Below are 57,671 nucleotides of genomic sequence, written 5' to 3' on the forward strand. Positions count from 1 at the left end.
TTTTTTCGTATTCTGCTGATGCTCTATTATATCCTTCTTTTTTCCCATTATAGCTACCTTTACTATATCCACTAGACTTTCCGGATTCGTAAATAGCTTTGGACACTATAACTCCTCCAGTTGCTACGGCTACTTTTCCAATAGCAATTAATCCTGGTATAAAAAACATAATTCCTTCCTCTCCCTTTTTCAATTTAATTTAACTAGAAACTATCCATTCTATTTATCAAACTCTAGAAGTCGTAATCAGTTCCTTTTATCAAATTATCGAACTCGCCGAATACGAACTCTTCCTTAACTTTCCTTATAAACTCTCTGTCGTTAATAAGTCTATAAATAGTGACCATAAGCCCCCCTATATCTAAATAGCTCCAAGCTTTTTTGCCTAATTTTGCATTTCCTGTTTGAGCTGCTACAGTTCCCATGATGGCTACTAAAATTACGTTGCTTACTGATGCTATAGCGTTTGAATAGCTTAATATCTTTCTGGTTTTTACTTCGTATACATCCCTATTCAGATAAACTCGCTCATCATAATACAGACCATGAACAGCAGCGATTATTGTATTTATCAATACGGAAACTGCTGCTCCACGAGTCACACTATACATATCGATATTATTTTTAATCAAAGTTGAGCTAAAGCCTGATGATATATTGTTTAGAATAGGTAAAGGAAGTCCTTTTGCTGTAAAGGCATCACTTGCATAATGAATGCCTTGCTTAACAACTGAAGCCACTAATAGTTTGTAATCTTCTTTGGCGATATCTATACTACTTAAGGCTATTGAAGGAAAGCTGGTTATACTTTCTATATCATTCCCTTTTACTGAGTATGAACTCAGTAGTAAATCTTTTTTAGTTAATGAGCCAGTCATAATATTCATTGTTCCAAATACCCAACCAAGCACAGGGTCATGTCCCAAGGTCATCTCCCTATGGTTTAATCCACTTAAGCCCGTCCCCCAATGCTTAGATGGTATTATGTCATAAGGAACCCCGCCTAGTATTATATCTTTATAATCTTTTTTTACACCCGTCTTATTCAAAGCATCTCTTATAGGCTTGCTTATTAATTTATCTGCATCACTCGCCTTTTCAAAGCGAAATTTATCGTTTGATAAGAGATACTGACGTGTACATTGTAAAGCTGTTGCAAAAAATAGAAATTTTACATCTAGCCCTGTTAGTCCAGTCTTTTTTTCAAATTCTAAATCTAAGTTGTCTAAAATCTGCCTGGAGTCTCTTGCTACTTCTGCAACTCTTCTAGACTCATCTATAATTTTTTGCATGTTATAAAGTGTTTTATTCGAACGACTCTGTAATTCAAGTCTTCTTCTTCTAAGTTCATCTAAATCCATATAAAGTTTCACCTCTGTTTATCAAAATATATTTCTTTATATATACACAATAACTAATATTTAGTTATAACCTATCTCTAAATACCCTGTTTAGATATGTGATGTCACTAAAGTTTAAAAGCTGACTTTAGGAACGGTTACTTTAAACAGTCCAAAATGTCGGTTTTATGTTATGATCATATTTCCTTAACGTGAGTTTTGTCGAGAATATTTGCGATACCCTTAGATATGAACTTATAATTCGAGCAACAATTTTCTAGCACCCAAGTCTCCTTGCTCAGCGGCTTTTTTAAGCCATTTGAGTCCTTCAGTATAGTCTCGTTTTACGCCTTCACCATGTAAATGCATGTCGCCAATTATAATTTAAGCATCTGAATTACCTTGTTCAGCTGCTTGTTCACTCCAATTAAGTGCTTCAAGATAATCTTACGCTATACCTTCTCCATATTAATACATTTATCCAAGCATATACTGAGCATCAATATAACCTTGAGCAGCCGCCATTTCAAAGCATTTCATATCTTCAGAATAATTCACTTCCGTACCTTTATATCTGAAGTAATATTTATATCCAAACTCATATAAGTTAAGAATCTTTTTATTTGCTAAAAAATCTAGTGTACATAAAACCTCTAATGCCAAATCGAAATTTGCGACAGGACTTTTTAGATTCATCAAGAGTTCTTCTTTTATATAGTGCTCTAAAATCAACTTTCGAGCCTCGTTTCTTGTGAAATCCTTATTGAAGTTTCTCATTTGAGTTACTAAGGAATCAACGATATAGTTTTCTTTGCTTTGAATTAAATCAGCTTTGCTTATTCCTAAAATCAAGGGTACCCGATACTTTGCGGATAAGTCGACTTCATGATAGTCGACTAATTTCTGTAGTCTTTCCAGAAGAGAATATTCATTTAATAATCCTTCGAAGAAGGGTTCGTATGTAGTAGTATCACTTACCGGAAGACCTATGCTTGAAAAAATAAATTTTAAAATTATAAGATCCTTTGTATTCCAATTCCCCTTGGTTTTTTCATAAAAGTCACATGACAAGCAAATAGTTTTGGCGACATTACTCAAGTCCCTGTATTCTAATCCATTAAACATGCTGTGCTCTATAGTAGCATTCCAATGCAAAAGCTCAACATTTTGTTCAATCTTATCTAACCTGTTTTGATTTGAACCACGTCAGATCGCCTTGAAGCTTTTGATTTTTTCCAGTTATACTTTTAAAAATTCTTTTTAAAAACCCTGCTCTAAAGCTTCGTTTAATCTGGATGTGCTAGCAGTCAGCGCTGATACACTGTCAAACGCAAGCTTACTTATTTCAGACCTATTTCTCTTATGAGTTTCTACTAATTCCATTATAAACCCATCTATTTCAAGTCTTTCTGAGCTTGATATATCTGCAAAACTATTTATTGACAAATTTAACTCCAAAATTTCCCACTCCCATATATAACCATTTTATCATTAGAGAACGAGAATCCATTTATACCAATTACTTTTCTAATAAGTTCTCCCTAATGCTATTTTTAAGCTCAGCATATCCAGTCTCTAAACTTTTATTTTCATTAGGTTCTATTCCTATAAAATCAAAGCCATAGGGACCTTTATAAGATATTTCTTTTCCTTGCTTAGGATAAACAATAATAACTCTATCAATAGCATCTTTTTTTAATTCCACTTCTCCTTCATTGCTATAAAAATATCCAAACAAATTATATGATTTCATAGTATTGATTACTTTAGTATTACCTGTGTCACTAACTAGATACTTCTTTTTACAGCACTTAGCATCTATTATAATAGCTGATAGTAATCTTTTTGTAGTTTCATCAAATAGACCAAGTCTTATATCTGGTCTACGGTGTTTAACTCCATTATTCATAAATTCACTCAAATCACTGTTATAATCTTCATCTAGAATTTCAGTATCGTAAGCTAGTTCACAATACTTGTCTCCTCTTTTAAAAATCATAATAGTTTCTTTAGGAAGTCCTTCTACAAAGCTAGTATAATCACCTTCAGCCAACCATCCACGTTCCCATACAAATCCTTCTTCTCTAAGTATTTGTATTACCAATACTACAACATATATTTCGAATAGCAATGATGTTCTCTTGTAAGGGAAGCTTATGCTATTTTCTTTTAAATTACTGTCTTGATTTTCATAAAAAGACTTCAGTTTTTCATAGAAAAAATATACCTGAGAGTAGTATCTATTTTTCAAAATTTTGTTAGAAAAATTAGTTGTACCATTATGCATTTCAATGACATTAATCCAAGTTTCAAATTCATAGTGGTTTATCATAGACTTAAAACGCTTTATTTCTTGAAGTCGTTTCTTCATAACATAAAAAGACTTCTTTCGAGCGATACGTTCTTCGTCTTGAACATAAATTCTACACTTAAGCTCTTTTTTATTAGCATCAGCAATCGTATAATCTTTTTTTACAATATTATACTTGGAGTTCAATTTTGCTATATTTAGTTCGATTTGTTCTATTTTATTCTCTAAAAAACCATTTATATGCTCAAAGTCATTCTCCACTTTTGTTAGTATATCATTTATATCAAAAAGGGTCTTTTTGAGCCATTTGTTTTCGGCTGTTTCATATGTTAAAAAAGAGTGCTTTTCAAGAAATATCTCTGGTTTTAACAAGTTATCATTCTTCTTTAATCCTTTTGTAATAAGCCACTTCTGAGATTTTATATCATTCCTTTTTGCATATCGCTGCTCTTTATACGTTTTTTTTATATCTTCAATTGGCTGTTTTACTATGCTACTAATACTACTTGTTAATATATCCTCATTACTCATTATATACTGAAATATATTCATAGATAAAATATTTGAATTTTCAAACGAAGAGTCTCCCCCCAGTTTCTCCATGAACAAGTTATGTGCAAGACCTCTAGAAACATCTTCTAGAATATTTCTGATATTATCTATCCCATTCAAAGAAAGTGATGACGGAGAGATTTTGAAAAGTCCACTACAAGTATCTCTTTCTTTTTTTATATTTAAAGAATAGTATCCAGGGACATATACGATACTACTTTCTTCGCCTTGAGTAATTGTAGCAATCTGAGAGTTTTTAACTTTTAAAAACTCGTCTGAATCTGCCTCCTCTATTTCAATGTAAACTTCATCATAATAACTTTTTACTTCAACTGAAACTTTATTTTGTTCTTTAAACTCTATTATCGTATTATCCAGACTACCCTTCGAAAAATCTTCTTGACTTATATTTACTATTTTTTTTTCAACTCTATTACCTGGAGTATACTGAACCTTAAATATCAGACTAACTAGTGTATCCATAAGTATATAAATCCTTAGCCTTTCTACATATCTCTTTTTTAGTTTCATTAAAATGACTAATTTTATTCGATTCTGCACTACTGAAAAGTGTATATAGTATACTATTCTTAGGTTCTTCGCCTTCACACTCAACTATTCCTATCAACTTCTCATACTGCTTTCTTGTACCTTTTAACTTAGTAATTATTCTTTGTCTTATAACTAGATCCAAAGCATCTTCTCTAGGTATATAAGCTTTACCTTCTTCATCAACAGGAATATTAATTAAATATTCACCTATCTTTCTCACAACTCGAAAAGATACACCTTTTTGACTGTCAAATTTCTGAATCATGTCATGAAGTTCATCAAAAAAAACAAGTTCTTCTTCCCCAAACATTTCAATAGGACTTTCTGAAGAAACCCAACTTGAAAAAATATCGTAAGAATCACATATAGATTCTCCAAAAGACAGTTTTACATCTTTAGCGTACTCTTGCTCAATACGATAATCCATAAAGGATTTTTTATTTAAGAAGATCAAATTTGCTCTATCAAGTAATCTATCTGAAAAATCTTTTGTAGTTTCATCTAGATTTATAGTTCCTACAAACAGAATATTTTCTCCTAAAATAACACTACTTTTGTATATATGACTATTGATACAGTGTGTATTTGAGCTATATAAATTCAATTTTCTCTCTCTTGGCTTTTTCTCCAGTAGTGATATAAATGGTGCGAACCAGTATTCTACCTGCGATAAATTCATTTCATCAAATATAACCATATGCATCTTCTCTGGATTGTTACTAGCGTGAATAAGTATATCTGCCAAGCCCGTTTCTGAAGGCACAAATAGACCATTCATGTTATTAAAGTATCCGAGCAAATCACTTGGCTCAGTATAAGATGGACTAATCGGTAGAAACAATAGAGTTTTATTTTCTTCTGACAAATCAAGCATTTTAGCATAAGCAAGTGCTAATTGTGTCTTTCCTGTTCCAGACATTCCTGCAAGAATAGTTAGTGGATTCGTTTTTATACAAGTATGAAAGTTAGCCAGGTCCACATCACTGTAGCATAGCTTTTCTTTAACTTTCGCATAATTTTTAAATTCTTCTAAAAAAGAAGCTTCTGTATTTTCTTCTTCTGAATTTATATAATTTTCAGTCTTTACTACCTCTAATGCTAAATCATCTTGTAATAAGTACGTATATCCCTCTAGATTATTTATATTAAAATTTTTATCAATAAATACCAAATTATCTGTGCAATCTATAATTGCATCTTTAAAGTCACCTAATTTTATTCTCTTTATTCGTTTAGGATCCTCACATCTCCAAACATAATCAGTAGTCTCATGTTTTCTCCAGTCAATCTCATTTTGATATAAGTAATCTCCACTAACAACAAATTCAGGAGATTCCTGAGCATGGCTATAATCTTCAAAAGTAATAAAGTCTTTCTTGAATATCTTTTTTTCAAAATTATCTGTATTATTAACTTTTGGCACAGGTATATACTCTATATCCTGTGAAATGTTATCTAAAGATTTAACAGATATAATCTCGAGATTCTTGCGAGGCTTATTATCATTTCCGAAGTTTATCTTAGGCTTAAAAATAATCAGTTTATCTTTAAGTTTCTCTTCTATAATAGCACGTCTCTCTTGAAAAGTAGTGGCGTGCCTATAGTCCATATCCTGCGAGAATTCAGTATCATTATACAAACCAATATAGAGTGGATTTAAAGGATTCGAACCCGATAAGAACTCAATTATAGGATCAGGTTCAATACTAAGAGACTTTACGTAAAAAATCATATCAAGAGAGTAAGAATTCGCAAAAGTAGTGATATAATCTTGATCCTCACCAACACGAGGAAAAATACGCTCAGAAGTAGCCAAGACTCCTAAGAGATAACAATTATTACTTGTCTTCAATTTTGTCTGATTTTCAGCAGATTCAATAAACATAAAACCTCTCCTTTTCATATCTAGTATACAATGCACCAATCCCCTTGCTATAGCTTTGTTTATACCTAGACTATAGTTAGTGTAATCTACATTTTTTCATATAATTTACCCCTCAATGTTTCCAGTTGTTCTTTCAGTTTCTTGTTTTCATCTTCTTGTCCTTTTCCATTATGATAATGTCTTTTGACTTTAAACGATTTTACCATAAGCATATCTCCACTTTAAAATCTTAATCGGTAGATATTTTTTTAAAACCCTCAAGAAAAAACACTATTGCTTTCCTTAAGGGTTTATTATCTCATATCTTTCTAACAGTAAATACAGTATCTAACCTCTCCACCAGCCTGTTCTGGCGTTCTAGCCTACAGAAATCCCCGGTTGGATATACCTCTCTATATACTTAATAGGCTGATCTATTAAAATCTAATCCAACTTACTGTATTCCAAAATCCCGTTCACTATGCCATCTACCAGCTTGTCCTGATATTCTGAAGTGCTCATAAGCATATCTTCGTCAGGATTAGACATAAATCCCATCTCTACGAGTATTACAGGTACTTTAGACCAGTTGAATCCTGTCATATCGCTTCTCTCAATCACACCATTTGAAGGAGCCCCTGTGGATTTGATCATGTGGTTTAAGACCGTCTCTCCAGCCGATCTGCTCTTGTCCACAATTATCCCATCTCTTAAATTGCTTCTCGATGGAACCAGCATCATAATCCCCCTGGCTGTTTGGTCGTCTGCTCCGTTGGCATGTACTCTCACAAATAGATCTGAATTTTCTCTGTTTGCAAGCTCTGCTCTGTCTATATTGCTGAGGTCGCAGTAGTCTGCATCCCTTGTCATTACCACCTTAAATCCATGATTTTGAAGACACTCTCTTAATTTCAATGAAACTGCCAAATTCAGCTCTTTTTCAGCTATACCGGTTGCTACTCCCTTAGTTCCACTCACAAATCCTGGCTTTTCTTCCCCTCCAAAGGGTGAAACAGGCTCTTTTATGCTTCTAGAAGTGGTTCCGTGTCCTGGGTCTATGCATACGACAAAGTTTTGAGTCCCCGAGCTGGAAAGTTTCTCTTCCGGAAGGGAAGCTACTTCTTCCTTTTCCGCCTCTTCACTATTCGAGTCCATGCCTTCCTGTGTCTTGGTCTCTTTAACTTCTTCTGTTTTTTTCTGTTCTTCAGGCTGATCTTTTTCTTCCACGATCTCTGTTTCCTGAGCTATGTTTTTAGCCTTAATTTCATATGCCTTTTCCAGCTTCAGATAGTATGCAAACACTGAGCCCATCCCTGCAAACACTGCAATCATAGTCATTATTATAATCTTGTACTTCAGGCTCTTATTCATTTATTTTCTATCTCCATCCCATGTACTCTTCATATTCTACTATCAAGTCTATATTCGCCTTTTCCACTGAGTTAAACATACTTTCGCTGAAGTTGTAGTTGGGATAGTACCAGCTCATGCTTGAGAAGTAGTTCCCAAATTTAGCTTCTTTAAATACATATCCATTTCTCGCGTATATTTCATTCCTTAAAAGCTCTATATCCGTCTTAGAAAGTCCATTCAAATCGCTCCAACTGACATAGTATGAGTTTCCAAAATAATCTCCACCTGACTGTACTACTGAGCCAGAGTTTTGACTGTATATGTTTTGGCTAAGCTCGTCTAACCTAGCTTTGAGTCTGGCATTTTCATCTACAAGTACTTTCTCTTGAACTTCTTGACTCTTTTTCTCCAGCTCTTGCTCTAGCTTTGCATTCTCATCCTCTAGCGCCGACTTCTGACTTTGCTCCACTGAATCACTGGACTGTACCTGCTGTTCCGTATTATTCTGCTGAATCTGATTCTGGGCTTGGTTTCTTTTGTCCATTTCATTTGAAAATATATATACCCCTAATCCCAATCCTGTAAATGCTACTACTACAGCCATGGCTATGGCAGCTATCTGCCAGCCTTTTTTATTGTCCTCTTTGGGCTGGTACTGGATGGCTGGTCCCCTGGATGATGGCATCTTACCATCTGGCTTCGCCCCGCAGTTTGGACAAAACTCGCTTGTTGAGTCTAATTTTTGACCACAATTTTTACAAAACATAGTAATCCCCCTTTAAAAGTTCACGTGTTTTAATTAACACTACTGATCACTTCATATATCCATTCACTAGCTCATAGCACCTTTCTTCTGTCTCTCCTCCCTGTATAAACACATACGTCATATAATGTCCTGATCCGCCTTCGAATGAACTAGCTCCACTTTTAGCGCTTTCATCTCTGTAGACTATCCAGTCACGCTGTATCTCTCTGAGGTTTTCCATTTCGTCAGCAGGTAGTTGATTTTTCAAAACTCCCCATATTTCGTTTAGCATATCGTCCCAAGCTTTATAGTAGTAGTCCGCTTCAGCATTCATTTCCGCTGTGGTCATATCGTTGTAGCCATACTTTGATTTTTCATCTAATCGCGCCTCTAGCTTGCTCATTTTATCCAGATACTCCTGCTTTTTGCTCACATATTTCTTCTGGTTGCTATTTGTCGTTTGATTTGAGTTGCTGCTTTTCTCTATCTCAGCTTTTTTAACAAGGCTAGCTTCAATTAAATCAAGTTGTTCATTTAATATCTTGATTTGACTTTCAGATCCTACGGTATCCCTTCCAAGAATCTCTTCAATTTTGGCTTTCGCTTCTTCATATTTAGAGCTTTTTATAAGTCCATATATCTCTTCTATATCTGAATCTATGCCCTCTGTTTCTTTCTTTTTCTGGGAAATAGACTCCTTCAAGCTATCAACATCGCTTTTTATGCTATATTTCTGGTATTTGCTGCCTATGCTCTCTAGCGCCTTTTCTGAATCCTGAAGCTTGCCCTCTGTAAATAGCTTTTCAGCCTCTTTGTATCCCTTTATCACTTCAACTAGTTCCGCTATTTCTCCGTCTGCACCTTCATCTAGCGCAAGCTCGAATGATGTAAGTGCCTTGTCGTACTCCTTGTTAGATAGCGCCAGTTTCCCCTGCTCTATCGCTTTATCAGCTAAAGAGTTGGTGCAGCCTGTGCCCAATACAGTTACCAAACTTATGCATATAGTTAAAATTTTCTTTCTCATGCTTTCCTCCATATTTCTATATATGTTATTCCATTATTTCTATAATGATACATATACCCAAGATATTCCTTCTTTAGACTTGAATTCTTGTTCTTTATAGTGTGCATTAATCCATTCTCCAAGAAAGCTAAGTCAAGAAAGCTAAGTTTTGCTTTGCCAGATAAAATCCCCTCTAAAAGTATCGTTCGCTTTTTAAGGGGATTTTTGTAGAATAATGCATTCTATCAATCTTTGGTTATTAAGCTTGTACTTGGACTTTCAACCGGTGATTAAATTCATTTTAGCATCGGTTTTGACAGCTAATATTTTGCTCAAATTTTATACTAGCTTGCTTAAAAGCCAACAAAGTCTTCATCAATTATTAGCGATAAAATTTCATAGCTAGGATTATCAATACTCACTACTCTTCTTGCATGATTCATCACTAAATCATCATAAATATTTCTAACCATTCGTCCATTTGCAAAATTTTCATTTTTATCAGATACTTTTTCTTCTAGTAATTTTTTTAATTTCAACTTGGCTGCTTCACTTAGCTCATAGTCATTTTTTCTGCACATCATAATCAAAATCTTCTCTAATTCCTCTGATGTATAGTCCTCAAACTCTATAAAAGTATTGAATCTGGACTTAAGCCCAGGATTGGAGCTAAAAAAATTATTCATTGGTTCAGTATATCCTGCTACTATTACAACTAAATCATCCCTGTAATCTTCAAGTGCTTTTGTCAATTCCGTAAGACATTCTTTGCCATATGAATCACTGTGATCATTTTCGGTTATGCTGTATGCTTCGTCGATGAACAAAACTCCACCTTTAGCTTTTTCAATTACTTTTTTTACTTTTAGCGCTGTTTGTCCTTGATATCCAGCTATTAAATCCGTTCTGGAAACTTCAATAAAATGTCCCTTGGACAGTAATCCAATCTGTCTATATATTCGCCCTACAATCCTTGCCACAGTTGTTTTTCCGGTACCCGGATTTCCAGTAAAAGCTAGGTGTAGAGTGCTTTTTGTAGTATTCAAATTTTGACCTCTGCGCATTTTTTGTACCTTTTGATACACTAATAGGTCGTTAACTTTTTCCTTTACACTTTTAAGACCTATTAATTCATCTAATTCATCCAGTAATTCAGGTAACGTTCTTTTATCTTCTTCTGACTTGTCTCGATTACATATTTCCAAAACTTTCAAGTAGCCATGATACTCTACCAAACTCTTCTTTAGAGTGCTTGCCATTTCCTTTACTTCTATCAGATAATCTGAGGATTTCGCTAAATCAGAAATCTTTCTAAGTATCGCAATTGTAGACTCTTGACTGTTTTCTTCTACAATAGCCGTTGCATATTTTGTAACCTCACCACAACCATCTATTAGTGCATCTAGCTTTGAAGCATGGCTCAATAAGTTATTTTTATATTTATTCACTAGAGCCCCCCTTGCATAAGAAAGGCAAACTCTACAGCTGCAATAGCTATGGAGCTCCCCGCCAGTACATATGCAAGCTTCAACTTTTTAGAGAATGTTTGATTTCTTTCATCACTTTGCTTTCTTATGTCTTCTAAGCTGTTTATTAAGTCATTTATTTGGTTTTCATGTTGAATTATTATTTCTTTTGAAGAAGAGACATCCACTTCAAGCTCATTACACTTATTCCACGTTTCATCAACATCTTTGAGATGCTTATAGCCCTTAAGTATACTATTAAACTGAGTTAAAGCTTCTACTTCTTGTATTTGAATTTCAGCAACCGAATTTATATCCAGTATCTCTTTATTTATAGATTCAATGTCCTTTCGAACTTTCATAGAATCGGTCCATAACTGGTCTATGTCCCTAATGTGCTCATAACCCTCAATTTCATTTTTAAAGATAGTTAAATTATCTAATATTTTCAGTTGGCTTTCTAACTGCTTGGAAGTGCCATCAATTCTCTCTCCCAGCGCTGGAAATTCTTTTTTCAAGTATAGATAATTATTCCAAAGCTCATCCAAATTTTTAAGTTGTTTTATTTTTTCAATTTGATCTCTGAATTTATTTAGCTCATTAATTTCTTGAGCATTATTTTCTATAGTTTTTATAGCACTGGAAATATTATTAGAAATAGTGTCTACATGTTTTTGAGATTTTTGTAAACCATGCCATAGCTTATCAATATCACCAAGATGTTCATAGCTTTCGATTTTTGTCTTGAACTGATTTAAAACATTTATCATCTTTTTTTGAACTTCTATGGTTTGAGCAATATCATTTTGAGCAACCTTTACTTCATCGCTTGTTTTTTCTACACCTTTTATAGCAATAAGTATACCTTTAATGTAGTCCTCGTCCAGTGCTTCTAGCGCATTATAGACCTCTCCGAATTCCTGTACAAGCTTTATGTGCAGTGAGTTGAAATCTTTAAAGTAGTCTTGGATTTGAGTTGTTAAACTATTTAGCTCGTATCCTGTAACTTTATGATCACCCCAACCAAATGGTCCACCACTAATATTTACTTTTTTTAACTCAGGGGTCGTAGGAGTTTGTCTTGAAAAAGCCTTTATTTTATTTTTTGATGATTCAAAGTTGTGTGTTTTAATAATAGTTTTTTCCATTTTCCTTACCTCTCTTCAGCTAAAATCTCTAATTCATCAAGCATGCTATTAAAGTCTTCATCGTTCTTATTAGATACTTGAGTATTTTCATTTATTTTTGATACAGTTTCCTTAATGACTTGTGCAGCCACTTCATGTCTATTTTTTATAGTATTAGCTGAATTTGTTCTTATTTCGTCTAAATTAACATTAATATGATCTTCTGAATTATATTTTGGCGAAGCCTCTTTATAAACTTTCTTGTCTTTTGCCTCTTTACTCCAATTAACTGCCGGTTCCTTATTAGCTTGATTTATGATTCGAAATACCGTTGCTCCTACAATTATACCTATCAAACCAAATAATGATTTTTTACCCATATCAATCTCTCCTCGCGAATAAATTTAGTCTAATAAACCGTCCAAGAGCGCATTCATTTCCTCGAAATCTTCTTGATTTCTCTTTTGTTCAACTTCATCGTCAAAGATACGGCTCACTGACTCTTCTATATAAGCTGCAGCTTGTTCATGCCTTTGCTTAATAGACGATTTAACCTGTCCTTTGGTGTATCCAAGCTTTTCTTCATTCAAGTGAATAATTTCACTCTGTATAGCTAGCACTTTATTGTTTTTTTCTATTTTAGCTCCAACTATTTCGGCTTTTCGCTGTTTTTCAATCGCCTTTTCAATTAAGTTTATGGCAATTGCTCCTATAATCCCTGAGACTGTCGCGCCCATAAATATTCCCAATATATTAGCTAAACTTCCAAGTAGCGGAATGTTGATTGCTAGAACTGGAATTGTCATCAATCCCTTTTCAATTACCTCACCCAATACGATGGCGCCCGTAGCACTTAATCCTGCTGTTATAATTTTCCCAGTCTCTAGAAGTAAACGTCCAATCGGCTTTTCTTTGTTCTCTGGACTTTTTATATAGTTAACAGCCTCTTTTAGTGACTTCCATCCTTGCTTCAGTAGGGTCCATACCTTTTTTACTGTACCAACAACCGGACCGATAATCGATGTGGCAATTGTTGTAATTACTGAGTTACCAGCATTAATCAAGTGAGTTTTCATCTTTCCTACAAATGAAGTTATTGCATCTTTTATGTTAGACACTAAAGAATCTAAGCTTCTTTGTGCTGACTTAAACCATTTAACAAGCTTCCTGATTATTTCTTTTACTAATTCTGCAAGTAACTGCATGACCGCTGCTCTAAGAGCTTTTCCAGTAATCCGAAAAGCTTCTTCTTTTTGAGATTGCTTCCCTGCTTTCTCTGACTTTTTCTCAGCTTCTTTTTTCTGCTTTTTATACTCTTCACGAGCTTCATCATCTTTCTGACGCATTCTTTTATCATCTTCTTTACTGATATCAAATATTTCATCTGGCTTTTGACCTTTAGCATTTGGATTATCAAGCCATTCAGTTGTTGACTTGTCACCCTTTGAACGGTTAAGACTTGAGTCCATTTCATTAAGATTTGGCTCGCTATTAGCAAAAGTAATTTGTTCCTCTTTTGTCATATGAGCGTTAGCTTCCGGATCTCGGATAATTTCTGATGCTGATACAGTGTGATCCATATCTGTGTGTTTCTCAACAGAGCCACTTGGTCGACCTTTATCAAATGGTTTTCTTGCACCCTTAACCAATGTGGCCTCTGTTTTTCCAGATCTAGTTGTATGAGTTACAATGTTCCCACTTTCATCTTTTTGAAAATTATCTTGCCAGTTATCGTATCGTTTTTGATAGTCGATTTTAGTGTTATGACTTGCAATTTTTCCATTTTCAAAATTTTCTGTTGTCTGAATATGCGCCTCATTACTCAAATCTAATTTTAAACCATTATTCTCTTTTATGAAATCTTCACCAGAAGCAACACCTATTTGATTAGTGAACTGCTCCCAAATGACATTTTTTATAGTTTCTCCTAAACTATCCGGGCTCCCTATTGTTTCTTTTTCAGCTTCTAAAAAATCTAGCTCAGCCATCTCTTCTTTTAACTGACTCTGTAACACTTCTTCTAGCTCATCAAAGTCGAACGATTCGTAGCTATATTCTCCTATTTCATTTAAAATTTCATTTTCCTTATCCATATATGTATTTTCCTTTCACTTACTTTTAGTTGTTCTTAATATCCATATCTGATTTAAAGTTCTTATAGTTTTGAGTAAACTATACTCTAGTCGTCCAAAAGCTGGGGAATTAGCGCTGCTATTCCCCCTAATCACTCACCTCCATACATCCTCCTCAACGCCTCAGCCTCCATTTTCATCTCTTCCACAAGGCTCTCCGGTTCCAGCACTCTTATATTCGCCCCTTGGCTCAGCAGCCACATCTTTATCCCCTTGCCGTAGACTTCTGCTTCTACAGCATGACCTCTATCTCTGCTTTCCGTCACTTTCGCAGTTGGAAGCCTGTCTAGAACAGCCTCTAGCGAAGGCCCTGAAAATTCGAATTTTATGCGCATCAGTTTTCCCGGATACATAAACTGTATCCGTTTTCTGAATTCCCCATCTTCAAACCTACTCGACTCTGGAATCGTATATCTGTCGCCTGTTTTTTCATAGCCATCTATCCTGTCTACTCTGAATACCCCTGGCGATTCGTAGTCATAAAAATAGGCTATAAGGTAGAAATAGTACTCCGAGAATATTATGGCAACTGGACGCACCTCTCTGGCTACCACTTCCCCGTCCATTCTCCTGTAGTCGATCTTTATCATTTCCCTATTCCTTATGCAGTTGCTGATGTCCCATATGGTGTCTAGCAGAGGTTTTCCATGCTTAAGCTCTACATAGTTTAAAAGCTCGTTCCCTATTATATTCCGCACATGGCTCTGCTTTTCCCTTTCAATCTGCATAAGTATTCCGTCCGTCAGATGCTTCAGCTCCGACAGGCAGAATGCCCTGCTCTCCAGTAGTATCTTTGTAATTGCAAGCACCCCTTCTTTTGAAAGGCCATTGTATCTCTCCTCAAGCCTGTAGCTCTTGCTCGTATAGTCGTATACTATCTCTGATCTGTTTCCCTCTAGGTCGTTGTATATGCTGTTTCTTATGCCTTCTATATCTCTCTGAATCGTCTTTTCGCTCACCCCGAATTGATTTGCAAGCTCTAGCTTCCTGACGCTTTGACCTTTGCTAAGTCGTATGTATATCCCTAGAGTTCTCTCCGCTTTATTGCTGCTCACTTAGTCCCTCCTCTTAAAATTTACTATATATAGTATAATAGTACTAAATCACTTGGACATCTAATGTCCATATCTATTCTTTTTTTACTGTTATTTCTTTTGCTTTTATAATCATACATATACCCAGTACATTCCTCCTTAAGACTTGGATCCTTGTTCTTTATACGGTACATTTTTTACCACTCCTTCTCCAGAATTTCTAAAAAGGCCTTCAGAATTTCCTCGTCAAACTGAGTTCCAGCATTCCGCTTAAGCTCTTCTACAGCCTCTTCTTTGCTGAAAACTTGCCTATAGCTTCTGATGTTAGTCATGGCATCATAAGCGTCTACTATTGCGAGCATTCTAGACTCCAGCGGAATTTCACTTCCCCTCAACTTGTTTGGATATCCATTCCCGTCTATTCTTTCATGATGGCTTAGGACATATTCTGAAATCCGGCTTACATGACTTACAGACTTCAGTATCTGATACCCTGTCTCAGAATGTCTTTTTATATCTTTCCACTCTTTCCTGTTGAGACTTCGCTTTTTATTTGGAATTTCAGCGTCCACGACTACAAGTCCTATGTCGTGCAGTTCTCCCAATAGATCAAGCTCTGTCAGTTTTTTGTCTGTAAAGCCCAAGTACCTCCCCAAAAGCCTCATATACCTGCTCACATTTCTAGAGTGCTCCTCTGCAAAGCTGTATTCCGAAAACAGCTTGTCTTTTATCTTCTGAAGTGTGGACTCTCTCATATGCTTGCTTTCTATGATCTTTTTCCTGTACATGGCTTCTTCCGCCTGCTTTATAGCTTTTGCCAAACTCTCCTCTGAACTGTCTTTAGTTCCGCAGCCTGCTGAAGCCGATACCACCACGCTCTCCAGATCTTCTTGTTCAATTTCGGCGTAGATTCTGGATATTATATGCTCGGCTGACTTTCTAGAAGTCCTCGGAAGTATTATGGTGAATTCATCGCCACCGATCCTTGCTATTACATCGTCAGATCTGCAAGCTCTCCTCAGAGCATCCGATACAGAGCATATAAGAGCATCTCCCATTTTATGTCCAAAGGCGTCATTTACAAGCTTTAGACCATTTACATCTAGGTTGATTATGCTCAGCGGAAGGTTGCTCTGATTGTTCAGCCTCCTAAGCTCTTCTTCAAAATGCCTTCTATTGTATAGCCCCGTAAGCTGGTCATGGTAGCTCAAATAGAGAACTTCTCTATGCTTTTTCTTTTGAGCTGTTATGTCCCTGAACACTATTATCGAGCCCTGAATCCCCTCTTCTGAAGAGCTGTGTAAATTACTGATCCTGTAGTCTACCAAGTAGTTCTTGCCATCTCTCGATTTAAGCAAACCTTCTTTCAGTCCCTTATTTATCCCTTTTGTACAGGCTTCCAATTTTAATTCTTCGTCTTCATTGTCTATTCTATAGAGCATCATCACATTTGAGAGTTTCTCACCTTCACATTCGTCTAATCTCCACCCAGTCAGATTCTCTGCTACAGGATTCATTAGCCTTACTCTACCTTCACAGTCTACAGATATAATCGCATCTCCTATAGAGTGGAGCATAGTCTCTAGAAGCTCCTTTTCAGAGTTCAGCCTCATCTCTAGAAGCCTTTTTTCAGTTACATCGTGTATGCTGAGTATGTACTTTGGATTGTCTTTATGACCTAGGTACTTTATGCTCGAAGCATACCACTTGCCATCATTCATTATCGACTCGTATACCAAGGACTCTGTCTCCTGGCTTTGCTTTGCCCTTTCCAAAGCATTTCTGAGTTTCTCTTTGAGTTCCTCGCCTAAAAGAAGTTCTTCCAGTTTCTGCCCCACCATCTCTTCTCTTGAAATAAAAAGACTTCTTTCGTCCTTGACCACTACATCTTTAACTCTATAGCTTTCATCCAATTCGAATACTATATCGCTTGAAGCCATTATTATGTCTATTTTTTGATTTATTTCGCTTTTTTCCTCACTTACGTCCATAAAGTAGGTTATAAATTCCCCTTCTCTTGGACAGACCACCTTGACTTTGTACCAGCTTCCAAGTTGTTCCGAGTACTGGTCTATCTCTTTTGACACTCCACTCAGAGCAACTTCCCCATAGAATTTTATCCAGTCAAAGCTGTCATTTTTAATTTTGGGCAAGACCTCTGTTATCTTTTTTCCTACTATGTCTTCCCTTTCGATTCCAAGTGTGGATTCAAATGCTCTATTGATCTCTATGTATTCATAGTCTGTAGGATTGCCTTCTGCGTCCAAGATAAGCTTGTGACGTGCATAGCATATAGGCATATCCTCTATTAGATTTTTATAGTCTAGATTCTTCATAAAACTCCCCCCCTAAGCAAAAGTCCAGAACTAGATGATTCTCTGAAACCCTAGTACAATATTACTAAATCATTTGGACACTTGATGTCCATGTCTCTTTTTCTTTTTCCTCTATCTCCTATTTATTTATAAAACAAAAGAGCGCAGATGCGCTCTTTTGTTTGTCTGTATAAACCTATATGCTGAACTTCTGCACATCCGAAAACAGCCTCTGCATGCTTTCTGATGTGGACTTCGTGTCTCTGTAAATCGCCTTTATATCCTCCGCCATCTCCGCCGTAGAATGGCTTATATCTGTTATGTTGCTGGCTTCGTCCGCCGAGGCAATAGATATGTCGCCTATGGAAGAGGCCATATTCTTCATGGTGTTCTCCAGAAGGTCCATAGTGGCTTCAAAGTCCCTTGTGACACCAAGTATAAACGAAAGGTCCTTGCTGTAGTTCTCGCCTGTCTCGACCAGCACGTCGTAGTCCACTACTACCTTTTCCTCTATAAATCCAAGCATCTTTCTCGAGGTCTTGGCGAAGTCCTCGACTATGGACACCACCACTCCTACTACGTCGTTTATCTCGTTTGCAGCCTGCTTGGAATCCTCTGAAAGCTTCCTGATTTCGCCAGCTACAACGGCGAAGCCCTTTCCGACTTCCCCAGCCCTGGCCGACTCTATAGCGGCATTCAGAGCCAGCAGCTCCGTCTGGCTTGTTATGCCAAGTATAGTCTCAGATAACAGCTTTATCTTCTCTATGTTCTTGGACGCCTCCATGGCTCTCACTATCTCTTCGTTGACCTCGGAGTAGACTTCAAGCGCTTCGCTTCTTGACTCTTCAGCGTCTCGCTTCAGCTTAAGCGCCTTTTCATCGATCTCTTCTATAGACGAGTTTGCATCTTGAATTTTCTTGAATGTGCGAGCTATGTTCTCCTGCATCTCGTTTGTAGTTGCCGCTATCTCTTCGGAAGATGCCGCTGTCTCTTCCACAGTTGCTGAAAGCTCCTCTACACGCTCTTTTATCTCGTCCGACTCTCTGTCTATCTTTTCCACGTTTATATCCAACTGAGCCGCGTAGCCTATAACTTCCTCTGACTCATTTTTTACAGAGCCTATTATTCCAGCTATGGCTTCTCGCATATTCGCAAGAGACCCTATCATCAGCCCTATCTCGTTTTTCTCGTTTCCGTCCTCCACTCCGAAGCTGAAGTCCCCTTGAGTCATCTTCTGGAGAACATCTACCACATATTTCAGCGGATCTATTATGCTCTTTATTATCAAGAGCGACACTACTACAGTAGTCGCTATAGTTACAGCTATCAAAATCCCTATTATATAGAAGGAGTTTCGCTTGTTCTGCTCGCTCTGGCTGTATATCTGCTCGCTCTGCTCCTCGCTTCTCTTCGAGTACTCCCTTATGTCATCCTGTATGCTCTCTATCTGCTTTTCGTTTGACTTTGCATAGCTGTAGGCCCCAGCTAAGTCTCCTGACTCTGCAAGCTCAATCGTCTTGTCGTTTACAACTTGAAATTCCAGTAGCTTGGACTTCAAATCAGCTATGGAGCTTTTCTCTTCCTCTGTGTCGCTCACGCTTTCTAGCTCGACCAAGAGCTCCTCCATGTTCTGCTTTCTGCCCTCTATCTTCTCCTTGAGGTCTTTCTCTTTTCCGCCTCCCAGTATGTAGTCATAGATATTTGCTGTATAGGCTCTAGTCTGGTTTCTCATATCCATAAAGTTCTCTACAGTCTTAAGCTGGTCCTTGTAGACTTTCTCCAAGCTGTCGTAGGACTCGCCTAGGTAAGTATATGATGCCAATGCTATCAAAAGATATGAAATCATAAATACTGCAATCAAGACCAGCAATCTAGACCTTATTCTTAGATTTTTCAATGCATTCACTTGCATTCCCCCTTTTTTTAGTCTTAGGCTATTTAAGCCCAACTCTAAAATTTTACAACATTATGCATATATATGCAATTGCTTATTTAGACTTCCATTTTTGATTATTCCAATCCATCTCGGGTATCTAGTCCTTAACAAAAGACTTAGGAGGGATTTTCTATGAAATTAGATGGTAAAGTGGCCCTTGTTACAGGGGCAAGCTCCGGCATGGGAAGAGCCATTTCGCTCTTGTTCGCCAAAGAAGGCGCAACCGTAGTGGCTGTTGCGAGGAGAAAAGAGAAGCTCGACGAGCTGGTGGCTGAAGCTTCGAATCTAAGCGGAAGGATAGTCGCATTCCAAGGCGATATCTCAGAAAAGCAAGTAAACGAGGAGATGATAGACTTCGCTGTATCGGAGTTTGGAAAACTTGACATACTCGTAAACAACGCAGGTGTAATGGACGAGATGATGCCTGTTGCTGAGGCATCAGACGAAATCTGGGACAAGGTGATAGGCGTAAACCTCACCGGGCCTTTCTTCTCTTCCAGAAAAGCTGTTAATCAAATGCTAGAACAGGGCGGAGGAAACATAGTCAATATAGCCTCTATCGGTGGGCTCCAGGGCTCTAGGGCAGGGGTTTCATACACGGCCTCCAAGTTTGGGCTTATAGGCATGACCAAGAACATCGGGTTTATGTACGCCAACAAGGGCATCAGGTGCAACGCCATCTGCCCAGGAGGTGTCGAAACTGAGATAGGCGTGGGCATAAAGAACCCTAGCCAGTTCGGAATCGAAAGGGCCATGTCAGGATCGAACTCAAACCCTAGGTCAGGCTCTGCCGAGGAGATCGCTGCGATAGCTCTTTTCCTGGTTTCAGACGATTCCAGCTTTGTAAACGGCACCACTATTACAGCCGACGCCGGCTGGACTGCATACTAAGAAAACTCCCCGAAAAAATCGGGGAGTTTTTTAATATGTCAATATGTCTGTGTCCTGTCGTCTTTTATGTTCGTGTAGTTTGGAGCCCATTTTATGACAGGTTGAGACGCCTCGTCTTCTCCTATTTCTTCAAGCGATGTCATCCTGTAGTATTCAGTGGCTCCACCTGGGTCCACCACTCTGACTATGCCGTAATCCGGCGCATAGTACGTCAGGGATTGGAAGCCTACGGCCTGGTTGTCTTCTTTTACAACGACGCAGTCTTCAAAGGTTTTAAAGCCCAAGTCTATATTTATTCCCATCTCGGTTACAGTCCACTCTATTTTCCCGTAGTCGTCTGAATACTCCCAGCTCTTGCCCACATATAGGTCATTTTTCATGACTGGCATTATCTCATACGGAGTGCTGTCGTATATCAGGTATGTCCCGTCTTCCCGTTCCACATAGTGATTCGCAAAGCCGTACTCTTCGCCCATATCCACTCCTGTCTCCACCTCGGTCACTATTACAGAAGGGTCTGGGGCTACAGATGAGCTTGTGCGCTCTACGATCCCCGCTGTCCCATCTGGGTAGTTTACAGAGAAAGTGGCTTTGACTCCTGGCTTGGACAGGTATGTTTTAGCCTTTGATAAATCCAGCTTTGGCGTGTTCGAGCTTTCATCAGTCTCCTCGGACTTTTTTGTTTCTGTCTTTTCTCCTGAATTACCCTCAGTACTACCATTTTCTTGCTCATCCTGTTGAGGATTAGATGCCACCGGTGGCTTTGGCTTAGGAGATCTCATAGAAAGCGCTGCATATATTCCGCCGCCTAGAAGAAGCAGCACAACCGTTGCAGATATGGCTATTATAAGTCCTGTGTTGCTGTTCTTCGGAGCCCCAGGCCCTGGTCGCCCCGCATTTGGATTCATATTGGGGCGCATATTCTGATTAGGTCCCATGTTTTGGCCGCCCTGTGCATTTCCATTAGCTCCTTGCTCTCTTGGCACTTCCCTCTTGGGCTCTTGCTTTATCTCCTGTTTAGGCTCTTGCTGCCCTGATAGCGTGTCAAAACCACAGTTAGAGCAGAACCTGTCTTCTTCTAGCATCTTGAAACCGCAGTTAGAACAGTATTTAAACTTTTCCATCTCAATCCCTCCCTTTAACTTTATCTTAGTCATATAATACAACAATTCCTACAATAAAAAAAGAGCCCCTAAGGGCTCTCTGCTAAACTGCGTCTGCAATTTCAAACTGGCTGTTGTAAAGCGAGGCGTAGAATCCTTTCGCCTTCAGAAGCTCCTCGTGAGAGCCTTGCTCTACTATATCTCCGTCTTTCATCACAAGTATTATATCTGCATCTTTTATGGTGGAAAGCCTGTGGGCTATGATAAAGCTTGTCCTGCCCTCCATCAGATTCTCCATAGCTTTCTGTATCAGCACCTCTGTCCTGGTGTCTACCGAGCTTGTGGCTTCGTCTAGAATCAGTATCTTAGGGTCAGAGAGTATGGCCCTTGCAATAGTCAGAAGCTGTTTCTGCCCTTGAGATATATTGCTGGCCTCTTCGTTTATCTCCATGTCGTAGCATTTAGGCAGTGTCCTTATAAAGTGGTCTGCATGGGCAGCCTTCGCCGCCTCTATGACCTCTTCATCTGTAGCTTCCAGCTTCCCATACCTTATATTCTCCATTATGCTTCCATTGAAAAGCCATGTGTCCTGAAGCACCATTCCGAAGGCGTTTCTAAGGTCGCTTCGCCTGAAATCTGTTATATCTCTTCCGTCCACTTTTATGGAGCCGCCGTTCAGCTCGTAGAACCTCATAAGCAGCTTTACAACCGTGGTCTTTCCAGCTCCAGTCGGCCCAACTATGGCCACCTTCTGCCCTGGCTTGACGCTCACAGAGAAGTCGTTTATTATGCTCTTGCCTTCTTCGTATCCGAATGACACATGTTCAAACTCGACTTCACCTCTAAGAGAACTGGCATCAAGGCTTCCGCCTTTTTCCTGGACCTCTCCCTCTTCCTCTAGAAACTCGAAGACCCTCTCCGCCGCAGCCGCTGTAGACTGGAGTAGATTGGCCATCTGAGCTATCTGGGCTATAGGTTGTGTAAAAGTCCTAACGTACTGGATAAAGGCCAGTATATCCCCGACTTTTATTATGTTCCTGACTACGAACCACCCTCCTGAGATAGAGACCATAACATAGCCTAGGTTTCCCACGAAGTTCATCATAGGCATCATAATCCCTGAGAGGAACTGTGACTTCCACGCCGAGTTGTAAAGCTCCCCGTTCATCTTTTCAAACTCCACCTTGGAGTCCTCTTCCCTGTTGAAAGCCTTTACTATATTGTGGCCTCCGTATATCTCTTCTACATACCCGTTCGTCTCTCCGAGAGACTTCTGCTGGTCCTTGAAGAACTTCTGAGATCTCTTTATTATGGCCATTATGAGCAGCATTGAGAGCGGAAGTATCAGCACTGAAATAAGTGTCATCTGCCAGCTTATCGTAAGCATGACTATAAGCACTCCCACTATCGTCACCACTGAAGTTATTATCTGAGACATGCTCTGGTTTAAACTTTGACTTACTGTGTCTATATCATTTGTAACCCTTGAAAGCACTTCCCCATAGCTGTGCTGGTCGAAGTACTTCAGAGGAAGCTTGTTTATCTTCTCTGAAATCTCTTTTCTGAAAGAGTATGAGACTTTCTGCGCAACTCCTGTTATTACATAGCCCTGTATAAAGGCGAATAGGGCACTCGCCAGGTAAAGTCCCAGTATTACAAGTAGCACTTTGCCTATATATTCAAAGTCTATTCCGCCAGTGCCGGCAAGTTTGCTCATAAACCCTTCTACAAGCTTATTTGTGGCTCTTCTGAGTATATTTGGGCCTGCTATAGAGAAGGCCGCGCTTCCTGCCGCAAAGAGCACCACAAATATTATTGAGATTTTATACGGCCTTAGATATCCCCAGAGCTTGAGCATTGTTCCCTTGAAGTCCTTGGCCTTTTCCACAGCGCCAGGCCCCGGTCCGCCTGGTCCTGGTCCTCTGACCACCCCAGGAGCTTTTTCAGGTTTTTTATTTTCCATCTGACAACTCCTCCTTTGAAAGCTGTGACTCGGCTATCTGCCTGTATACTTCGCAGTTCTCTAGAAGCTCTCTGTGCACTCCGACTCCTACCATCTGCCCTTGATCCAGCACTATTATCTTGTCTGCATCTACTATAGTACTTATCCTCTGGGCCACTATAAGCAGCGTGCTGTCTGACAGCTCCTTCTTTAGAGCGTTTCTGAGCGAAAGGTCTGTCTTGAAGTCAAGCGCTGAGAAACTGTCGTCGAATATGAATATGTCTGGCTCTTTAGCAAGCGCTCTGGCTATAGAAAGCCTCTGCTTCTGTCCCCCCGACACGTTCGAGCCACCTTGGGCTATCCTGGTCTTGAATCCATCTTCTTTTCCGTCTATAAACTCCATTGACTGCGATATCTCGGCGGCTTTTAAGACCTGAGACTCGTCTATATGCTCTGCTCCGTACTTTATATTGCTCTCTATATCTCCAGAGAAAAGCACTCCCTTTTGAGGCACATAGCCTATTGAGCTTCTAAGGTCTTTTTGGCTGAGCTCTTTTACATTTACGCCGTTTACAAGCACCTCGCCCTCTGTAGTGTCATAGAATCTAGGTATGAGGTTTATAAGCGTAGATTTTCCACTTCCCGTACTTCCTATGAAAGCTGTAGTCTCGCCTCGCTTGGCCACGAAATCTATGTTCTTGAGCACATCCTCCTCGGCCCCAGGGTATCTGAATGACACGTTCCTAAACTCCACTTCACCACTCTTCTCTGGTACAAAGCTCTTTGGACTCTTTGTCTCCACTATGCTGTAGTCTGTTTCAATCACTTCTCCGACTCTGTTTGCGGACACGGTAGCCCTAGGCAGCATTATAGATACCATTGAAATCATAAGGAAGGACATTATGATCTGCATAGCGTACTGTATAAACGCCATCATATCACCTATCTGGATGCTTCCTATGTCAACTTGCTTGGCCCCGATCCAGACTATGAGTATAGTCGTGAGGTTCATCACTAGCATCATAAGCGGCATCATAGTCATCATGACCCTTCCGGTAAACAGGGAGTTGGAAGTCAGGTCCACGTTGGCTTTTTCGAACTTCTCCTCTTCATACTTCTGGTTGTTGAAAGCCCTTATGACGAGCATTCCCACAAGTGATTCCCTTGTTATCATATTCACCTTGTCCACCAAAGTCTGAACTTTCTTGAACTTAGGCATGGAGAGCCCGAAAAGTCCCGCCATCAAAACTATGACTGCGCCCACCGCTAGAGCTATTATCCAGGCCATAGAGGTTTCGGTGTTCAGAACCTTTATTATTCCCCCAACTCCCATTATAGGGGCGTAGAACACAATTCTCAGGAAAAACACCATCAGCATCTGGATCTGCTGTATGTCGTTCGTGCTCCTGGTTATAAGCGAAGCTGTGGAAAACTTGTCGAATTCCGAATTTGAAAAAGCCATGACCTTTTGAAATATGCTGGACCTTAAGTTTCTTCCAAGCCCTGCCGCAACTCTGGCGCCTATAAGCCCAACTACAACAGATGCCGCCATTCCAAGAAGGGCTATTCCTATCATCTTGGCTCCGATAGACAAGATGTAGTCGGACTGTATCTCGGACACGTCCAGCCCTACGGCCTCGTACTCGCTCTTTACATAGGCCAAAGACCCTTGCTTTTTTATGCTGTCAGTTACATTGGCAAGTCCCTTGTCTATTTCAGACTTCAGAGATTCAAGTTGGTCTTTCGGCATTTGAGATATCATTGCAAGCGACTCTTCTCCGCCTCGCTGCCTAACTCCTTCTAGCACCACTATGCTGTCTGTGAATATACCTGAAAGCCTGCTGTCTTCTTTCATATCTTTGTCTGAAAGCACATACACACCCTCAGCGCCCGAGCTATCGAGCTTGTACACGCTCTTCACATACTCCGCATCGTCTTCTTCCATAAACAAAAACATCTTTTCAAGTTCGCTAGCCCTTATAGCTTCAGGAACCGAGCTCTCTATTCCGCCCTGCTGAATCCCTACATTCACTATGCTGGACATGTAGTCTGGAAGGGAAAGTTCCGTCATAGCCTGCACGAACAGCAGTCCGACTATAAGGATTATGGACATCGCAAATGGCTTTAAGTATTTTATAATCGTCTTCACCTTTTCACCTCTTTTAAATTAGTTATTCTTTTATAACTATTATATTTAAAGCACTTTTATATGTCAATATCTATTTACATTTCGGCAGCGATTACAATATAATATAAGTAAAGGAGGCCTTATCTATGGATGAATGTAAGCTTAACAATCTTTCCTACGAGCTCTATAAAATGATGCTCTTTATTCACAACAAGCTGTTTGACCCTAGCGAACTTGCAAAGCAATCCGCTATACCTTTTTCGCATATAAAGGTGATCTTCTTTCTTACAAAGCACGACAACGCCTCTATATCCGACATTGCAAGTACTCTAAATATTTCCAGATCCAATATGACGCCTATAATAGACAAGCTTCTTGAAGAAGGTGTTGTAGATAGATATACTGATCCGAGCGACAGGCGGATCTACAGAGTGAAGCTGACCGACGCTGGCTACGAGTTCATAAGACGCCACGAAGATATAATAAAAGTGAATATCTCGAAAAAGCTGTCTGTGCTTGATTCAGACAGTTTATCCAGGCTGAACTCTCTGGTTTTAGAGACAAAGCAGATACTGGACAAGATAGAAAAGTAAAACAGACCTAGCGCTAATTGCCAGGTCTGTTTTTTGCATTTGGAAATCCTAGAGCTATAGCTAGAATAGTTATAACTCCCAGTATATACGGGTAGTAGAGGTACGGCATAAGCTCCACAGGCGAAAGTTTGGCTATGCTTCCTGCAAGCAGCAGCTGAGCTCCGTACGGAATTATGCCCTGGAACACGCATGAAAATATGTCCAGTATGCTTGCAGACCTTCTAGGGTCCACATCGTACTCCTCTGAAACTTTCTTCGCCATAGAGCCCGTCAGCACTATGGCCACTGTGTTGTTCGCAGTGCATATATCTGCAATAGACACAAGCGCCCCTATTCCGTACTCCGCGCCCTTTCTGCTCTTTATCCTCTTCTTGATGACATGGATAAGATAGTCTATTCCACCTTCTTCCGACATCATATTGGCAAGCCCACCTATGAGTATTGAGAGCAGGAATATCTCCATCATGCCCTGGTAGCCTTCATAAGTAGTCTGTGCGAGCGCTATAGGTGAAAAGCTTCCATCCCAAAGCCCTATGGCTCCAGCTAATGCAGTGCCTGTGAAGAGCACTACAAACACGTTCACTTTCATAAGCGCCATCACCAACACTGAAATATACGGTATTATCTTTAAGAGGCTGTACTCCAGGTCAGACGGAACTTCTCCTCTGCTCCCGAGCACTGCCATTATCACCATGCTGAGCACCGCGGCGGGAAGAGCTATCTTGAAGTTCATTACAAACTTGTCCTTCATCTCACAGCCCTGTGTCCTAGTTGCAGCTATTGTAGTGTCCGATATCATGGAGAGATTGTCTCCAAACAATGCTCCTCCCACAACTGCTCCTACACTTATGGCCACAGGTATATCCGCTGCCGAAGCCATGCTCACAGCTATAGGCACAACAGCTCCTATAGTCCCCATAGAAGTCCCCATGGCCGTGGCTATAAACGCCGCTATCAGAAAAAGCCCCGGCACTATAAAACTTGGGGGGATTATGGATAGCCCGAAGTTGACTATGGAGTCCACCCCGCCCATGCTGCTTGCAACTGCCGAAAAGCCCCCTGCAAGTATATATATTATACACATGGTCATTATGTTTTCATTGCCTGCGCCAGCCATAAAGCTGTCCACTTTCTCTCCCATGCTCTTTTTGCCTATAAAAAAGGCCACTATCACACCTACCGTAGCCGCCACAGGAGACGGAAACTGATAGAATGCCATTTCAGCGCCTATCGAGTTAAAATAAATTCCCGAGCCCAGGAAAAGCACCAAGAAAACTGCAAGCGGCACTAGGGCAATTGGGTTTCCCTTTTTCAATTCCATATCTTTCATAATTTACTCCTCGTTCTTTATTTCCCCCTGCTATATCAGCCCTATAGAGCTGTAAATCCCCAGTACAGCCATTCCAAACACAAAGTTAAGCGCAGTAGAAGGAAGCCCGAACTTTATAAAGTCCATAAAGTGTATATCACATACACCTTTGGCCTTCTCCACTACTATCACGTTTGCAACCGCCCCTATTATGGTCAGATTCCCCGCAATGGTACTTGCGAACGCAAGTATATACCAGAACATATCTGGATCTGCAAGTTTTCCTATGCTTTCAGTCATTATCAGCACATACGGCACATTTGCAAAGAGGTTTGAACCCAAGACAGTTACAAGCCCGAACAGCCAGTAGTTGCCCATGCTGTGCGTGAAAATGCCGTCTATCTTTCCAAGCACAAGGTCTGTTACACCCGACTCCTGGAGCGCCCCTATCACCACAAAAAGCGCCGCAAAAAACAGGAGCAAGTTCCAGTCCAGCTTCGCGAGCGTGCTCGACTCATCCCTGTTTGAAAGAAACAAGAGCAGCGTTGCGCCCCCAATTGCAACCCAGGCCAAGTTCGGAAGCAGAAAGAATCCAACTATGACTCCGCAGGCAACAAAAATTGAGCGCTTCAGCCTTGGCTTTAGTTCCAGTTTCTCTGTCACATTCGCCTCCAGTATCTCGCCAGAAAGTTCGCCTCTGTATATCTTCAGTATCAGAAAGTAGTTTATAAGCAGTCCTACAATTCCTATCGGAAGCATGTACAGAAAATACTGGTAGTATGGAATGCCTGAGATATTTCCTATTATCATGTTCTGAGGGTTACCTGTAAAGGCTATGACGCCGCCTATGTTTGTAGATGTGGCCAGCGCCAGCAGAAACGGCATAGGCGGCAGGTTTCTCTCTCTTATCATTATGAGCAGAAGTGGCGTGAAGAATATGCAGACTATGTCGTTTACTAGAAATCCTGCCAGTATTCCAAGCCCCATGACCTCTAGAAACAGCAGCTTCTTGAGGCTGAAGTTCTTGGCGTTCACCCATCTGGCTATTAGGTTGAAGAATTCGGCTTCTGCGAGGTGCTCTATTATTATCATCATTCCAAGCAGCAGCACTATCGTGTCCCAGTTTACAAGCTCGTATGCCTGTTGGGGCTCTATCACTTTCGCTATCACCATCAGCACTGCCCCCAGCATAACTCCGGCTGGCCTCCCTACTTTCAGGAACTTGGACTTCTTGCCTGAAATTATTATATAGGTCATTGTGAAAATTCCTATTGCTTCAAACATCCGTTTCTCCTTATCACTGTTTTCTGTTTATTCGCTTCTTTAAAAGGTCTTTTGATATAAAAGCCCCGAGAACTCCAAGTCCGTATGTCACTGCAACTATCGGTATAAGCACGCGCTTGTCTCCTATGAGCAGAAACAATTTGTTACCTGTGAAGTAGTAAGACATCACAAACGCCCAGAGGAACGAGAGCGACGAGTACATTCCCACAGATGCAACTTTCCTAAACTCGGTGCTGTAGTTTCTGAAAAAGACAAGCGTCAGCAAGTCGTTGCTAATTCCAGCCAAGAGTATGGCCAGCGCCATGAATATATTTATAAAACCCATTATAAAGGCGAATATGGCGCTCACCATAGACACGGTTCCGACTCTTCCTATTCTGTCCACCGGCACATACATCATAAAGCCCAGAAACGGGGCGAATATGAGGAACTTGTTCCCAGGGATGGGAAGCACGCTCCCCATCATGTAGAATACAAGTCCTATCACCACTGTGAGAGCTGCCGTTATGGCTATGGTTGCTATCTCTTTTGCAGAATACTTCACTCTAAATCTCCCTTATATAGAGTCCGCATTCGCGAGCCATCTCGCTGTAGTGCGTTTTGTCTTCTTCGCTCTTGAAGAATACAGGGAAGGCCATGTCGTAATTTCCCCAGATGGTGATAGGTCTCTTTCTGTAGAACATGGTCGTGAATAGGATCTCTCTAGTCGAGAGCTTCAGCATAAGCTCCAGTATCCTGTCATTTAGCTCTAGATAAGGGTTGTCGTCTATTCCCTTTCTAAGCAGCTCCAGAAAAACCAGCTTGTCCTTGTAGTCCAGCAGCTCCAGCGCCGTTAAAATCCCTCCTGAATGAGCCTCCTTTAGGTAGCAGTCCACGAAATTCCTCTCGCCTCTGTTTTCCTCCTGCACACGCCTTATGAAGTTGATAAACTTCTCCTCGTGCAGTATATTGTAGTCCTCTATTACCCCGAACGGAATCGACTCCAGCTCCTTCTCTGTAGGGGCATCCTCTCTTACGTCAAGTATTCCTGAGACGTATTTCTCAAACCCCTCGTCCAAGCTGTCTACAACTTTCAGCTCTACAAGCTCTTCAAATTCCTCTTTCCCTATAGGTCTAAATATGTTTTCCATCTCTATTCCTCCCTTTTATATCTCCTCGATGCTGTTGAAGTCATAGCTTCCCATTATCTTCTTGACTTTCACAGCTCTCTTGGAATCCTTCAATTCATTATCTCCTACTTTACCTATACCCGCTGCGTCTAGGAACTCTTCAAGAGACTTGTCGTCTGATATGAGTGTTCCGCTCCAGTTTAGGCCGTCTTCAGACATGTTCATAAGGCTGTCTATGTCGTACAATAGCTTGTTTATATCCATACCAGCCTCTTTGCTCAAGAGAAAGGCCTTTAAGCTTACCAGCTTTTTAAGCCTGAGTACCGCCTCTTTTTCAAAGCATTCTATCTCAGCCTTCACAAGTATATCTCCAAGCTCTATCTCACCTAGCTCTATCGCTCCAACCTTTTTTGACTCCAGATCTGGCTCAAAGCCATATTCCAGTTTCAAGTAGTCCAGCAGCTCTTCCTTGCTTCTAAATTCTATAACTCTGCTCACCATTCCCATTACTCTTCCTCCATCTGAATGTGTTTTTCGCTTAATGCCCTGAATATCTCTAAATTAGATTCAAACACCTCTATTATATCGGGGTCGAAATGCTTTCCCTTCCCCTCAAGTATTATCTCTACGCTCTTTTCAAAGGAAAACGGCTCCTTGTAGGGCCTCTTCGAGAGAAGCGCATCTAGCACGTCTGCAACAGCCACTATTCTACCCGCAAGAGGTATCTGGCTTCCCTTCAATCCCTCAGGATATCCGCTTCCATCCCATTTTTCGTGATGTGTAAGCGCTATCTCTATGCCCATCCTGAACATCTCTTTGCCGTTCTTCTTGAGATTTTCCTCAGCCTCTATCAGCACTTGGGCTCCGTTTACTGTATGGGTCTTCATTATCTCGAACTCCTCGTAGTCAAGCTTCCCTGGCTTCAAGAGTATTCTGTCCGGTATCCCCACCTTGCCTATATCGTGCATAGGGCTGAACTTCTCTATGTCCAGTATAAAGCTGGCGTCCATTTTGTTCATAAAGACAGGGCTTTTCTTCATGAGCTTGGCCAGAGTCGTCGAGTACCTCTTCATCCTTCCAAGATGCTCCCCTGTGTCCTCGTCCTTCTCCTCTGATATCTTTGTAAGCGCCAGCAAGCTCGAGTAGAGCAGATCTTCCACAAAGATGTTCTTCTGGAAAGACACCGCTATGGAGTTGCTCAGCACATTTAGAAATCTGACATGGTTCTCGTTGTACACATGCTTTCTGTCGCTAGAAAAGAAGATAAACCCGAGGCATATGTCGTTTGCCACAAGTGGAAGCGTTATAGACGCCTTTATCCCCGAGTCAAGCACTATCCTGTTATACCCTTTTACCTTCTTGCCCTCCAGGTATTCTTCCAGGTCGTTTATGATTCTGGCTTCGCCGCTTCTCATTATTTCTTTCAAACTTGTCTCTCCTACAGGTATTTCATACCCTAGAATCCCTGTCATCTCATTGTCGGAAAGCTTTGTCTTGCCTATGCCGTAAGAGCCCACAAGTATATCTGAGTCCTTGCTCTTGAAAAGCGCTATGCCTATATAAGAGTAGGGTATATACATACCAAATGAATTGTATATGTATTTTAAGCTGTCGTCAAAAGACATATTTGTATTTATCTCTTCAATCAGATTCATACTCTTGATTATACCGTCGAGCATATTTCCTATCTCGTTGCTCATGGCCCTTACGCCAAATCCATTTCCCTCGTACGATGACTCCAGGCCTATCTTCTTGAACCCCATATAGAGCTGATCCAGCGGAAGGAATAGGTATTTGTAGAATTCATATAGAGTGTAGACCAGTACCATAGCCAGCGAAGCTATCATAAGCAGCATCTTGTTCATATTGCTCCTGTGGAATTCTTGGTTTGTCTCTAGAAATATGCTTGTGATGGAAGCCGAACTCTCCATCAGACGGTCTACATTTTCGTTTATGAATATAATAGACTCTCTGAACTCCTCATCATCGTCGTCAAACTGAATTATATTGCTGTAGTTCAGTTTGAATTCGTCCCAAAGAGCTCTGTTTTCAGAGACTTCGCTCACAAGCGCCTCTGTGTTCTCTCTGTAGAGTTCTATTTCGCCGTATTCCGTCTCTACAACGCCCTGTTCTATTCCAGATACTACATCCTCATACTCTACGATATTGCTCTCAAGGTCCCGCTTTGTATGCTCCAGCTTTTTTTCGACACGATTCATATCTTCCTGCTCTGTATAACCCTCTAGCGCGTCTAAGAGCACAGATATCCTGTTGGCGTCTTTTGCCATTATCTGAGTCCTAGCTCTCTGCATCCCCAGCTCATTCACCAGTAGCTGCCCGTTGTTGTTCTTCTCTGTATATACAAGGAAAGTCGCTATGACTATTCCCACTATCCCCAGTATGGTCAGAACTATGTATATAGTCCTCTTTCTGAGGTATATAAAAACTTTAGACCGTCGCTGCATAAAAAAAACACACCTCCATAGTAGCTATTTTACACTATTTCGGTGTGCTATGCTTCAATTTATTTTCGCTTTAAGTTAACTTTTTGTAAGCTATAGGGTCTTCTATTCCGGCTTCCTGAAATCCCCTGAGCCTTAGAACGCAGCTGTCACAGACTCCGCAAGCTTCTTCTTCTCCGTTGTAGCAGCTAGTGGTGTACTCGTATGGAGCTCCAAGCTTGACTCCAAGCTTGACAGTCTCGGCCTTGCTTAGGTCTATAAGCGGCGTGACTATCTCTATAGGATTCCCCTCTAGCCCAGCCACTGTTCCTACCTCCACCATCTTTCTGAAGGCGTCTATGAACTCAGGCCTGCAGTCCGGATATCCGCTGTAGTCTACAGAGCTTACGCCTATGAATATGGCGTCTGCGCCAACTACCTCCGCATAGCCCAGCGCATAGCTTAAGAACAGCAAGTTTCTAGCTGGAACGTACGTCACAGGGACTCCTCCGTCTTCGCTGTACTCCGGAACTTCTATGTCGCTGTCTGTAAGGGCGCTCCCCCCTATATTCTGCATCTTTATAACTCTGTGCTCCGCCGCGCTGTAGTGCTCCGCTATCTTGGAAGCTAGAGCAAGCTCTCTGTCGTGCTTCTGGCCGTAGTCAAATGATATCGGGTAAAGCTCGTAGCCCTCTGCTTTCGCCACCGCCATGCAAGTGGTGCTGTCGAGCCCTCCCGACAGCAGTATAACTGCTTTTTTCATGTCTATTCCTCCTAAACTCCTCTTCTGTCAGGGTTCCAGATGAACTTGTGTATCTGTATCTGAAACCTTATGTCCCTCTTGTCTTCAAGTATCCAGTTTATTATCTCCTCAGGCTCTATCATCCCAAATATAGGCGAGAAAGTTATATTGCCCTTTATATAGTGAGCATCTATAACTCCAAGCGCCCAGAGGTAGTCCTTCCTAGAGCCTATCACGGCCTTCAGCTCATCCTGATCTCTCAGCAGCTTCAGGTTCTCTAGTCGATTCTGCTCCGACTCCTCCGAAGAAGGCGTCTTTATGTCCATTGTAAACCTGTGGTTTTCCCTGAGTGGGAAAGCTGAAAGGTCCACTGAGCCGTTTGTCTCTATGCTAACTTCGTAGTCGCTAAGCCCTTCTAGGAGCTTCAATAATCCCTTTTCCTGAAGCAATGGTTCTCCGCCTGTTATGCAGACTCGCTTGTACCCCAGTGACTCTATCTCTTCTAGCACCTTCTCTACTGCCATATCGGAGCCTTCGTTGTAGGCATGGGTGGTGTCGCAGTAGCTACACCTCAAATTGCAGCCGGTAAGCCTTACGAATATCGTTGGGTATCCCGCTGAAATCCCCTCTCCCTGTATGCTCAGGAATATCTCGTTCACTTTAAGAAGCATCGTATTCCTCCCTTTCAAGAGTCGCGTAGCTTGTAGGCGTCTCCCAGAGCACTATCTTCTGAAGTGAACTTTCGCCCTTGCTCAGCCTGCTGTCCAGCTTCTCAAATATCCACTCCACCATGTTTTCGCAAGTCGGATTGAAGCTGAATATGTCGTTCAAATACCTGTGGTCCAGCTCCGAGATGATTTCTTCTTTGACTATCGCCTTTAAATCTTTGAAGTCTATCACCATGCCGCAGCTGTCTCTTCTGCCTCTCACAGTCACCTCTAACTTGTAGGTGTGTCCGTGAAGGTATTTACAGTCTCCATCGTAGTCGTTCAGCTTGTGTGCGCTGTCAAAAGTAAATATCTTGGTCGTGTCTATTCTTCTGTCTTTCACTTTTTTCTCTCCTTTATCGTTCCGAGGTAGGCGCACCCTATGGCTCCGTTCAGCTGTGGCTCGTCAGGGACTACCACGCTCTCGAAATCTCTCTTCATGTATTCTGTTATGGCGTAGTTTTTAGCTACCCCGCCTGTAAGCACTATCACCTTGGACTTTAGCTTCTGTATCTGGGGCTTTACCCTCTTGTAGAGCGAGTAGTTTATCCCTGCAGAGAGCTCCGCTATTCCGTAGCCTTCAGCTATCTTGCCTATGAGCTCAGTCTCTCCGAAGACGGCGCAGGTGTTGTTCAGCTCCACCGGATGCTTCCAGTGCTTTGCCACTTCATCCAGGCTCACCTCTATTATATTCGCCATATTCTCCAGATACCTTCCGCTAGAGGCCGCGCATTTGTCGTTTAGTATCATGTCCACCATTATGCCTTTTTCCACCTTTATGACCTTGAAGTCCTGCCCGCCTATGTCCACAAGTGTGAAATCCTTAAGTCCCGACTGGTAGATGGCTCCGTAGGTATGGGCCTTCAGCTCGTTTATGACCGTGGCTCCCGAGACCTTTATGTTGTTTCTTCCGTATCCCGTGCTGACCACTTTGGACTTCTCTGAAAACCCCAGCGAACCAAGGTCCACCTCTATCTCTCCGTCTACGGTCCTGCTGTTGTCCCTGTAGAACCTCATGGTGCTGAGCACCTCTTTTCTGACTATCTCGCCTTCCGACATGCAGACTATCTTGACTGCACGGCTGCCCATGTCTATTCCTATTACGTCCAAGCTATCACCTCTATTCCTTTAAATCCATCATCATGTCCAAAAACGACTCCAGCCTCAGCTTTGTCCTGGCGTCTGCCATACCGGGCAGATCTCCCTCTATGGTAAGCACCGGCAGCTTCAGCCTAGACTTTATCACTATGTCCTCTATCCCCCTGTGGCAAAAGCTCTGGGTGTAGTGGATTATGCCGTCTAGCTTTCTCTCCTCTATCTGCTTCTCTATCTCGCCAAGCCTTGTGTCCAAGTCGTAGGGGTAGTTGAAGTCGAGGTACATCTCATATATGTCAGGGTATTCAGATTTGGCCATCGTGAACTCCCTCTGCACCTCGTTGTAGACCACTCTCGCCCCGTTCGACTCCGCAAGGCTGTAGATGTCGTCTATTATAGGTGGCACACCTATATAGCCTAGGCGAATTTCATTCTTTGGGTAGGGCTCTCTGCACTTAGCTTCCTCTAGAAATTCGTCCAGCTCTTTTGAAAAGCTCTCCGGGTCTCCGTTGAAGTCGCTTGAAGAAACTTGCCAGAGGTGGTTTTCAAAGCCTGAGACCTTGTTCTCCTCCCATGTAAGCCTGTCTAGCTCTGAAAGCTTGCTTCTTATGGAAGATAGCGACTTTCTGACAGACTCCACCTCCTCTAGTATCACCGAGAACTTCTCCATAAAGCTGTCTAGCTCGGACTTCACGGCCTCTCTTGTCCTCTTTCCGGGAAAACCGAAGTCCACCGTGCTTATGCCCTTGGACTGCCAGACTTCAAGAAGCGACTTGGTGTTCGAGCAATCTCCCTCTGTCACCCCTATTATCCTATCTATGCCGTATACAACGGCCGTGGAGTAGAGCCCCTTTATCCACGCGCATATATTCCTAGGAAAGCCGTCTAGCTCGGCTCTCTCTATTATCTCTTTTGCCTTTCCACTAGTCACAAATATATTGTTCAGATCCACCGGCGTTTTTCCAGCCGCCAGAAGCACCTCTACTGGCACCGTGGTCGTGATTCCGATTTTCTCTTTCATCGCTTTCCCCTTTCAAATAGAAAAGGCCGCCCGTAACTAAGGCAGCCTCTTCAAACACGCGAAAATAGACACACCGTGTGTGCCTGTTTTTAGATTCTGTTTGGATTCTGTGCCTTAGTTTTTTTTAGAGACAGGCGGCTTTCGAACTGTCTAATGAAATTCTACCACAGTTGTATTCCAAATACAAGAAAGGCGAAACGGCCGCAGCTGTTAAGAAATCTTCATCTTTAGGTTTAGCTCTGGCCTATTAAAGGTATAAACTAAGTAAACAAAAAGCTAGGAGTGATTACTTTGATAAACTCAATCAAGGATATTATAGAAATAGCCAGAAAAAGGGGTGTAAAGCGCTTGGCCGTGGCATGCCCAGACGACAGAAATGTACTTTCAGCCGTGGACAGGGCCAAGGTATCTGGAATAGTAAGCCCGATCCTGCTGGGCGACAAGTCTGGGATACTCGCAGTTGCAGAGGAGCTGTCCATCGACCTGTCTGACTATGAGATATACGACTTTCCGGTTCGGGCTGAAGCCTGCTTAGAGGCTGTGAAGCTAGTATCTTCTGGAAAAGCCGACCTGCTGATGAAAGGACTTGTGGATACAGCCGTACTGCTCAGGGCTGTGCTAGACGAGCGATTCGGACTGCGAAGCGGAAAAGTACTGAGCCATATCTCGGTAATGGAGCTTCCGAACTATCCCAAGCTGCTTTCGGTCACAGACGCAGCGATGAACATCTCCCCCGGCGTTCCTGAAAAGCGCCAGATAGTGGAGAATGCCGTCAGCATGCTCTCAAAGCTGGGATTAGATAACCCCAATGTAGCCGCTGTCTGCGCCATAGAGAAGGTAAACCCCAAGATGCAGGCGACTTTGGACGCGGCAGAGCTTGTAAAACTTAACAAATCCGGAGAGCTGAAAAACTGTGTTGTGGCAGGTCCTCTAGGTCTGGACAACGCCATCTCAGAGAAGGCGGCCACGATCAAAGGTATTACAGACCCTGTGGCAGGCCACGCTGACATAATTCTCTGTCCCGACATAGAGGCTGGGAACATACTCTACAAGGCGCTCTCTTTTCTGACTTATGCCAAGAGCGGGAGTGTAGTAGTGGGAGCCAAAGCTCCTGTAGTGCTGACTTCAAGGGCGGACTGCGAAGACACCAAGTTCAACTCTATAGCCTTGGGGGTGATTGCCATTGAATAGATACAGAGTGCTTGCAATAAATCCAGGTGCCACCTCTACAAAGCTTGCTGTATTCGAAGACGAGTCGAAACAGCTTGAAGTGGTCGTAAGGCATGGTGTAGAGGAGCTGTCTTCATTCGGGAGCATAATGAACCAGCACATATATAGAAAGAAGCTCGTTCTAGACTCGCTGGCTAAAAGAAATATCGAGCTCTCTTCTTTTGACGCAGTAGTTGGAAGAGGTGGCCTCTTGAAACCACTGCAAAGCGGAACCTACCTCATCTCGGAGGAGATGGTGGAGGATCTCTCTAGCCTGAAGTACGGGGAGCACGCCTCTAACTTGGGAGCCATTATAGCCAAGGAACTTGGGGACTCCGTGAACATCCCCTCTTACGTAGTGGACCCTGTCTCTGTGGATGAGATGAATTTGCTCTCGAGGTTCTCGGGCATGCCTGAAATCCAGAGGAAATCGGCCTTTCATGCGCTGAACCAAAAGTCCGTGGCCAAGAGAGCCTCAATGGAGCTTGGGCTCTTCTACGAGAAGTCCAACTTCATAGTCGCACACCTCGGAAGCGGCATATCTGTCGGAGTCCACTCGATGGGAAGCGTAGTAGATGTGAACGATGCGCTCTACGGAGACGGCCCTTTCTCCCCTGAAAGAGCTGGAAGCGTTCCGCCTGGCGAGCTCATAAGGCTCTGCTTTTCAGGCAAGTATACAGAAGCGGAGCTGCTTGCAAAGCTCACCAGAGAAAGCGGCCTGCTAGGCTACCTCAATACAAACGACGCAAGAGCAGTTGTAAAGCTAATAGATTCCGGCGACAGGTATGCTGAGCTTGTCTACAAAGCCATGGCCTACCAGATAGCCAAGCAGATAGGCGCCTCCTCCATTGTGGTCTACGGCATGGTGAACGCCATAGTTCTGACAGGGGGACTCGCCCACGAGCCTATGATTGTAAACTGGATAAAAGAGAGGATAGAGTTTCTCAACGTTCCCCTGCTTGTGTACCCAGGCGAAGACGAGATGAAGGCCATGGCCGAAGGGGCTCTGAGAGTCCTGAAGAAGTTCGAGACTGCAAAGACATATAGATAGGAGTGATTCCAATGGAGCACCAGAATATAGTGACTTTTGAAACAGAGCGCTGCAAGGGATGCGAACTTTGCGTATCGGTCTGTCCTGTGAAGATTATTTCCCTCAGTAGGTCCATAAACTCCAGAGGCTATCATGTCGCCCATATAGAGGATATGGAGAGCTGCATAGGATGCGCCAGCTGCGCCTACATGTGTCCAGACAGCGTCATAACGATTGAGAGGAGGGATCGAGATGAACAGAGTGCTTATGAAGGGAAATGAAGCCATCGCAAAAGCTGCGATTATTTCAGGTTGCAGGTATTTTTTCGGCTACCCAATAACTCCCCAGAACGAAATCCCCGAGTACATGGCTAGAGAGATGCACAAGGTCGGGGGTGTTTTCCTCCAGTCCGAGAGCGAGATAGCGGCCATAAACATGGTCTACGGTGCCTCCGGGTCTGGCGGAAGAGTCATGACCTCCTCCTCTTCCCCTGGAATAGCCTTGAAGCAGGAGGGAATCTCCTATATAGCTTCTGCCGAGCTTCCATGCGTGATAGTCAACATGATGAGAAGCGGCCCAGGGCTGGGTGGCATCCAGCCGTCCCAGGCCGACTACTTCCAAGTCACAAGAGGAGGCGGAAACGGGGACTACAGGGTCATATCCTACGCCCCTGCAAGCGTCCAGGAATCTGTGGAGCTTGTAAACAGGGCTTTCAGGGTTTCAGAGAAGTACAGAATACCTGCCATGATAGCAGGAGACGGCATGATAGGCCAGATGATGGAGCCTGTAGACTTCTCCGGGATAGAAGAGCTAGACAGAGTAGAGAGGCCTTGGGCCGCCACAGGCACAGACTCCCATCCTGGAAGGAACGTGATCTCGACACTTATGCTCGAGCCTTCCAGCTTGGAGTCCCACAATGTGAAGCTAAAGGCCAAGCACGATCTTATAGAGTCTGAAGAGGCTATGTATGAGACATATAATATGGACGGTGCCGAAGTTGTGCTTGTGGCCTACGGCACCACCTCTAGGATAGTCAAAAACACCATCTCCGCCTTGGAGTCTCATGGCGTAAAGGCTGGGCTTATAAGACCTATAACGCTTTGGCCTTTTCCAAAACAGGCGTTTTCAAAGATACCGTCTGGCTGCAAGCTTGTGATGTCCGTAGAGATGTCTATGGGCCAGATGATAGACGACGTAGAGATAGCTCTAGGTGGAAGATTCATATCCGCTTTCTACGGAAAAGCCGGCGGTGTAGTTCCGACTCCTTCAGACATAGTTGACGCCGTGATATCAAACTTGGAGGTGATTTAGATGGCCTTTATATTCAAAAGAACAGCGGGGCTTACTGAAAAACCCACCCACTACTGCCCTGGCTGTTCCCACGGCATAGTGCATAGACTTGTAGCCGAGTCGCTTGAGGAGCTTGGGCTTCTAGGGCGTACTGTGGGAGTCGCCTCTGTCGGATGCTCTGTCTTCTCTTACGAGTACTTCAACTGCGATATGCACCAGGCTCCGCACGGAAGGGCGCCCGCTGTAGCCACTGGCATCAAGAGGGTTCTCCCGCATAACACAGTCTTCACCTATCAGGGTGACGGGGACCTTGCGTCTATAGGCACTGCGGAAATAGTCCACGCTGCCCACCGCGGCGAGAAGATAACCACCATTTTCATAAACAACGCAAACTACGGGATGACAGGAGGGCAGATGGCTCCTACCACTCTGCCCCATCAGAAGACAACCACCTGTCCGCTTGGTAGGGACCCGGAGTCAACCGGAATGCCTCTAAGGGTTTCAGAGATGATTTCGACAATAGACGGTGCAGCATTTGTGGAGAGGGTCTCAGTGGACAGCCCGTCAGCTGTGCGAAACGCCAAGTCGGCCATACTGAAGGCCTTTAGATGCCAGATTGAAGGCAAGGGCTTTTCCATGGTGGAGGTGCTCTCCTCCTGCCCTACAAACCTGAATTTAAAGCCGTCTGAAGCCATGCGCTGGGTCAGAGAGAACATGGTCCCATACTACCCTCTTGGAAACTTCAGAAGCCCAAAAGGAGGCGAATGATATGGTAGACGAAAAGATAGTCTGCGCCGGATTTAGCGGCCAAGGCGTCATGTCCATAGGACAGCTGCTGGCCTACGGAGGCATGTCGGAAGATCTGGAGGTGTCATGGGTGCCATCTTACGGCCCTGAGATGAGGGGCGGCACAGCCAATTGCTCTGTCATGCTCTCAGAAAGACCTATAGGCTCGCCGCTTGTGGCTGGGGATGCGACGGCCATAATAGTGCTCAACTCCCCTTCACTCCAGAAATTCGAGCCCCACCTTGTGCCCGGCGGAAGAGCCTTTATAAACAGTACGCTTGTAGCTGATGATGTGTCTAGAGAGAACGTGAAGTCATACCGAGTCCCTGCTAGCGAAATAGGGGAGTCGCTTGGAAGTTCTCAGCTGGCCAACATGGTGCTTCTTGGAGCCTATCTGGCTGTGGCCCATCCCATTTCTCTACAATCTGTGGTCTCAGCCATGGAGGATGTGTTTCACGACTGCGATGCTAGTGTCCTAGAGCTAAACGTGGAAGCCCTAAAGAAGGGATTTGAATATATAAAAAGACCCTAGCTCTCGCTAGGGTCTTCTAGTTTAAATTCTATCTATTTACTGAATCTAGCAACTCTAATTTATTAAGGATATATGCTGATAGCTCCACATATCGGCTATCAGTTCTATCTCTAGGTCGATCCATATTTACGTCAACTATTTCAGAAATCTTTCCGGGGTTTGAACTCATTATAACTATTTTATCTGAAAGATATACCGCTTCATCAACACTATGTGTGACAAACACAACTGTTTTCTTGTTGTTTTGCCATATCTTTAGCAGCTCTCTCTGAAGTACTATTCTAGTATAAGCATCTAGTGCCCCAAATGGCTCGTCCATAAGCAGTACATCTGGATCGTTTGCCAACGCTCTCGCTATTGCAACCCTCTGTTGCATACCTCCTGAAAGCTCATGTGGATATGAATTTTCAAATTTGGACATTCCTATCATGCCTAAATACTTTCTCGATATCTCGATTCGCTCACTCTTTTTTCTCTTGCTAAATTCAAGTCCTAGCCCTATATTGTCAATTACCGTTCTCCATGGCAGTAATGAGTAATTTTGAAATACCATTCCTATTTCCCTAATAGGCCTATTGTGCTCAATTCCTCTATAGACAACTTCTCCTTTATTAGAAGATTCCAAGCCTGCTAAAATTCTCAGCATAGTAGATTTCCCACATCCCGAAGGTCCTATTATTGATACAAACTCATTTTCAAATATATCCAGATCTACTTTTTTTAAAGCCACAAATTCAGTTCCCTCTTCGGTGTTAAATACTTTCTCTACTCCTTTTATTTCTATGCATTTCTTCAAAGCTTTGACCTCCCTACTTTATCTTACTTCCCCATGATAAGTATTTCCTTTCTGCAAACTTGAATGTATAGTCAAGGCATGCTCCAACTATACCTATGCATATCATTCCAGTTACAACTAAATCCGTTCTAGCCAATTCATATGCATGTGTTATTAGATACCCAACTCCCGACAAGCTTCCTGGAAGCATTTCAGCCGACACTAAACATGCCCAAGCTATACCAAGACCTGTTCGGAGTCCATTAACTATAGTGGGAGCTGCTCCTGGAATTAGTATCTTGAAAAATATGTCATGTTCACTAGCTCCCAGAACTCTAGCTGAGTCTATCAATGTTGTTCTTATATTTCTGACTCCAAAAGATACATTGGTTATCACAGGAAAAAAAGTACCCAACGCTATTATAAATATCATAGATATTTTAAAATTATTCAAATATACATATGCGTCCCCTTGAGTTAACCCAAAAACTGTGGCTAAGCTTGAAACCCCAAACCAGCCAAGTACAAGCGGAACCCATGCAAGTGGTGGAATTGGTCTAAATACATTTATAAAGCTTTCAAAAATACTATTTACAGCCGAAATATACCCCATGAAAATTCCAAGTGGAACAGCTATTATTACTCCTATCAAATATCCTATTAAAACCCTTATGATACTTATGGCCACATTTTTAGGTATAGACCCTAGCCCAATAAAATTCTCTGTAGCATGGCTAAAGTTGTACAGTACTGAACTTAACTTAGGAAAAATAACCTTGTTATCAATTGTAGTTGATAGAAGGGTCCAAACTATCAAAAATAAAATCGGTAGTATCATAGGATATGCAAATTTTTTTAATTTAGTACTTATTGTGTTCATTGCTATCTCCTCTCTAATTTTAAAAAGCCCCTTGCAGTAACAGCAAGAGGCCTGTTTTTATTTTTCGTGGAATTTCTCTACATATTGGAAGTCGAATACTTCCTTTTGTATATCTTCATATGTTTTTTCTTTCAGAGTTCCAGTCAATTTATCCATATCCGTAAGAGCCTTTACATATACTCCTATCCCATTTATCCATTTATCACTAGGTTCCGTAGAGTATTTTATTTTCGACATCATTATTGCCTCTTTTTTCACTCCAATTACCTCTGACATAACCTGAGCCACTTCTTCCTTGTGTTCAGTGCAATATTCTGCATTATTTGTCACAAGCTCCCCTAGAGCTTCAAAAACCTCTGGGTTCTCACTTAATATCTTTTCAGTGGCTGCAAATACACAACAAGGGAATCCTTCCCATTGTCCGTTTGGAGGGAGATCTTCTAGATTTAAAACTACCTTCCCAAGTCCTTCCACCTCTGCTGCTTCAGGATGATGTGATGGCCCAATCCAAGCATCCACTTGCCCACTACTCAAAGATGGCAGTAAATTAGTTATACCTTTTAGATCCACTAATAACACGTCAGCATTAGTCTCACCAGGGTCTTCTGTAACTTTAAGCCCTTCTTGCTTTAGAACAGACTCTATAACTATCCTTGGTCCACTCACAGGAGAGTGATAACCTATCTTTACAGGCATTTCCGAAGCCTGTATATAATTTTTAACATCTTCCCAGTTTTTAAAGTCTTTATCTACAGGGAATACAACCCCTACACCGTCACTCTGTATAGGAGCCAGTATCTTTGCAGGTGTTCCCTGATCTACTGCTGAAAGTATTGCAGTATTTGAAGTAAATGCGGCATCTAAGTGACCTTGACTCATGAGTGTAGCAACTTCAGAACCACCTTTTGTCGGTATGAAATTTATAAGTGCTAATTTTTCATCTCCCTTTATTAGCTCAAACTGCGTCTCTGATATAGGGTTAAAGTAAACCCCCTGAGCTTTAAACTCCTCGACTCTCTCTCCTGGTATTTCCATTATACCTGTGTGTAGTTCTTTTCCCCATGAGATATTGATCGTCGGTACTTCTTTTGATGCTTCTCCATCGTTTCCACTAGATGCAGTTTCACTTCCGCTACACGCTGTAGTGAAAATCATGCCAATCATAGCTACTCCTAAAGCCAGTTTTTTTAAGATATTCAACCTATAATTCCTCCTTCTTTAATTTGATATATAATCCTCTAGTTAGAAATTATATATTGTATAATCCTTAAATGTAAAATAAAGTTTTTCTATCCATATTATTTTCTATATAGAGGAAACACATGACAGTAAATACAAATAAAAATGTCTTCCAAAAATTTTATTCAATCTTTGAAAGACATTTCAATTTAATCTATTTCCACAGCATTCTCTGTATTTACTTTCAGGTATTCTCCCTTTTTAAGCACTATGTGCCCTGACTCATAGTCTCCGCCGTCGATTGTAAGGTATACTCTTTCAACTCCATAGTATCCTCCAAATGTATTGGCTATGCTCTGTAGAATCATGCTTTCATACTGGGCTCCGGCGTTCACCTCATCTACAAAAGCTCTATTGAGGTCTATATAGACTGCTCTGTCTTCACCCAAGTACATGTAGTTTATCTCTGTATTTTCAGTGAATACAGCCCCAAGTCCTCTGGACTCCAGGTCGATTCCCGATTTTTCAATATATACAGTCTCAAGCCTTTTCCTTGTGATGTCGTTCGTTCTAAACTCCACCTCGGTATTCATGTAGTAGTATCTGTTCTCGTCTAGATTAGGGTAGTAGAAGTTTATGTTCTGAACGTAGGGCATGTCCTTCTCTACACTCTCTAGCGACGAGGATATCTCATGGCCTTCCGCTCTGAAGACCGACTTTACAAGCCCAAGTTCTTTTACATAGTAGTCCACGTTTTCGTACTCGTCTCCAGTGGTTGTCACCTCTAGGGCCTTGAAGTCGCCGTATGGCACTTTTACTTCAACGTCCACGCCTGTGATCTCTCTCTTTCTTCCATCCTCAAGCGTCCAGCTGTTTCCCGTTTCTATAGGCTCTTTGAGCAAGATCTCTTCCTCGCCTCTGTCACCCCACATAAGCGATTCGTTTCTGAGAAAGTCCTCTCTATAGTAGAACTCACCCCTGGAGTATATCTTGGCCATACCAGTCTCCCTGTCCAGCTCCATGACTTCGGCCATAATTGTTCCCCCGTTGTCCTTTCTGTACTGAATCCTGTCTTTGTAAGTGTAGTCTGTGTGGACAGTATATGATGCATATTCATTGCCTTCTCCCATATAGCTGTACCTTGTATTTTCAGTTGCTGGGAAGTAGTCCGATACGGTTGACTTCTCCGTGCTCCCGCCGTCTTGCGGCGGAGTACATCCCGTTGCAGTCGCCCCTAGCAAAACCAACGCCAGCGCAAGCATAAGCTTTTTCATCTCTATCCCTCCGTCAATCGCTATTCAAAACAGCTTCCGCCTATAAACTCCCTTATTATGGAGTTGTCCGGTATCAGTTTTTCGTCTAGCACCTGGAAAAACCTCAAGAGCTTAAGCATTCTAGACGCCTCGGTATATGCAGGGCTCTCCACAGGTATCGCTTGGAGCAGCGGCTCCGCATACTTCTTCAGCACGCTGACCTCGTAAACTATAGTGGAGTTGAACATGGTGTCAGCTTCCTCTTGATAAGGGAATATGTTTTTCTCCTCTCCAGCCCTTACAGAAGGCCATGTAAGCAGCGTGTTCTCAGCGTCACTTCCTCTGCTTCTGTTGTCTCTAATTATCCTCCTCAGAGTCCTCACGTCCGACACGTAGAGACTGTTGTGGTTGTCCAGATTCAGCTGGGTGAGCGCACTTACGTATATCTTGTACTTGTTCTCTTTCGGAACAGAGTGCGTCATCTTCTCGTTCAAGCTGTGTATGCCCTCTATTATTATTATGGACTCGTCCTCCATCTTGTACTTGTCTCCCCTGTACTCCCTCTCCCCTGTCAGGAAGTTGAATCTAGGAAGCTCCACTTCTCTGCCGTCTAGTATCTCCAGCAGATCCTTGTTTAGAAGCTCCACGTCCACAGCCTCTATGGCCTCAAAGTCAAACTCGCCGTTCTCGTCTACAGGGGTCTGGTCTCTTCCCACAAAGTAGTCGTCTGCCGATATATTGTATGGCTTTAGCCCAAGCACCTTGAGCTGTATCGAAAGCCTCTTCGAGAAAGTGGTCTTCCCAGAAGAGCTAGGCCCCGCTATGAGCACTATTTTCTGCTTTTCCTTGTTTTCATATATATAGTCAGCTATCCTGCTTATCTTCTTTTCGTGGAGCCCTTCCCCCACGAGTATTACGTCCTTTATATCCCCAGAGGCTATCTTATCGTTTATGGAGCCTACGTTGAATATATCCAGTATCTTGGCCCATTCTTTCGTCTCTTTGTAGACAGCTCTCAGCTTAGGCAGTTGCTTAAACTCGGGCACCTTGTCTATCTCTTTTTTCTCTGGGAGCATTATCAGAAATCCGCCTGGCATGTATTTGAGGTCAAACACATCCAAATAGCCAAGCGACGGAAGCATAGCCCCGTAGAAGTAGTCGTAAACCCCTCTGCATTTGTAAAGGCTTATCATTCCCTCCGGTGCGTACTTCAGAAGCCTGAGCTTGTCGTCCATGCCGTAGGACTCGAATATCTTCACCGCCTCTGCCTTAGTGACCTTCACCTTATCTATAGGGCTGTCCTCTTTTATCATCTCTTTCATCTTGGACTTTATCTTCTCTACGTCCTCTTCATTTATCTCTCTATTGCACTTGAACTCCCCATATATCTCATTGTTTATGGCGTGGTCTACAACCACTTCCACACAGTTGAGAGCCTCTTTCACTGCCAGTATAAACAAGTAGTTTAAGCTTCTGGCATAGGCTGCGTAGGCTATTCTGTTCATTATATTCAGTGGAACTATAGTGGAGTCCTGCTCTAGCTTAACTTTAAGCTCTGTAACCTCTCCGTTGACTACGGCCACAAGGGGGTCTCCCGGCTTCTTTCCACCGCCCAACACCTCTAGAACTGTCGTCCCTTTTTCTACATCTTTTGCATCTATTGATTTAGGTCCCTTCAAAGTCACTTTTATCATATCGCTCATAAAAAATCCCCCTATCTATGCTTTAAGCTTAATATAGGATATATACCTTTATTTGCAGTCTCTAAACCAAAAATCAGTTCAGCTTGCTCTTCTTCAGTACAGTCCTTATGGCCTTTGCAAGCTCCTCATCTGGAAGACCTTTCAGCGCTTTCTTTTCCAAGCTTTCAGTCTCCTTGAAACTGTCGCTTTCCTCGGTGCTCTCCTGCTTTGAGATTTCCCTGTGCTTTTCTAAGCTCTCTTTTTTCTCTTTGTTTTTCTTGAAAAACAAGACGCATTCCCCCTAAACCTTGAATTTTGAAATCACATCTCCAAGCTCTACAGCAAGCCTCGAGAGCCCTTCGCTTGCATCTGCTATCTCTTCAACCGATGCTGTCTGTTCCTGTATAGACGCAGTAGCTTCCTCTGTGGATGCTGAGTTCTCTTCAGCTATGGCTGACAAGCTCTCTAGAGTCTCAAGTATATCCTCTTTCATTTTTCCCATCTCTATGCTAGAGCCATTCAGCTTTGATATAGAGTCTCCTGTCTTTTCCATGGCCTCTGAGATAAGTCTGTAGTTCTCCCTACTTCTCTCTACACTCTCTGTCTGCTCCCTGACTATTCCTCCTACAGCTTCCATAGTCGAAACGGCATTTTGAGAGTTTTCCTGAAGTTCGCTGACTATCTTCTTTATTTCCCCTGTAGATTCAGACGACTGCTCTGCAAGCTTTCTTATCTCCTCCGCCACTACTGCAAATCCCTTGCCCATCTCCCCGGCCCTTGCAGCCTCTATTGCGGCATTTAGTGCAAGCAAGTTTGTCTGGTCTGCTATAGATGATATGACTTCGCTAGCCTCGCCTATTTTCTCTGCACTTTCGTTTGTCTTGACTATTATTCCGTATATCTCTCCTGCGGCGTTGTTGCTCTCTTCTGTCTTTGCTCCTAGCACTTCCATCTCTCCAAGCCCGCTTTCCACTACTTCGATTATCTTTTCAGCGCTCTTGTTTAAGCCTTCCAGATACTCCTCGTCCATCTCTATGGCCTTGCCAAGCAATATGGCCTTTTCGGAGCCTTCCTCCGTGCTTTTAGCTTGATCTGAAGCACCTCTAGCTATGTCCTCTATTGTCTTAGAGACCTCTCCGGCTGCATTTGCAGACTGCTGGGCTGTCGCCGTAAGCTCCTCAGACGATGAGGAAACCTGCTCAGACGACTGGCTTATCTCGCTGACTATATCCCTCAGATTTTCTGTCATAGTCTGAAGCGCTCTGGCCAACCTGCCTATTTCATCCTTGTTCTGCATATATATAGCAGGCACATCTTCACTTATGTCAAGCGAAGCTATTTTTTCAGTGTGTAAAACTCCCGCCAGAATAGGCTTTGCAATCATATTTCCTATTATGTATACAATCGCTATGCTTATGGCTAAAATTGAAACTGCTATATAGAATATCTTGCTCTGCATCTTCGGAACAGCCGCCATGACTTCATCCTCTTCAGCAGTTATGACCAGCGACCAGTCTGTACCTTTCACCTTTGCAAAGCTTGCGTACATCTCTTTCCCATTCAGGCTGTATTTCCCTATGCCTGTTTCATCAGATACTATCCTCTTGAACATTTCGGCAGCGCTCTTGAGACTGGAATCTGATTCAGATTCCGCTATGAGGTTGACCTGCTCTGTAACGTTTTCTCTGTTTGGATGTGCCACCATAGTTCCTTCGCTGTTTATCATATAGGCATATCCATTCTCTCCATATCCTATGTCGTCAGTGATTTCCGAAAGCACGTTTCCATCCCTTCTGCCCACTAGCGCCCCTACTACGCTGTCTCCAGATTTTATAGGTGCCGCATACATTATGACCGGCTCTCCTGTGACTCTGCTTATTATGACGTCGGAAACCACTACATCTCCACCAAGAGCTTTCTTTACATAGTCCCTGTCTCCTAAGTCCGCTGTACTCCCGTCTGTATACTTTGCGACACCGTCAAGCCCTACAACTCCTATGTCCATAAATCCTGTGCTCTCCACATACGGCTTTATGACAGACTTCTGAATTTCCCAGTCCATGCTCTTTACACCTTGGTCCATAGAGACCACCTCTATAGTCCTCTTCTGTATACCCACTCTGGATTCCAGGGCTTTAGCCGATTCATCCGAAAGTAGATTGAGTCCATTTTCAACACTTTCGGTCAAAGCCAGTCTCGACTCCCTCAGTGAAGCGTAGCCTAAGCTTATGGACAGAATAAGCACAAGAACTCCAAAGTAAAGTATAAGTTTCGTCTTCAAACTCTTCAAATTATCATCTCCTTTTCATCAAAATATTATACATTATATACATAAAAAAATATAGCTGATACCCAACCTTAGTCTGTGTTCTAGGTTGAGCATCAGCTATTCTTTTAAATTACATTCCGTATATGCTTACAGTCACCGAGTTAGATGTAGTGGAAGCCTTTATCTTTAGGGGGTAAGACGTGTTGTTTCTGAACTTGAAGTCCAAAGCATAGTCTGCTACAGTAGCATCTCTACCCCTTGGAACATACGATACAGGCTGGGAGTGCGGATGTCTTTCCACAACCTGAAGTCCCGCATTTAACACTGCATTGTAAAGCGTCGAAGATGTCTGACAAACTCCTCCTCCTACTCCTAGCACGAATTTGCCTCCTGATATCACTATCGACTCTCTGTACCCATTCGCTTTGTTCTTCAGCCCTGTAGCTCCATTGAAAGAAAAAACTGTTCCAGGTGCAACTGTCCTTCCATTTATAGACCTTGCAGAGAGAGCTATGTTGTAGTTCCTATTTGTGTCCCTCGCTGAAAAATAAGTTGTATAGCTACCAAGAAGCCTCTCCTGTCCGAACTTCCAGACAGTAGCCCCGTCTTTCACTATAACTGAGTTTCTCCACTTATTGCCCTCTGCTATTGCGCTGCTTAGATCGTCAAAAAGTCCAAGCGAAACGCCTGCCTGTAGGACTCTGTATTTGTGGTCTCCGAACTTCCAAACAGTGCTGCCTTGGTAGACAACTGTGGATTTGTTCCACTTTACAGCTTCAGCTATGGCCTCTGCCTTTGTGTTGAAGAGCCCAAGGTCTGCTTTTCCCTGCATCACCCTGTACTTGTGGTCTCCGAACTTCCAAACAGTGCTGCCTTCGTGCACTACTGTGGAGTTGTTCCACTTTACAGCTTCAGCTATGGCCTCTGCCTTTGTGTTGAAAAGCCCAAGGTCTGCTTTCCCCTGCATCACTCTGTACTTGTGGTCTCCAAACTTCCAAACAGTGCTGCCTTCGTGCACTACTGTGGAGTTATTCCACTTTACAGCTTCTGCTATGGCCTCTGCCTTTGTGTTGAAGAGCCCAAGGTCTGCTTTCCCCTGCATCACCCTGTACTTGTGGTCTCCAAATCTCCAAACTATTTCGCCATTGTGAGCTATATGTGAATTGTTCCACTTTACAGCTTCAGCCACCGCCTCTGACTTGCTTGAAAATGTCCAGTTTGAAAGATGTACTTCCCCTTGGTACACCTTGTAGAGCTGGTCTCCAAATCTCCAGACAGCTTCACCTTCAAACTCTACAACTGAATTTGCCCACTTTACAGCTTCCGCTATGGCCTCTTTAAGGCTTCCGAAAGTTCCAAGCTCTACTCCATTTTGAAGCACTTTGTAGCCCGTTTCCTCCGCTTCAACCGCAAGATCTACTTCAACTTTTTCCTGAACTTTTTCCTGCTCTACTCCAGGTTCTGGATTGGCAAATCCCAGCTGAGTCAATATAACTGGAACAGTGCAAATTATCGCAATTATTTTTTTTCTCTTCAAACCCTTCACCTTCTTTTTCTATTATTAACTTAATCTTATCCCCATTTGTGTAATTATACCCTCTTTAATTAGATATTAACAGTGTATTCTTGAAGCTGTCCATCTTTATATATGAACTTGGCTGAAAAAAATTCATAGCGCTTCATCCAGTCCAAAAATAGCCTATCTCCTTCCCAGAGGTCTAATCTCTCTACATCGCTCTTCTCTACCCAGTGAAGCTCTCCTTCGTCAGATTCAGAAATCTCCCCGGCGAATTCATGGGCAGAGTAAAGAAAAGTGTACCAGTCCTCCACTCCGTCAAACAGAGGAAATGTCATGACGCCTCTAAGCACTGGATGCTTTATCTCTAGCCCACTCTCTTCTTTCACTTCTCTTATTACGCATTCATCTGGGGACTCCCCCGGCTCTAGCTTTCCTCCAAGGCCTATGTACTTGCCCTTGTGAACATCGTTTTTCTTCTTGTTTCTATGTAGAAAAAGCATTTTGCCGTCTTTTTCTATATAGCAAAGTGTCGTAAGCTTCATATTTCGAACTCCTTTAGGGGAACATATACTCTTCTGTTGTCTTCCCGCTTGCTTTCAAATAGTGTTATGCTCCTCACCTCTATTTCTTGAAACTCTGGTTTTTCGGCTTCAGCTTCGATGTCTTCTATTCCCATCTCAAAGCTGATGTCGTTTCCCAGCGTTATATGAGGCGTATAGCCCCGCCTTTCACCCTTAAACCCTATGCTCATAGCTACTACCTCTACTTGGCTGTAGACCGAGTTCAGCGCATCTGTATCACCCTTCAGTCCAAGATATACCACCTTTGTCTTTTCGTTTTTCATAAAAGCCCTGAGCCCTGAAATTGAAAGTGAAAAGCTAATTGCTTTCACACCCCTCAGAACTTCCTCCAGTTTCTCCAGCTTTTCAAGTTCCGTATTTCCAAGGTACTTTATGGTTATATGGTAGTTGTCTGGATCCTTCCACTTTCCCTTGAGAGCCATTTTTTTAAGCGATTCTGCATATCTGCCTATCTCTGTTTTAAGACTCTCTTCAAGGTCTATGCCTATAAAAAGCGTCTTGCATCCCTCGTCACTCAAGCTTTCCACCTCCTAACTCAAACCAGAACTCACTTCCCTTGCCTTCCTCACTATCAACTCCACAGCTGCCCCCATGCATCTCGACTACCGACTTTACTATTGAAAGTCCAAGTCCTGTGCCTATTCTTGCCCTCTTGTGCACCTTGTCAAGCTTGTAGTATCTTTCCCATATATTCCCTAGCTGATCCTTCGGTATGCCCTCTCCGCTGTCCACTACAGAAACTTTAACTTTATCTTTCGATATACTCTGAACAACCTTTATCCTGTTGTCCTCCCCTGTATGTGTTATGGCGTTTCCCAGCAGATTGTATATCACCTGAGATATCTTGAGTTCGTCTGCGTAAACCCAAGCGTCCTCTTCAGCTAAAAACTCTATGCTGTACCCCTTGGACTCTGTCAGCTTCGAGCATCTGTCTATGGTCCTCTCTATAAGTTCAGTCAAGTTTACTCTTGTCAGCTCAAGGCTCTCTGTTCCAGACTGTATCTTGGATATGCTCAGCACATCTGTCACAAGCCTGTTCAGCCTGTTTGCCTCGTCTATAACCACCTGCATGTTTTCAGGCGTGTTCTCCCCCGGAAGATCCCTCATGGCCTCGCTGTATCCTATTATCATGGTCAGAGGAGTCTTTAAGTCGTGAGATATATTCGCCACCAACTCTCGCTGTAGCTTCTCGGCCTTCGAAAGCTCCTCCACTGCGCTGTTGAGTGTATCTCCAAGCTCCACAACCTCTCTGTAGCCTGAGCCCTCGAATCTCACATCTTGCCCGGCATCTACTATAGTCTTGGCCGCATCGTTTATTCTCATCAGCGGGTCTGCTATCTTCTTTGAAAGCAGTATCGCGAGTCCTGCGGCGGCAACTACGAGCATTCCCGTTACATAGAGCAGCTGTGTCCTCAGAGTAGACACGGTGGTGTCTATTGGAGTTATCACAGAGTCCACGAACAGCATCTGCTTCTGTCCTGAGCTGTCCTCTACTACGTTTGCATACACTATGCTCTTCACTTCTCCTTTTTGAGGGGCTTCTTCTCTTACCCCTAAGGGCTCTGGCTTTAAAAACTGATAGCTCTTCAGCACTCCTTCTTCAGATTCTACAGCCTGCATATATATCTTCCCAATCTCTTCGCTTGAAAGCTTTTCCAGCACAGAGTCGTGCGACCTATCCGACCTTATAAAGAGACTCCCGTCCTGACCCACTATGCTTACAGAGACTTCTTCCTGAAGCGATACCTCATCTACAATGGCCTCTAGATTTTCAGATTCAAATTCAGACTCAACATATTCCGCTGTTTCTAGAACGCTCTTTACCTTTATTCGTTCGTAGAACTCGTCTAAAAACACAGTCTGCACAACCCATAGAATGGCCGTTATAAACATCACAAAACAAGTCAAGTACAAAATCAGCTTCCATTTTATGCTAAGCTCCTTCCGTCTCAAACCTATAACCCACTCCTCTCAGTGTGACTATGTGCTTGCTGCAGTCCCCAAGCCTTTTTCTAAGCAGCTTTATATGGGTGTCAAGTGTCCTGTCGTCACCATAGAAATCGTACCCCCATACCTCTGTTATAAGCTTCTCTCTTGTAAGTGCTATATTCCTGTTTTTAACCATGTAGGACAGCAGCTCATACTCCTTTGGAGAAAGGTCTATTCTGACACCGTCAAGCTTGGCTGTCCTGGCTGTGAAGTCGACCTCCAGCCCATCGCATTCAAATTTCTCTCTGGCCAGCTCCGACTTCCTTCCCCGCCCTATAACAGCTCCAACTCTCATCATCAGCTCTTTCGGCGAGAAGGGCTTCACTACGTAGTCGTCCACTCCAAGCTCGAACCCGTGTATCCTGTCGTACTCCTCGCCTCTGGCCGAAAGCATTATGACCGGAACGTCCGAGGTCTTCCTTATCTCCTTGCAAGTCGAAAATCCGTCTAGCTCCGGCATCATTACGTCTAGCACAATCAAATCTATGCTTTCGCGCCCTAATATCTCTATGGCCTCTATCCCATTTCCAGCTTCGCATACGCTGTATCCCTCGAACTCCGCGTATTTTTTTATAAGCTCTCTTATCTTCTCCTCATCGTCCACTACAAGTATCCTGTGCATCTGTCTATCCTCTCCAAACTTATATTTATTCTATTATTATACCCTTTTCCCTCAAAAATAAAAGTGTGGAGCTTTCCAAAAGCTTTACACTGGGCTATAATCGACTTATATAGAACGTTGGAGGTGCTTGTATGATAGACAGAGAAAGACTTTTAAATAGATTTTTAAGATATGTTCAAATAGACAGCGAAACCGGAAACGAGCTAGAGATGGCAGAGCTGCTTTCAGCTGAGCTTTCAGCGCTTGGATTAAGAGTGGATAGAGATGACGCCGGTGAAAAATCAAACAGCAACGGATACAATGTATACGGCTTTCTAGCGGGCGATTCAGAGTCTGAGCCTATACTACTCTCGGCCCATATGGACACTGTATCTCCCGGAGCGGGAGTGGTGCCAGTTGTGGAAAGCGGAGTGGTGAGATCAGACGGATCCACAGTGCTCGGTGGCGATGACAAGAGCGGAATAGCCATAATAATGGAGTGCATCGAGACCATAGTGGAAAAAAATATAGAGAGACGACCGATAGAAGTCGTTTTCACCATCTGTGAAGAGGGGGGGCTGAATGGAGCCAAGAACCTGGATGTATCTAAGCTGAGCGCCAAGCATGGAATTGCAATAGACTCCGGTGGCCCTATAGGCACTATATACAACAGCGGCCCTTCCCAGGACAGCTTTCATGTCAAGATCATCGGGAAAACGGCCCATGCCGGAATGGAACCTGAAAAAGGAGTTAGCGCCATAGGGATAGCTGCAGAGGCCATTTCGTCCATGCCCCTCTACAGGGTAGACGAAGACACTACAGCCAATATAGGTACAATTTCGGGAGGAGTCGCTACAAATATAATAGCTTCAGATGTGGTCATAACCGCGGAAGCTAGAAGCAAATACAACGAAAAGCTAGACCCCCAAAGCGAGACTATGAAGCGCATATTCGAAGATACGGCATCAGAAATGGGCGGGAAGGCCGTAGTGAATGTCAAGAGGGAGTACGGCGCTTTCAATGTCCCAGAAAGTCAACCGTTTGTATCGGAGCTGAAAGACGCTTTTTCTAGAGCCGGATTCGACCCGGTGTGCAAGTATGTAGGTGGCGGCGGCGATGCAAATATCTACTTTGAGCACGGAATAAATGTGGTGAACATATCCTCGGGAATGACAGATGTCCACACTGTAAAAGAGTCTATAAGAATTGAAGATATGTACAGTTGTTCTAAAGTCTTGCTTGACTTTTTAGCTTCCATATTGTAGAATTTGTCTATACATGTGGGAAAGTAGCTCAGCTGGTTAGAGTGCCACCTCGACAAGGTGGAAGTCGCTGGTTCGACCCCAGTCTTTCCTACCATAGACAGCTTTACTTAGCAAAACCCCGGCTCAATTGAGCCGGGGTTTTTTAGTCTATAAGCTTTTCAGCTGTAAACTTTCTTGTTGCAACCTTTATCAAAAAGTAGTCGGCAACGGCTACTGCCACTCCAATAGTCAGCAGTATTATTTCGTTTAGCAAAAACAGCCCTGTAGTCTGCCCCACTATAAGCATCACAACTGGAATGACTACGAACCCACTCATCTGCTGCGCTTCCTGAAAAGTGCTCACTCTTGCAGAGACTATCACCATAAATATTATGCCTAGAAGCGCTACCGCCGGAGATATCAGAAGTATCGTTATTATCCACTTCGCATTTGGAAATATGAGGCTCTCAAAGTATCTCCATCCCCCCACGTTGACTATAGCTCCGAAGACCACAAAAGAAGCTAGCGTCACCCCATATGCAGGCACAAAAGTGGAGACTACCTTTGAAAAGAAAAGCTCTTTTATGCTCATAGGCGTATAGAGAAGTGTCTCCAGCGTCTTTCGCTCTTTTTCTCCCACAAAGCTGCTCGCTCCTAGTATGCTAGAGGTCATTATAGGTATCAAAATAAAGAACACAGGAAAGATGTAGTTTACGGTCAGGTATATCAGCAGCTGCACATCGCTTTCAAAGACCTCCGATGGATCTAGAAGCGATAGCATGGGCTTCAAATCTCCCATCTCTCCAGCGCCAAGCTCAGCTGTCGCAAATATGACTACGGGAAATATAACCACAAATACAATCGGAACTATTAGCATTGGAAGCAGCATCATCTTGTTTCCAATTACCTCTTTTACATCCTTGTATATCATAGCTTTTTGAGCAGAATTCATTTTTTCTCACCACCTTGATATGCAAAGTAGAGGTCCTCTAAACTCCAATGCGACTGGTCGGCCTCATATATATCTCCGCCAGCACTTACTATCGCATTGACTATGCCAGAGGCTTCCTTGTCTCCGGAAATGGGCAATCTGTAAATTCCGCTCTCCTCATCCAAGTATCCTCTGTATTCAGATGGCAAGTTATCCCCTCTTATGTTTAAGTGTATTCCGCTGTTTTTTTCCTTCAAGAGCTCTTCAAATGTCCCGAAGCCTATAAGCCTTCCCTTGTTCAGAAAGCCGTAGAGAGAACATATCTCCTCGGCGTACTTAAGCTGATGTGTGCATAGAAACACAGTCACTCCATGCTCTTTTGCAAGCCTTTTTATCATATGCGAGACACTTCTTGCGCTTTCAGGGTCAAGCCCCGAAGTAGGCTCGTCTAGAAAAAGCACCTTGGGGCTGTGAAGCAGCGCCCTCGCCAAGGACATCCTCTTCTTCATACCTGTGCTGTAAGCCTTGACTTTCTTGTCTTTGTGCTCATATAGCCCAAGCGTATTTAGAAGCTCTTCGCTCCGGCTGGATATTTCCGACTTCTCCATGGAATATAGCTTGCCGAAAAAGTCCAGATTCTCCCACGCTGTGAGATTTTCATAGGATGATGCCGTCTCCGTCATCACCCCTGAAATCCTATGCGCTTCTGCCACATTCTCTCTGACGTCTATCCCGTGGATATTCACTCTTCCTTCAGTCTTCTCCAGAATTCCGTTTATAACCCTTACCGCTGTAGTCTTTCCAGATCCATTGGGGCCTAGAAATCCAAATATCTCTCCTTGCGGTATGCTGAATGTAAGAGAGTCTAGAACCCTAGACTCTCCAAAATTTTTGCTTAGGCCTTCCACTTCTATAGCCTTCAAATCTAAAACCTCCCAAATACAATTCTATTTCAATAGGGATTATTATAAAAATATACCCAAACTGCAATAACCATAGCCAGTGTAATCGCAGAAGCTATTCCCAGAATCTTGTTTTTTCTAATCACTCCATATACTATTCCCGCAATCGAAGCTATCGAAAGAACTATCCCTAGTAGCATTCTCCTCACTCCTTCTACTTGAACATATCTCCAAGCCCTCTAGTTATCTCGCCCATGGGATTGTTCATGCCTGGGTTCTCTCCCTTTCTGGCTCCAACGGCTTTTGAAATCCTATCGGCCATCCTGCTGAAAGGCAGCGACTGTATCCATACATGTCCTGGCCCTGTAAGAGTAGCCAGAAAAAGCCCTTCCCCTCCAAAGAGACCGCTCTTTATGTCTCCAGCAAATGCGACGTCATAGTTTACAGTCTCGCTCATAGCCACAAGGCATCCTGTGTCCAGCCTTAACACTTCCCCAGGCGAAAGCTCTTTTTTTACTATCGTTCCGCCTGCATGTATAAATGCAAGCCCGTCCCCTGTGAGCTTCTGCATTATAAAGCCTTCTCCACCGAAGAGACCGGAGCCTATTCTCTTGTTCAGATGAATTCCAACAGAGATTCCCTTAGCTGCGCATAGAAAGGCATCTTTCTGGCATATGAGGGAAGTTCCAAACTCCTTTATCTCCACAGGTATTATCTTCCCAGGATAAGGTGCTGCGAATGCCACATGCGACTTTCCAGGCCCCATATTCTGAAACGAAGTCATAAAGAGGCTCTCCCCTGTAAGTACTCTTTTTCCTGCACCCATAAGCTTGCCCATAAGGCCTTTTCCATCGTCTGTTCCGCTGCCATCTCCGAATATGGTGTCCATCTTTATGTCAGGCTCCATATACGTCATGCCCCCGG

General features: G+C 42.7%; 56 protein-coding genes and 1 tRNA gene (2 of these 57 only partly in view). 10 read left to right on the plus strand and 47 right to left on the minus strand.

Annotated features, from left to right (window positions below; genetic code table 11):
* The 17 genes from EUAN_RS06595 to EUAN_RS06670 all read right to left on the minus strand — a co-directional run.
* Positions 1 to 193 carry the 5' portion of a tetratricopeptide repeat protein gene (locus EUAN_RS06595; RefSeq protein ID WP_169817357.1) on the minus strand. It extends 1,904 nt beyond the left edge of the window, so the window shows 193 of its 2,097 coding nt (coding positions 1-193); it begins with the start codon at positions 191 to 193; its stop codon lies beyond the left edge, outside the window.
* 40 nt (positions 194 to 233) lie between these two features.
* Positions 234 to 1,361, minus strand: coding sequence for a hypothetical protein (locus tag EUAN_RS06600; RefSeq protein WP_071062950.1), 1,128 nt, complete (start codon positions 1,359 to 1,361; stop codon positions 234 to 236).
* Positions 1,362 to 1,595: 234 nt separating this feature from the next.
* Positions 1,596 to 1,709 carry an SEL1-like repeat protein gene (locus EUAN_RS13060; protein ID WP_084655806.1) on the minus strand — a complete coding sequence of 38 codons (114 nt, stop codon included), beginning with the start codon at positions 1,707 to 1,709 and terminating at the stop codon, positions 1,596 to 1,598.
* Between the two features lie 108 nt (positions 1,710 to 1,817).
* Positions 1,818 to 2,465 (minus strand): hypothetical protein, encoded by a 648-nt coding sequence (locus tag EUAN_RS06605; protein ID WP_071062952.1) that lies wholly within the window; start codon positions 2,463 to 2,465, stop codon positions 1,818 to 1,820.
* Between the two features lie 135 nt (positions 2,466 to 2,600).
* Positions 2,601 to 2,798 carry a hypothetical protein gene (locus tag EUAN_RS06610; protein ID WP_071062954.1) on the minus strand — a complete coding sequence of 66 codons (198 nt, stop codon included), beginning with the start codon at positions 2,796 to 2,798 and terminating at the stop codon, positions 2,601 to 2,603.
* Positions 2,799 to 2,859: 61 nt separating this feature from the next.
* Positions 2,860 to 4,686, minus strand: a complete 1,827-nt coding sequence (locus EUAN_RS06615) for a hypothetical protein (protein WP_071062956.1) — start codon at positions 4,684 to 4,686, stop codon at positions 2,860 to 2,862.
* Positions 4,670 to 6,640 carry an McrB family protein gene (locus tag EUAN_RS06620; protein WP_071062960.1) on the minus strand — a complete coding sequence of 657 codons (1,971 nt, stop codon included), beginning with the start codon at positions 6,638 to 6,640 and terminating at the stop codon, positions 4,670 to 4,672. The genes EUAN_RS06615 and EUAN_RS06620 overlap by 17 nt, the downstream gene beginning before the upstream one ends.
* Before the next feature lie 423 nt (positions 6,641 to 7,063).
* The gene (locus EUAN_RS06625) at positions 7,064 to 7,990 is read right to left on the minus strand and encodes an N-acetylmuramoyl-L-alanine amidase family protein (RefSeq protein ID WP_071062962.1); all 927 of its coding nucleotides are present in this window, start codon (positions 7,988 to 7,990) and stop codon (positions 7,064 to 7,066) included.
* Positions 7,991 to 7,997: 7 nt separating this feature from the next.
* Positions 7,998 to 8,738 (minus strand): YARHG domain-containing protein, encoded by a 741-nt coding sequence (locus tag EUAN_RS06630; RefSeq protein ID WP_071062964.1) that lies wholly within the window; start codon positions 8,736 to 8,738, stop codon positions 7,998 to 8,000.
* Between the two features lie 46 nt (positions 8,739 to 8,784).
* The gene (locus tag EUAN_RS06635; protein ID WP_071062967.1) at positions 8,785 to 9,741 is read right to left on the minus strand and encodes a lysozyme inhibitor LprI family protein; all 957 of its coding nucleotides are present in this window, start codon (positions 9,739 to 9,741) and stop codon (positions 8,785 to 8,787) included.
* 332 nt (positions 9,742 to 10,073) lie between these two features.
* A complete protein-coding gene (locus tag EUAN_RS06640) occupies positions 10,074 to 11,168 on the minus strand; it encodes an AAA family ATPase (RefSeq protein WP_071062969.1) in 1,095 nt (364 codons plus the stop codon).
* Positions 11,168 to 12,334 carry a coiled-coil domain-containing protein gene (locus EUAN_RS06645; protein WP_071062971.1) on the minus strand — a complete coding sequence of 389 codons (1,167 nt, stop codon included), beginning with the start codon at positions 12,332 to 12,334 and terminating at the stop codon, positions 11,168 to 11,170. Before EUAN_RS06645 ends, EUAN_RS06640 begins: the two co-directional genes overlap by 1 nt.
* A 5-nt stretch (positions 12,335 to 12,339) precedes the next feature.
* Entirely contained in the window at positions 12,340 to 12,693 is a 354-nt protein-coding gene (locus tag EUAN_RS06650; protein WP_071062973.1) for a hypothetical protein, read from the minus strand.
* Positions 12,694 to 12,717: 24 nt separating this feature from the next.
* A complete protein-coding gene (locus EUAN_RS06655) occupies positions 12,718 to 14,406 on the minus strand; it encodes a cation diffusion facilitator family transporter (protein WP_071062975.1) in 1,689 nt (562 codons plus the stop codon).
* Between the two features lie 131 nt (positions 14,407 to 14,537).
* Positions 14,538 to 15,500: a helix-turn-helix transcriptional regulator gene (locus EUAN_RS06660; RefSeq protein WP_071062976.1), complete on the minus strand. Its 963-nt coding sequence runs from the start codon at positions 15,498 to 15,500 to the stop codon at positions 14,538 to 14,540.
* Positions 15,501 to 15,676: 176 nt separating this feature from the next.
* The gene (locus tag EUAN_RS06665; protein ID WP_071062978.1) at positions 15,677 to 17,815 is read right to left on the minus strand and encodes a diguanylate cyclase domain-containing protein; all 2,139 of its coding nucleotides are present in this window, start codon (positions 17,813 to 17,815) and stop codon (positions 15,677 to 15,679) included.
* A gap of 175 nt (positions 17,816 to 17,990) precedes the next feature.
* On the minus strand, positions 17,991 to 19,700 hold the full coding sequence (locus tag EUAN_RS06670) for a methyl-accepting chemotaxis protein (RefSeq protein WP_071062979.1): 1,710 nt from the start codon (positions 19,698 to 19,700) through the stop codon (positions 17,991 to 17,993).
* A gap of 162 nt (positions 19,701 to 19,862) precedes the next feature.
* On the opposite strand from EUAN_RS06670, the gene EUAN_RS06675 reads away from it, so the two are divergent.
* Complete coding sequence (locus tag EUAN_RS06675; RefSeq protein ID WP_071062981.1) at positions 19,863 to 20,621, plus strand: glucose 1-dehydrogenase; 759 nt, start codon at positions 19,863 to 19,865, stop codon at positions 20,619 to 20,621.
* A 38-nt stretch (positions 20,622 to 20,659) separates the two neighbouring features.
* On the opposite strand, the gene EUAN_RS06680 is transcribed toward EUAN_RS06675, so the two are convergent.
* From EUAN_RS06680 to EUAN_RS06690, 3 genes are all read right to left on the minus strand, one after another.
* Positions 20,660 to 21,745 carry a zinc ribbon domain-containing protein gene (locus EUAN_RS06680; RefSeq protein WP_071062983.1) on the minus strand — a complete coding sequence of 362 codons (1,086 nt, stop codon included), beginning with the start codon at positions 21,743 to 21,745 and terminating at the stop codon, positions 20,660 to 20,662.
* Between the two features lie 82 nt (positions 21,746 to 21,827).
* Entirely contained in the window at positions 21,828 to 23,687 is a 1,860-nt protein-coding gene (locus EUAN_RS06685) for an ABC transporter ATP-binding protein (protein ID WP_071062985.1), read from the minus strand.
* Entirely contained in the window at positions 23,677 to 25,815 is a 2,139-nt protein-coding gene (locus EUAN_RS06690) for an ABC transporter ATP-binding protein (RefSeq protein WP_169817358.1), read from the minus strand. The genes EUAN_RS06685 and EUAN_RS06690 overlap by 11 nt, the downstream gene beginning before the upstream one ends.
* Before the next feature lie 125 nt (positions 25,816 to 25,940).
* Here EUAN_RS06690 and EUAN_RS06695 point away from each other — a divergent pair, with 125 nt between their 5' ends.
* The gene (locus tag EUAN_RS06695; protein WP_071062987.1) at positions 25,941 to 26,387 is read left to right on the plus strand and encodes a MarR family winged helix-turn-helix transcriptional regulator; all 447 of its coding nucleotides are present in this window, start codon (positions 25,941 to 25,943) and stop codon (positions 26,385 to 26,387) included.
* Positions 26,388 to 26,400: 13 nt separating this feature from the next.
* On the opposite strand, the gene EUAN_RS06700 is transcribed toward EUAN_RS06695, so the two are convergent.
* From EUAN_RS06700 to EUAN_RS06750, 11 genes are all read right to left on the minus strand, one after another.
* Complete coding sequence (locus EUAN_RS06700) at positions 26,401 to 27,717, minus strand: Na+/H+ antiporter NhaC family protein (protein WP_071062989.1); 1,317 nt, start codon at positions 27,715 to 27,717, stop codon at positions 26,401 to 26,403.
* 30 nt (positions 27,718 to 27,747) lie between these two features.
* Positions 27,748 to 28,980 carry an ArsB/NhaD family transporter gene (locus tag EUAN_RS06705; RefSeq protein ID WP_071062991.1) on the minus strand — a complete coding sequence of 411 codons (1,233 nt, stop codon included), beginning with the start codon at positions 28,978 to 28,980 and terminating at the stop codon, positions 27,748 to 27,750.
* A 13-nt stretch (positions 28,981 to 28,993) separates the two neighbouring features.
* Positions 28,994 to 29,524 carry a hypothetical protein gene (locus tag EUAN_RS06710; RefSeq protein WP_071062993.1) on the minus strand — a complete coding sequence of 177 codons (531 nt, stop codon included), beginning with the start codon at positions 29,522 to 29,524 and terminating at the stop codon, positions 28,994 to 28,996.
* Position 29,525: 1 nt separating this feature from the next.
* Positions 29,526 to 30,110, minus strand: a complete 585-nt coding sequence (locus tag EUAN_RS06715) for a hypothetical protein (RefSeq protein ID WP_071062994.1) — start codon at positions 30,108 to 30,110, stop codon at positions 29,526 to 29,528.
* A gap of 15 nt (positions 30,111 to 30,125) precedes the next feature.
* Positions 30,126 to 30,596: a hypothetical protein gene (locus EUAN_RS06720; RefSeq protein WP_071062996.1), complete on the minus strand. Its 471-nt coding sequence runs from the start codon at positions 30,594 to 30,596 to the stop codon at positions 30,126 to 30,128.
* Positions 30,596 to 32,554 carry an HD-GYP domain-containing protein gene (locus EUAN_RS06725; protein ID WP_071062998.1) on the minus strand — a complete coding sequence of 653 codons (1,959 nt, stop codon included), beginning with the start codon at positions 32,552 to 32,554 and terminating at the stop codon, positions 30,596 to 30,598. The genes EUAN_RS06720 and EUAN_RS06725 overlap by 1 nt, the downstream gene beginning before the upstream one ends.
* 70 nt (positions 32,555 to 32,624) lie before the next feature.
* A complete protein-coding gene (queC, locus tag EUAN_RS06730; protein WP_071063000.1) occupies positions 32,625 to 33,293 on the minus strand; it encodes a 7-cyano-7-deazaguanine synthase QueC in 669 nt (222 codons plus the stop codon).
* Between the two features lie 11 nt (positions 33,294 to 33,304).
* Positions 33,305 to 33,943, minus strand: coding sequence for a radical SAM protein (locus EUAN_RS06735; RefSeq protein ID WP_071063001.1), 639 nt, complete (start codon positions 33,941 to 33,943; stop codon positions 33,305 to 33,307).
* On the minus strand, positions 33,933 to 34,322 hold the full coding sequence (gene queD / locus EUAN_RS06740; protein WP_071063003.1) for a 6-carboxytetrahydropterin synthase QueD: 390 nt from the start codon (positions 34,320 to 34,322) through the stop codon (positions 33,933 to 33,935). Before queD ends, EUAN_RS06735 begins: the two co-directional genes overlap by 11 nt.
* Positions 34,319 to 35,089, minus strand: a complete 771-nt coding sequence (locus EUAN_RS06745) for an acyl-CoA dehydratase activase (protein WP_071063005.1) — start codon at positions 35,087 to 35,089, stop codon at positions 34,319 to 34,321. The genes queD and EUAN_RS06745 overlap by 4 nt, the downstream gene beginning before the upstream one ends.
* A 10-nt stretch (positions 35,090 to 35,099) precedes the next feature.
* The gene (locus tag EUAN_RS06750) at positions 35,100 to 36,095 is read right to left on the minus strand and encodes a 2-hydroxyacyl-CoA dehydratase family protein (protein WP_071063007.1); all 996 of its coding nucleotides are present in this window, start codon (positions 36,093 to 36,095) and stop codon (positions 35,100 to 35,102) included.
* A gap of 291 nt (positions 36,096 to 36,386) precedes the next feature.
* Here EUAN_RS06750 and EUAN_RS06755 point away from each other — a divergent pair, with 291 nt between their 5' ends.
* From EUAN_RS06755 to EUAN_RS06780, 6 genes are read left to right on the plus strand one after another with little or no spacing between them, the layout of a single operon-like run.
* Positions 36,387 to 37,286, plus strand: coding sequence for a phosphate butyryltransferase (locus EUAN_RS06755; RefSeq protein ID WP_211266301.1), 900 nt, complete (start codon positions 36,387 to 36,389; stop codon positions 37,284 to 37,286).
* On the plus strand, positions 37,279 to 38,355 hold the full coding sequence (gene buk, locus EUAN_RS06760) for a butyrate kinase (RefSeq protein ID WP_211266302.1): 1,077 nt from the start codon (positions 37,279 to 37,281) through the stop codon (positions 38,353 to 38,355). Before EUAN_RS06755 ends, buk begins: the two co-directional genes overlap by 8 nt.
* Positions 38,356 to 38,366: 11 nt before the next feature.
* Positions 38,367 to 38,615, plus strand: a complete 249-nt coding sequence (locus tag EUAN_RS06765) for a 4Fe-4S dicluster domain-containing protein (protein ID WP_071063011.1) — start codon at positions 38,367 to 38,369, stop codon at positions 38,613 to 38,615.
* On the plus strand, positions 38,587 to 39,645 hold the full coding sequence (vorB, locus tag EUAN_RS06770; protein WP_071063013.1) for a 3-methyl-2-oxobutanoate dehydrogenase subunit VorB: 1,059 nt from the start codon (positions 38,587 to 38,589) through the stop codon (positions 39,643 to 39,645). The genes EUAN_RS06765 and vorB overlap by 29 nt, the downstream gene beginning before the upstream one ends.
* Positions 39,646 to 40,392 carry a thiamine pyrophosphate-dependent enzyme gene (locus EUAN_RS06775; protein WP_071063015.1) on the plus strand — a complete coding sequence of 249 codons (747 nt, stop codon included), beginning with the start codon at positions 39,646 to 39,648 and terminating at the stop codon, positions 40,390 to 40,392. It begins immediately after the preceding gene.
* A gap of 1 nt (position 40,393) precedes the next feature.
* Entirely contained in the window at positions 40,394 to 40,942 is a 549-nt protein-coding gene (locus tag EUAN_RS06780; protein WP_071063017.1) for a 2-oxoacid:ferredoxin oxidoreductase subunit gamma family protein, read from the plus strand.
* Between the two features lie 28 nt (positions 40,943 to 40,970).
* Here the strand turns inward: EUAN_RS06780 and EUAN_RS06785 are convergent, their stop codons facing one another.
* From EUAN_RS06785 to EUAN_RS06840, 12 genes are all read right to left on the minus strand, one after another.
* Positions 40,971 to 41,738 carry an ABC transporter ATP-binding protein gene (locus tag EUAN_RS06785; protein WP_071063019.1) on the minus strand — a complete coding sequence of 256 codons (768 nt, stop codon included), beginning with the start codon at positions 41,736 to 41,738 and terminating at the stop codon, positions 40,971 to 40,973.
* Positions 41,739 to 41,751: 13 nt separating this feature from the next.
* Positions 41,752 to 42,597: an ABC transporter permease gene (locus EUAN_RS06790; RefSeq protein WP_071063021.1), complete on the minus strand. Its 846-nt coding sequence runs from the start codon at positions 42,595 to 42,597 to the stop codon at positions 41,752 to 41,754.
* Positions 42,598 to 42,654: 57 nt separating this feature from the next.
* The gene (locus EUAN_RS06795; protein ID WP_071063023.1) at positions 42,655 to 43,797 is read right to left on the minus strand and encodes an ABC transporter substrate-binding protein; all 1,143 of its coding nucleotides are present in this window, start codon (positions 43,795 to 43,797) and stop codon (positions 42,655 to 42,657) included.
* Between the two features lie 188 nt (positions 43,798 to 43,985).
* Positions 43,986 to 45,050, minus strand: a complete 1,065-nt coding sequence (locus EUAN_RS06800; protein ID WP_071063025.1) for a GerMN domain-containing protein — start codon at positions 45,048 to 45,050, stop codon at positions 43,986 to 43,988.
* Between the two features lie 20 nt (positions 45,051 to 45,070).
* A complete protein-coding gene (locus EUAN_RS06805; RefSeq protein ID WP_084655809.1) occupies positions 45,071 to 46,732 on the minus strand; it encodes a nucleoside kinase in 1,662 nt (553 codons plus the stop codon).
* A gap of 73 nt (positions 46,733 to 46,805) precedes the next feature.
* The gene (locus EUAN_RS06810; RefSeq protein ID WP_071063027.1) at positions 46,806 to 47,000 is read right to left on the minus strand and encodes a hypothetical protein; all 195 of its coding nucleotides are present in this window, start codon (positions 46,998 to 47,000) and stop codon (positions 46,806 to 46,808) included.
* A 12-nt stretch (positions 47,001 to 47,012) separates the two neighbouring features.
* Positions 47,013 to 49,001: a methyl-accepting chemotaxis protein gene (locus tag EUAN_RS06815; RefSeq protein ID WP_071063028.1), complete on the minus strand. Its 1,989-nt coding sequence runs from the start codon at positions 48,999 to 49,001 to the stop codon at positions 47,013 to 47,015.
* Positions 49,002 to 49,110: 109 nt separating this feature from the next.
* On the minus strand, positions 49,111 to 50,517 hold the full coding sequence (locus EUAN_RS06820) for a VanW family protein (protein ID WP_071063030.1): 1,407 nt from the start codon (positions 50,515 to 50,517) through the stop codon (positions 49,111 to 49,113).
* A 68-nt stretch (positions 50,518 to 50,585) separates the two neighbouring features.
* On the minus strand, positions 50,586 to 51,041 hold the full coding sequence (locus tag EUAN_RS06825) for an NUDIX hydrolase (RefSeq protein WP_071063032.1): 456 nt from the start codon (positions 51,039 to 51,041) through the stop codon (positions 50,586 to 50,588).
* Positions 51,038 to 51,598 (minus strand): RNA 2',3'-cyclic phosphodiesterase, encoded by a 561-nt coding sequence (gene thpR / locus EUAN_RS06830; protein WP_071063034.1) that lies wholly within the window; start codon positions 51,596 to 51,598, stop codon positions 51,038 to 51,040. The genes EUAN_RS06825 and thpR overlap by 4 nt, the downstream gene beginning before the upstream one ends.
* On the minus strand, positions 51,591 to 52,994 hold the full coding sequence (locus tag EUAN_RS06835) for a sensor histidine kinase (protein ID WP_143000712.1): 1,404 nt from the start codon (positions 52,992 to 52,994) through the stop codon (positions 51,591 to 51,593). Before EUAN_RS06835 ends, thpR begins: the two co-directional genes overlap by 8 nt.
* Before the next feature lie 19 nt (positions 52,995 to 53,013).
* Positions 53,014 to 53,691: a response regulator transcription factor gene (locus tag EUAN_RS06840; protein ID WP_071063038.1), complete on the minus strand. Its 678-nt coding sequence runs from the start codon at positions 53,689 to 53,691 to the stop codon at positions 53,014 to 53,016.
* A gap of 131 nt (positions 53,692 to 53,822) precedes the next feature.
* Between EUAN_RS06840 and EUAN_RS06845 the strand changes: the two genes are divergently transcribed.
* On the plus strand, positions 53,823 to 54,935 hold the full coding sequence (locus EUAN_RS06845) for a M20/M25/M40 family metallo-hydrolase (RefSeq protein WP_071063040.1): 1,113 nt from the start codon (positions 53,823 to 53,825) through the stop codon (positions 54,933 to 54,935).
* 17 nt (positions 54,936 to 54,952) lie between these two features.
* Positions 54,953 to 55,029 (plus strand) — tRNA-Val (locus EUAN_RS06850).
* A gap of 48 nt (positions 55,030 to 55,077) precedes the next feature.
* Here EUAN_RS06850 and EUAN_RS06855 read toward each other — a convergent pair.
* The 4 genes in view from EUAN_RS06855 to EUAN_RS06865 are tightly spaced (at most 29 nt apart) and all read right to left on the minus strand, a layout consistent with a single transcriptional unit that may run on beyond the window.
* Positions 55,078 to 55,866 carry an ABC transporter permease gene (locus EUAN_RS06855; RefSeq protein WP_071063042.1) on the minus strand — a complete coding sequence of 263 codons (789 nt, stop codon included), beginning with the start codon at positions 55,864 to 55,866 and terminating at the stop codon, positions 55,078 to 55,080.
* Complete coding sequence (locus EUAN_RS06860) at positions 55,863 to 56,768, minus strand: ABC transporter ATP-binding protein (protein WP_071063044.1); 906 nt, start codon at positions 56,766 to 56,768, stop codon at positions 55,863 to 55,865. The genes EUAN_RS06855 and EUAN_RS06860 overlap by 4 nt, the downstream gene beginning before the upstream one ends.
* A gap of 29 nt (positions 56,769 to 56,797) precedes the next feature.
* Positions 56,798 to 56,947 carry a hypothetical protein gene (locus EUAN_RS12675; protein WP_169817359.1) on the minus strand — a complete coding sequence of 50 codons (150 nt, stop codon included), beginning with the start codon at positions 56,945 to 56,947 and terminating at the stop codon, positions 56,798 to 56,800.
* A 14-nt stretch (positions 56,948 to 56,961) separates the two neighbouring features.
* Positions 56,962 to 57,671, minus strand: partial view of a TIGR00266 family protein gene (locus EUAN_RS06865; protein WP_084655811.1) — the 3' portion only. It continues 190 nt past the right edge of the window; 710 of the gene's 900 nt are visible here — the last part of the coding sequence; the start codon falls outside the window, past its right edge — the gene reads right to left on this strand; it ends in the stop codon at positions 56,962 to 56,964.

Source organism: Andreesenia angusta (assembly GCF_001855385.1).
In the GTDB taxonomy this organism is placed as follows: Bacteria; Bacillota; Clostridia; order Tissierellales; family Gottschalkiaceae; genus Andreesenia; species Andreesenia angusta.

Bases quoted from the DNA above. Each gene is read 5' to 3' on its own strand.
- queC (WP_071063000.1), bottom strand. From the start codon at position 33,293: ATGAAAAAAGCAGTTATACTGCTGTCGGGAGGGCTCGACAGCACCACT.
- EUAN_RS06735 (WP_071063001.1), bottom strand. From the start codon at position 33,943: ATGCTTCTTAAAGTGAACGAGATATTCCTGAGCATACAGGGAGAGGGG.
- EUAN_RS06650 (WP_071062973.1), bottom strand. From the start codon at position 12,693: ATGGGTAAAAAATCATTATTTGGTTTGATAGGTATAATTGTAGGAGCA.
- EUAN_RS06790 (WP_071063021.1), bottom strand. From the start codon at position 42,597: ATGAACACAATAAGTACTAAATTAAAAAAATTTGCATATCCTATGATA.
- EUAN_RS06700 (WP_071062989.1), bottom strand. From the start codon at position 27,717: ATGAAAGATATGGAATTGAAAAAGGGAAACCCAATTGCCCTAGTGCCG.
- EUAN_RS13060 (WP_084655806.1), bottom strand. From the start codon at position 1,709: ATGCATTTACATGGTGAAGGCGTAAAACGAGACTATACTGAAGGACTC.
- EUAN_RS06715 (WP_071062994.1), bottom strand. From the start codon at position 30,110: ATGGAAAACATATTTAGACCTATAGGGAAAGAGGAATTTGAAGAGCTT.
- vorB (WP_071063013.1), top strand. From the start codon at position 38,587: ATGAACAGAGTGCTTATGAAGGGAAATGAAGCCATCGCAAAAGCTGCG.
- EUAN_RS06615 (WP_071062956.1), bottom strand. From the start codon at position 4,686: ATGGATACACTAGTTAGTCTGATATTTAAGGTTCAGTATACTCCAGGT.
- EUAN_RS12675 (WP_169817359.1), bottom strand. From the start codon at position 56,947: ATGCTACTAGGGATAGTTCTTTCGATAGCTTCGATTGCGGGAATAGTA.
- EUAN_RS06680 (WP_071062983.1), bottom strand. From the start codon at position 21,745: ATGGAAAAGTTTAAATACTGTTCTAACTGCGGTTTCAAGATGCTAGAA.
- EUAN_RS06705 (WP_071062991.1), bottom strand. From the start codon at position 28,980: ATGTTTGAAGCAATAGGAATTTTCACAATGACCTATATAATAATTTCA.
- EUAN_RS06685 (WP_071062985.1), bottom strand. From the start codon at position 23,687: ATGGAAAATAAAAAACCTGAAAAAGCTCCTGGGGTGGTCAGAGGACCA.
- EUAN_RS06845 (WP_071063040.1), top strand. From the start codon at position 53,823: ATGATAGACAGAGAAAGACTTTTAAATAGATTTTTAAGATATGTTCAA.
- EUAN_RS06840 (WP_071063038.1), bottom strand. From the start codon at position 53,691: ATGCACAGGATACTTGTAGTGGACGATGAGGAGAAGATAAGAGAGCTT.
- EUAN_RS06800 (WP_071063025.1), bottom strand. From the start codon at position 45,050: ATGAAAAAGCTTATGCTTGCGCTGGCGTTGGTTTTGCTAGGGGCGACT.
- EUAN_RS06720 (WP_071062996.1), bottom strand. From the start codon at position 30,596: ATGGGAATGGTGAGCAGAGTTATAGAATTTAGAAGCAAGGAAGAGCTG.
- EUAN_RS06825 (WP_071063032.1), bottom strand. From the start codon at position 51,041: ATGAAGCTTACGACACTTTGCTATATAGAAAAAGACGGCAAAATGCTT.
- EUAN_RS06630 (WP_071062964.1), bottom strand. From the start codon at position 8,738: ATGTTTTGTAAAAATTGTGGTCAAAAATTAGACTCAACAAGCGAGTTT.
- EUAN_RS06805 (WP_084655809.1), bottom strand. From the start codon at position 46,732: ATGAGCGATATGATAAAAGTGACTTTGAAGGGACCTAAATCAATAGAT.
- EUAN_RS06665 (WP_071062978.1), bottom strand. From the start codon at position 17,815: ATGAAGAATCTAGACTATAAAAATCTAATAGAGGATATGCCTATATGC.
- EUAN_RS06750 (WP_071063007.1), bottom strand. From the start codon at position 36,095: ATGAAAGAGAAAATCGGAATCACGACCACGGTGCCAGTAGAGGTGCTT.
- EUAN_RS06780 (WP_071063017.1), top strand. From the start codon at position 40,394: ATGGTAGACGAAAAGATAGTCTGCGCCGGATTTAGCGGCCAAGGCGTC.
- EUAN_RS06675 (WP_071062981.1), top strand. From the start codon at position 19,863: ATGAAATTAGATGGTAAAGTGGCCCTTGTTACAGGGGCAAGCTCCGGC.
- EUAN_RS06775 (WP_071063015.1), top strand. From the start codon at position 39,646: ATGGCCTTTATATTCAAAAGAACAGCGGGGCTTACTGAAAAACCCACC.
- EUAN_RS06605 (WP_071062952.1), bottom strand. From the start codon at position 2,465: ATGTTTAATGGATTAGAATACAGGGACTTGAGTAATGTCGCCAAAACT.
- EUAN_RS06725 (WP_071062998.1), bottom strand. From the start codon at position 32,554: ATGCAGCGACGGTCTAAAGTTTTTATATACCTCAGAAAGAGGACTATA.
- EUAN_RS06625 (WP_071062962.1), bottom strand. From the start codon at position 7,990: ATGAATAAGAGCCTGAAGTACAAGATTATAATAATGACTATGATTGCA.
- EUAN_RS06695 (WP_071062987.1), top strand. From the start codon at position 25,941: ATGGATGAATGTAAGCTTAACAATCTTTCCTACGAGCTCTATAAAATG.
- EUAN_RS06855 (WP_071063042.1), bottom strand. From the start codon at position 55,866: ATGAATTCTGCTCAAAAAGCTATGATATACAAGGATGTAAAAGAGGTA.
- EUAN_RS06765 (WP_071063011.1), top strand. From the start codon at position 38,367: ATGGAGCACCAGAATATAGTGACTTTTGAAACAGAGCGCTGCAAGGGA.
- EUAN_RS06635 (WP_071062967.1), bottom strand. From the start codon at position 9,741: ATGAGAAAGAAAATTTTAACTATATGCATAAGTTTGGTAACTGTATTG.
- EUAN_RS06620 (WP_071062960.1), bottom strand. From the start codon at position 6,640: ATGTTTATTGAATCTGCTGAAAATCAGACAAAATTGAAGACAAGTAAT.
- EUAN_RS06600 (WP_071062950.1), bottom strand. From the start codon at position 1,361: ATGGATTTAGATGAACTTAGAAGAAGAAGACTTGAATTACAGAGTCGT.
- EUAN_RS06645 (WP_071062971.1), bottom strand. From the start codon at position 12,334: ATGGAAAAAACTATTATTAAAACACACAACTTTGAATCATCAAAAAAT.
- EUAN_RS06655 (WP_071062975.1), bottom strand. From the start codon at position 14,406: ATGGATAAGGAAAATGAAATTTTAAATGAAATAGGAGAATATAGCTAC.